Source organism: Pseudomonas sp. Sample_23 (assembly GCF_004307595.1).
Classification (GTDB): domain Bacteria; phylum Pseudomonadota; class Gammaproteobacteria; order Pseudomonadales; family Pseudomonadaceae; genus Aquipseudomonas; species Aquipseudomonas atacamensis.
Map to the genome: position 1 here is coordinate 1 of NZ_RCNX01000103.1, position 55,376 is coordinate 55,376.

The following is a 55,376-nucleotide window of genomic DNA, read 5'->3' on the forward strand; positions in this document are numbered from 1 at the left end:
TTTTTAGCGGTAAACACACCCAAAAAGCTTGACCGTGAACAGAGTATCTACAGGGAATGCGTTGCAAATGTAGGAGCTGACGAGTGCAACGAGGCTGCGATCTTTCAGGGCGCGACACGGTCTATCGGCGTGTCTCCCGAATCCCCAGGCCGCGGTGTACAATCGCGCCCTTATACCCTTGATGATCATGCGAAGGATTTTCCGGATGTTGCCGCGCTTTCCTGCCGTCACCCGCTGCCTGTCACTTGCCGCCCTGTGTGTGGCCGGTCCCGTTGCTGCATTGGAGCTTCCCCTGCCACCACCCGGCGAAGACATCGTCGGTCAGGTACAGGTGATCAAAGCCAAGTACGAAGACACCTTCGCCGACCTTGGCACCACCTACGATCTGGGCTATTCGGAAATGGTTGCGGCCAACCCGGGCATCGATGCCTGGCTGCCGGGCGCTGGCACCGAGATTGTCCTGCCGACCCGTTTCATCCTGCCGCCGGGCCCGCGTGAAGGTATCGTCATCAACCTCGCCGAATACCGTCTCTATTACTACCCGAAAGGACGCGACGTGGTGTACACGTTCCCGCTGGGTATCGGCCGCGAAGGCTGGGGCTCGCCGATCGCGCACACCTCGATCATCGCCAAGACACCGAACCCGACGTGGACGCCTCCGGCCTCGATCAAGGCCGAACACGCCGCTGACGGTGATCCGCTGCCGAATGTGGTGCCGGCCGGTCCTGATAACCCGCTGGGGCCGTTCAAGTTCACCCTCGGCACGCCGGGCTACCTGATCCACGGTTCGAACAAGAAGTTCGGCATCGGCATGCGCACCAGCCACGGCTGCTTCCGCATGTTCAACAACAACGTGCTGGAAATGGCCGGCATGGTCCCGGTCGGCACCTCGGTGCGCATCATCAACGACCCGTACAAGTTCGGTCGCAGTGGCGGCAAGGTCTATCTGGAAGCGCACACGCCGCTCGACGACAAGGGTAATCCGTCGGTAGTCGACAAGCACACCGCGGTAATCAACGCGATGCTCAAGCGTGAAGACATCACCAGCAACCTGCGCATGAACTGGGATGTGGTGCGTGATGTGGTCGCCGCCGAAGACGGCCTGCCGGTAGAGATCGCCGTGCCGAATACCTCGGCGCCAATGGTGAGCAGTGCACCGATCGATCTGCAGCAATAAGAGCTGATTGAAAACCCGCCGATGCGTGCAGCGTCGGCGGGTTTTTTATTGCCCGGAGAAAAGCACCGGGCACAAAAAAGCCGACCCGGAAAACCGGATCGGCTCGATAACAATCCCGAGGGATTATTACTTGCGGCTAGCTTTTTCCAGCATGCGCAGAGCACGCTCGTTAGCTTCGTCAGCAGTCTGTTGTGCTTTTTGAGCAGCAGCCAGAGCTTCATCAGCTTTACGGTAAGCTTCGTCTGCACGAGCCTGGGAGCGAGCAGCTGCGTCTTCAGTAGCGGTCAGACGTGCTTCGGTTTCTTTCGATGCGCTGCTGCAACCGGTAGCCAGAACTGCGGCCAGAGCCAGAGCAGAGAATTTCAGAACGTTGTTCATCGTGTTCCCCTTCAAGGACTTTCAAATTAAGTGGCTGTCTCCTCACGATTGAGGAAATAGCCGGCGTACATACTACCCATTACTTGTAGTAAGTAAACTGACGTAGCGCAAGAAGCAAAAAAAATTGTAGGCGTTGATTCTTTTTCGAGCAACTTTTAACTGCGCTGTATAAAAAATATCCAGCTGCAAGCCCCGGCGTGAGCGACTCAAACGGAAAAAGTTCCCGCCCTCGTGCGCTGTTTTTGCGACTTCGGCTAAAGTCTTTCTAAATGAATTCGTCCACACTTTTGTTCAGGTTCTGCGAAGCGCTTCGCGTATCTTTGTTGATGTACAGGTGACTTTAAAAAAGGTCGCACGTCTTAAGTCTCAACATTCCGGCAATGTTCAGGCAAACGGCACGCAAAGATTGTCTTGCGGCCGAACCTGCGACCATCGATGCCAATGCACGCAAATCCTCCGATGACGAGCGTACCTTGAGCATTTTCGCCAATGGTGCCTACTATTCAGCAGGTGTCAGATTGCGCGAGATCGGTGTGGCTCTTCTCAGTGTCCATCAGGCACGGGGTGGCGTAGATGTTCCTTCGCCGGAAAAACATCGGTAAGGTAGGGGTCACAATTCAAGACCCGCGAGGAGTAGTGATGAGCGAGGCGTTGTCCATCCACCATGACCAGGCTGGTCATCAATTCGAGACCACTGTGGACGGTCATCGTGCTTACCTGACCTACATGGATCTGGGCAAGCAGACCCTGGATATCTACCGCACCTTCGTGCCCAACGCCCTGCGTGGCCGTGGCATTGCCGCAGCGCTGACTGAACGCGCGCTGCAATACGCCGAAGAAATGGGCTACACGGTGATCCCGTCTTGCTCCTACGTCGAGCGATATATGGAACGCCATCAGCGTCGCGCCGCGAAGATCTGAATCGCACACACAAAAACGCCGGACAATGTCCGGCGTTTTTTTATATCCGTAAAACCGTGCTTACGTGCGCTGACGCTTCGGCAATACGTCCTTGAGCTTGGCGTGCATGCTGCGCAAGGTGTTTTCGGTGGCGGACCAATCGATGCAGGCATCGGTGATCGACACGCCGTATTGCAGGTCGGCGAGGTCTTTCGGGATTGCCTGGCAGCCCCAATTCAGGTGGCTTTCGACCATCAGGCCGATGATCGACTGGTTGCCTTCGAGGATCTGGTTGGCGACGTTTTCCATCACCAGCGGTTGCAGGGCCGGGTCCTTGTTGGAGTTGGCGTGGCTGCAATCGACCATGATGTTCGGCTTGATCTTCGACTTGTTCAGCGCCTGCTCGCACAGGGCCACGCTGACCGAATCATAGTTCGGCTTGCCGTTACCGCCACGCAGCACCACGTGACCGTAGGCGTTGCCTTTGGTGGTGACGATCGAAACGCCACCTTCCTGGTTGATGCCGAGGAAACGGTGCGGGCTGGACACCGACTGCAAGGCGTTGATCGCCACGGTCAGGCCGCCGTCGGTGCCGTTCTTGAAGCCGACCGCCGAGGAGAGGCCGGAAGCCATTTCGCGGTGAGTCTGCGATTCGGTGGTACGCGCGCCGATGGCCGACCAGCTGATCAGATCCTGCAGATACTGCGGGGAGATCGGGTCGAGGGCTTCGGTCGCGGTCGGCAGGCCTTTCTCGGCCAGGTCGAGCAGCAACTGACGACCGATGTGCAGACCGTCCTGGATCTTGAACGAGTCGTCCAGATACGGATCGTTGATCAGACCTTTCCAGCCGACGGTGGTACGCGGCTTCTCGAAATACACACGCATGACCAGATACAGGGTGTCGGAGACTTCCTCGGCGAGCACCTTGAGGCGATCGGCGTATTCGTGAGCAGCCTTGATGTCGTGAATCGAGCACGGGCCGATCACGACGAACAGACGGTGGTCGGTGCCATCGAGTATGTTGCGAATGACTTCGCGGCCCTTGGTGACGGTGCGCAGGGCGGCGTCGCTCAGGGGGATATCACGCTTGAGCTGATCGGGAGTGATCAGGGTCTCGTTAGAGGCGACGTTTAGGTCGTTGATCGGTAAATCAGCCATCGTTTACTCGTCAGGTCACGGGTGCCGGCCGCCAGCGATCCCCGCGCGGCGGAGCACAGCAGATTTAGCGCGTCGGGGGAGCCGAACCTTAGCGCGTCAGAGGCGGCTCGACAATGGGCAAACCGTGCTTTAGTCCAGCGCTGGCTGCGCAAAAGCCTTGCGCAGGTTGTCGTGGGAGAACTCTTCGGCGTGCTCCTCGACCCATTGCAGGGCCAGCGCCTGACTATCCTGCAGATCGTCGTGGCTGTCCTGCATGCGTGAATAGCGTTCGATCTGACACACCTGCTCACCCATTCGCGCGCTGAACAGGGTCTGTTCGTCAGTGAAGGCAATGCCCACCAGATAGCCTTTTTTACGCCGCAGACACCAGGCCACATAGCCCGGATAACAGAAGTCGGCATTCAGCGTCGGCATGCGTACTTGCAGTGCAGTGCCGTGGCGCCAGGCGCGGTGGTAATTGCAAGCGATGCCGCCGAGGCTGATAGTGTGCAGCTGTTGTCTGGAAATGCATTCAGGCTTGAGTAACGTCAATTCAACCGGCACTTCGTCCGGATGAGGAATGAAACGTCCCATGAGCACAGACTCCCTGTGTCGGCCATCTGACATTGTTTCCCCCAGTATAGTGGTCGAATCCGAGCTGACCGACTTCGACGCCGACCAGCGGCTGCTGGCGATGCGCGGGGTTTCTCTGGTGATCTTCACCAGCGTCGGCTGTGCCAGTTGTCGTTATGCCCGCGAGGTGTTGCCGGGATTGCCGCTGGCGATCGATCGGCTGTGCTGGATCGACGCCGGCAACAACGGCGGCCTGGCCGAGCGTTATCAGGTGTTTCATTTGCCGGCGCTGTTTGTGGTGCGCGACGGCGAGTTCTTTGGCGCAGTGCACAGCCGCCTGACGGTTGCCGAGCTCAACCAGGCAGTGGCACAGGCGCTGGGTCGAATTGCAGAGGAGTTGCCATGAGCGAGACAGTCAGCAAACCGGTGATAGGCATTATTGGCACCGGTGCGATCGGTGGGTTTTACGGGGTGATGCTGGCGCGTGCCGGGTTTGACGTGCACTTTTTGTTACGCAGCGAATTTTCCGCAGTGGCTGAGCGCGGTTTGCAGATCAACAGTGCGGTGCACGGGCCGTTGACGCTGAATCCGGCCAATGCCTATTCCGCTGCCGAAGACATGCCGCCCTGTGACTGGCTGCTGGTCGGCACCAAGACCACCAGCAACGCCGGTCTGGCCCCGGCGATCATTCAGGCCGCCAAACCTGACGCAAAAGTGCTGTTGCTGCAGAACGGTCTGGATGTCGAAGACAGCCTGCGGCCACTGTTGCCGGATTCGCTGCATCTGCTCGGTGGTCTGTGCCTGATCTGCGTGCACCGCGAAGGGCCGGGGCAGATCACCCATCAGGCCCTTGGCGCGGTGAATGTCGGTTATCACAGCGGCTCGGCCATTGATGAAGTAGCGCGTATGGCGATCGTCGAGGAGGGCGCCGGGCTGTTCCGTGCCGCCGGCATCGACTCTCAAGCGATGGCCAACCTGCATCAGGCGCGCTGGCAGAAGCTGGTGTGGAATATCCCCTACAACGGCCTTTCGGTGTTGCTCGGCGCGGGAACCGGAGCGCTGATGGCCGATGCCGACAGCCGCCTGTCGATTCAGGCGTTGATGGCGGAAGTGGTACAGGGCGCCCGGGCCTGTGGATACGAGATCCCGCCCGGCTATGCCGAGTACCTGTTCACCATGACGGAAAAAATGCCCGATTACTGGCCGAGCATGTACCACGACTTTGCACACAAACGCCCGCTGGAGCTGGAGGCGATCTACGCCCGGCCACTGGCGGCGGCGAAAGCGGCGGGCTGCGAGTTGCCACGCATCGAGGCGTTGTATCGCCATTTGGGTTTTATCGACCGACGCAATACCTGAGTCGGTTGTTCTGGGGGAAGGCATGGCCAATAACATCGATGACAAACTGGTGCTGGCGATTTCCTCGCGCGCCTTGTTCGACCTGAGCGAAAGCCACAAGGTCTACCTGTCGAGCGGCGTCGAAGCCTATCGGCAATATCAGATCGAGCACGAAGACGAAATCCTCGCGCCGGGCGATGCGTTCCCGCTGGTGGAAAAACTCCTGAGCCTGAACAGCCGCCTCGGTCGCGCGCGGGTCGAGGTGATTCTGGTTTCCCGCAACAGCGCCGACACCGGGCTGCGCGTGTTCAATTCGATTCATCATTACGGCCTGGCGATTTCTCGTGCGGCGTTCGTCGGTGGGCGCAGTCCATATCCGTATCTGAAAGCGTTTGGCTGCGACCTGTTTCTCTCGACCCACGCCGAAGACGTGCGTGCCGCGCTGGACGCCGGGTTCGCCGCCGCGACGATTCTCTCCGGTGGCGCGAGCCGCGCGGCCAGCGATGAATTGCGTATCGCCTTCGACGGTGATGCGGTGATCTTCTCGGACGAGTCCGAGCGCGTCTATCAGTCCGGCGGCCTGGAAGCGTTTCAGGCCAAGGAACGCGAATCGGCACGCGAGCCATTGCGTGGTGGGCCGTTCAAAGGCTTTCTGGCAGCGCTCAATCTGTTGCAGCGCGAGTTCCCCGATGACGATTGCCCGATCCGCACGGCGCTGGTTACCGCGCGTTCGGCGCCGGCCCATGAGCGGGTGATCCGCACCTTGCGGGAATGGGATATTCGCCTCGATGAGTCGCTGTTTCTCGGTGGCCTGACCAAATCGGCGTTCCTCGAAGCCTTCGCCGCAGACGTGTTCTTCGATGACCAGACCGGTCATTGCGAACTGGCTCGCGAAGTGGTCGCCACCGGCCACGTGCCCCACGGCATCAGCAACGAACCGCCGATCTAGAGCCTTTTCATTCAGGACGTTGCGTCGCACGTCGTACTCGCCAAGGCACTGCTAAGCTGAATCAATCTCCGCCATCGTTGGCTCGCGAGGAGGTCCCATGATTCGCTCAATGCTGTATGCCACCGACCTCGGTCTGTACGCACCGTTCGTGATGCAGCATGCCCTGGCCTTGGCGCGCACCTTCAATGCCGATCTGTATGTAGTACACGCGGTGGAACCCATGGGCCTGTTTGCCGAGTCGGTGCTGCAAAGCTATCTCGACGAACAGGCATTGAACGAATTCCATAGTCAGGGTCTGAAAACAGTCATCGCCAATATCGAACAACGGGTGCTCGACAGCTTTCGTGAAGAACTGGGGGACGACGGCGAACAGGATCTGCAGCGCATTCGCGCGGTGCGCGTGCTGCAGGGCGACCCGTCGCAGGTGATTCTCGACCAGGTGCACAAGCTCTCGGTCGATCTGCTGATCGTCGGCAGTCACAGCCATGGCGTCGGCGCGGAAACGCCGTTGGGGCGCACGGCGGCGCGGGTCCTGCAGTTGGCTAAGGTGCCGGTCTATCTGGTGCCGCTGATGGAACGCCGGCGGCGTGAGGATCGTTGAAGCAGGAATAATGGCGTTTTGATAAAAAAGTTCTAGATTTATTCTTCGAACCATTAATATAGTTATATACCGTCGCTGATGCCCGTGGCGTCTACCTGCTTTGAGGGATTGATATGAAGCTTCAACAACTGCGCTACATCTGGGAAGTGGCGCACCACGACCTCAACGTTTCCGCTACCGCTCAAAGCCTGTACACCTCGCAACCGGGCATCAGTAAGCAGATCCGCCTGCTGGAAGACGAGCTGGGCGTCGAAGTCTTCGCCCGCAGCGGCAAGCACCTGACCCGCGTCACCCCGGCCGGCGAGCGCATCATCACCACCGCTGGCGAGATCCTGCGCAAAGTCGAAAGCATCAAGCAGATTGCCCAGGAATTCTCCAACGAGAAGAAGGGCACCCTGTCGATCGCCACCACCCACACCCAGGCGCGTTATGCGCTGCCGCCGGTGATCAGCAATTTCATCAAGCAATACCCGGACGTGGCCCTGCACATGCATCAGGGCTCGCCGATGCAGATCGCCGAAATGGCCGCTGACGGCACCGTCGATTTCGCCATTGCCACTGAAGCGCTGGAGCTGTTCGGTGATCTGGTGATGATGCCGTGCTACCGCTGGAACCGCTGCGTGGTCGTACCCCATGGCCACCCGCTGACCAAGCTGCCGAAGCTGACCCTCGAAGCGCTGGCCGAATATCCGATCGTCACTTACGTGTTCGGTTTCACCGGCCGTTCCAAGCTCGACGAAGCCTTCAGCCATCGTGGCCTGACGCCGAAAGTGGTGTTCACCGCTGCTGACGCCGACGTGATCAAAACCTACGTGCGCCTGGGCCTGGGCGTAGGCATCGTGGCTAAAATGGCGGTCGATACCAAACTCGATAACGACCTGGTGGTGCTGGATGCCAGCGAGCTGTTCGAGTCGAGCATCACCAAGATCGGTTTCCGTCGTGGCACTTTCCTGCGTGGCTTCATGTGCGACTTCATCGAGAAATTCGCCCCGCACCTGACCCGCGAAGTCATGGCCAAGGCCATTCAGTGCCACAACAAGCAAGAGCTCGAAGAGCTGTTCGACGGCGTCGAACTGCCCGTTCACTAAACACCCGCTTCAGAGCACCTCGGTGACAGCAAACTGTTGCCGGGTGCCCGCCACCAGAATCTCCACCTCATCGCCCGCGAACTTGCCCAGCAGGCTTTTGCCAAGCGGCGAGCGCGGGGTGATGACGGTGATCGGCTGACCGACCACGTCGACTTTCAGCCCCGCCGCATCCGGCGCCAGAAACAGCCATTGCTCGCGACCCTTTTCGTCCTCCAGACCGAGCAGGGCGCCGACTTCAATGCCGCGATTTTCATCGTAGGCACGCAACGTCAGGTTCTGACACAGCGCCAGTGACTGACGGATTTCCTCAACCCGCTTCGCCTGACCCGCCGCCAGATACGACGCCTCCAGCCCCAGCGTGTCGTACTTGTTTTCGGCGATGTTTTCTTCGTGGGTCGCGGTTTCGTAAGCGGTTTGCGCGGCGCGCTCGGCGATGTCGAGGTCGATGCGCAGCTTGTCGAGAATCAACTGGTGGACGCTGTGTTTGTTCATGATCAATCGCAGAATTGCAAAACGTTGGCGCGGCTCTTTTCGGTCGGCGCGGTCTGGTCCTGCTGCAGCCAGAACTGGCATTTCGGGTTCGACGCATTACGCGAATTGGCGCGCGCCTGATCCAGTCGGGCCTGCTGTTCATTCTTGCGCAGGTTTTCTTCGTACTGTTGGAACAGCGGACTTTGCGGTGGAATGTCCGGCTGAACCTGCACGGGCGCCACAGCCTGGGGATTGACGCGCTGCTGCACCGCTTGCGCGACAGGGGCCAGTTGCTCGGGAAAGATAAAGCGCGAAAGCAGCCAGCAGGTCAGCGCAATCGCCAGGAACCCCAGCCACAGGCCCAGCGCAATGCTGCCGGTCAGATGCAGCGCGCTAAGCTGAACAGGCAAGGGACGACGGGGATTGGGACGGTAGGGCATGGCGGCCTCCTGGCGGATGGTTGCGGGCAAGCGGCGATTGTCGCACGAAGATTAATCGCCGTCGGCTCTTCTGCGCGAGCGCATTTATGCGGACAATCGAGGTTTTTTGCCAACGGGAGAACGGCATGCCTGAAGCGAAACCCCGCTGGGACATTTTCTGCACCGTGGTCGATAACTTCGGTGACATCGGCGTAACCTGGCGCCTGGCCCGGCAGCTGGTGGCCGAGCATGCCTTGCCGGTGCGCCTGTGGGTGGATGATCTGCGCGCGTTCGAGCGCCTCTGTCCTGAGATCGATGTCGATGTTGTGCAGCAGTGGCAGCAGGATGTCGAGGTGCGTCAGTGGCCGAGCGAATGGCTGCACGCCGAGGCGTCCGACGTAGTCATTGCCGCCTTCGCCTGTCAATTGCCCACTGATTACATGGACAGCATGGCTGCGCGGGAAACGTCGCCGCTGTGGCTCAACCTCGATTATCTCAGCGCCGAAGACTGGGTCACCGGCTGCCACGGCTTGCCGTCGGTAAAATACAAAACGGTGCAGAAGTTCTTCTTCTTTCCGGGCTTCAAGCCGGGCACCGGTGGCCTGCTGCGCGAACGCGGACTGCTCGAACAGCGTCGGCAGTTTCAGCAGGATCGGCCGGCCCAGCGACATTTCCTGCAAGCCTTGGGTATCGATCCTGCTCCGGACGCGCAACTGATCTCGCTGTTTGCTTATGAAAATCCCGGGCTGGCCAGTTGGCTGGATGTGCTGGCGGCCGATGCGCGGCCGACTCACCTGCTGGTGCCGGAAGGGCGGATTCTCGGCGATGTGGCGCGCTGGCTGAATGTGGAAACCCTGACTGTCGGCGCGATTCATGTGCGCGAGTCCCTGACCGTGCAAGTGCTGCCGTTCGTCCGTCAGGACCAATATGACCATCTGCTGTGGTGCTGCGATTTCAACGCGGTGCGCGGTGAAGATTCATTCGTTCGTGCGCAATGGGCGGGGCGGCCGATGCTCTGGCACATCTACCAGCAAGACGATGACATCCATCTGGACAAGCTCGATGCTTTTCTCGCGCTCTACACTCACGGCCTTTCACCCGCTGCGGCGCAGGCGATGAACGGTCTGTGGCGAGCATGGAGCGCCGGGCAACCGATCGGCGAGCACTGGCTGGCGGTGCGAAATCATTGGCCGGAACTCGAGGAGAACGCCGAAGCATGGTGTCTGGAACAGGCCTTGCAGGCGGATCTTGCCACGGCGCTGGTACAGTTTTATGTAAATTGGATATGATACGCGGCCTAGATTTTTGTAAATCCCATCCAAATTCGGATATTCGCAATGAAAACTGGTAAAGAACTCAAACCCGGTACCGTGATCCGTATCGACAACGATCCTTGGCTGGTTCAGAAAGCTGAATTCACCAAGTCGGGCCGTAACAGCGCGATCATGAAGACCAAGCTGAAGAACCTGCTGACCGGTTACAAGACCGAAACCGTTTACGGTGCGGACGACAAACTGGACGACGTGATCCTGGATCGTAAAGAAGCCACCCTGTCGTTCATCAGCGGTGACACCTACACGTTCATGGACACCACTGACTACACCATGTACGAGCTGAACGCCGAAGATATCGAAAGCGTTCTGCCTTTCGTTGAAGAAGGCATGACCGACGTTTGCGAAGCCGTGTTCTTCGAAGAGCGTCTGGTTTCCGTAGAACTGCCGACCACCATCGTGCGTCAGGTTGACTACACCGAAGGCTCCGCTCGCGGTGACACTTCCGGCAAGGTGATGAAGCCTGCCAAACTGAAGAACGGTACCGAGCTGTCGGTTGCCGACTTCATCGAAATCGGCGACATGATCGAGATCGATACCCGCGAAGGCGGTTCCTACAAAGGCCGTGCGAAATAAGCACTGCTTTTTGCGGAAAGAAAAAACCCGACCATTGAGTCGGGTTTTTTTGTGCCTGTAAGAAACACTCGCTCCCACAATGGGACGGTGATTACTTCAAGTGTTGCTTCAGCGCTTCAGAAGCCTGCAACATCGCCGAACGCACCGCCGGTACCTGGCTGACCACGTTGAGCAAACCGTAGTCGTGGATCATGCCGTTGTAGCGCACCGATGTTACCGGAACCCCGGCTTCGTCGAGTTTGCGCGCATAGGCTTCGCCTTCATCACGCAACACGTCGGCGCTGGCAGTCTGCACCAGTGCAGGCGGCAGGCCTTTGAGCTGTGCGGTGGTGGCGCGCAGCGGTGAGGCGTAGATCTCGTTGCGCTGCTTGGCGTCGGTGGTGTAGTTGTCCCAGAACCACTTCATCATGTTGCGGGTGAGGAAGTGCCCTTCGGCGTACTGGTTGTACGAACCGGTGTCGAAGTTGGCATCGGTCACCGGCCACAGCAGCACCTGGAATTTGATCGCCGGAGTGCCCTTGTCCTTGGCCATCAGCGCAACCACTGCGGCCATGTTGCCGCCGACGCTGTTGCCGGCCACGGCCAGGCGCTTGCCGTCGACATTGATCTCTTTGCCATGTTCCGCCACCCACTTGGTCGCAGCGTAGGCCTGGTTGATCGCCACCGGGTAATGCGCTTCCGGCGAAGGGGTGTAATTGACGAACACCGCCGCCGCCCCCGAACCGACCACGAGATCGCGCACCAGACGTTCGTGAGTCGGGAAGTCCCCCAGCACCCAGCCGCCGCCGTGGAAGAACATGAACACCGGCAGCTCACCCTTGACCCCGGCCGGCCGGACGATGGTCAGGCTCAGCGGTTGGCCATCGACCTGGATGGTCTTCTCGCTGACATCGGCTTTGGGCAACGTCAACTTGACCCCGGACTGCGCGCCGACCAGCACGGCGCGGGCATCCTTGGGTGACAGCTGCTCGATCGGCTTGCCGCTGCCTGAATTCAGCGCATCGAGGAATGCCTGGGTGTTTTGTTCGACATCACCGGCGAAAGCGCTGTGTACCGACAGGGCGAGAAGGGTACCGGTCAAGACTTTGCTGAAGGTGTTCATGTTCATTTTTCCTTGTTCGGGCCGGGGGCTTGAGTGATTACACAGTCACGTGCAGACGCACATCGACGTTGCCACGGGTGGCGTTGGAGTACGGGCAGACCTGGTGAGCGGCGTCGACCAGCGACTGCGCATCGGCTTGTTCCAGGCCCGGCAGGCTGATGTGCAAATCAATGTCCAGACCGAAACCGCCAGGAATCTGACCGATGCCGACATGCGCGGTGATTGACGCGTCGTCAGGAATCTTGCGCTTGGTCTGGCTGGCGACGAATTTCAGTGCGCCGATGAAGCAGGCCGAGTAACCGGCAGCGAACAGTTGCTCAGGGTTGGTCGCCGCACCGCCAGCACCGCCGAGTTCTTTCGGGGTGGCCAGTTTGACGTCGAGTACGTTGTCGCTGGAGATCGCACGACCGTCACGGCCGCCAGTGGAAGTTGCGATTGCGGTGTAGAGAGTTTGCATGGTGTGAGCCTCATTGGTTGCGTTTTTGCGCGCTAATTGTTTGCGCGCTAAGTAGGTGTGAAGAGAATGTATAGCGCTAATGTTTAGCGCGCAAGATAAATTTTTAATAAAAATCGCATTTTGTTCAAGGGCATAGCGTGGAAGGGGCGGTTAAGGCTTGATTTAGAGCGCTTGACGAGGGAATGCAGGCGGGAAAAATATTTTTATTGGCGCTGAAATCACTGTGGGAGCGAGCCTGCTCGCGAAGGCGGTGGAACATTCAACGACTCGCTGTCTGATCGGACGCTTTCGCGAGCAGGCTCGCTCCCACAGGGGAATGTAGCGGGGCTTAATTCAGGCTGTCTTGCAGATGTCCGCGCAGCGCTTGCAGCTCGGCCTGCAACTTCTGCAGACGTTCAAGGGTGAAGCCACTGGCGCCAAGGATGCACTGCGGCACGGTCTGCGCCTTGTCACGCAAGGCGCGGCCTGCTGCGGTCAGTTCGACAATCACCACCCGCTCATCTTCGCGACTGCGGGTGCGGCTGAGCAGGCCTTCGGCTTCCAGGCGTTTGAGCAATGGCGTCAGCGATCCCGGATCGGTCAGCAGGCGTGCGCTGATTTCTCCGACAGTCAGACCGTCCTTCTCCCACAACACCATCATCGCCAGATACTGCGGATAGGTCAGGCCCAGCGCCTGCAACAGCGGCTTGTAGACCTTGGTCATCATCAGCGAGGTCGAGTGCAGGGCGAAGCACGCCTGATTGTCGAGCAGAAGGTCGTCGCAGTTGTCGCGTTCGCAAGTCATTGTCAAAGCCTTGATCGTTGATCGTTTTTTAATCTAGCGCTCGAATCTTTAAGGCGCCAGATAAATATGTCCGGCGTCAGTGCCGGGCGAATTGCCGTTGCAACGCCAGATCCCACGGCGGCACCGGGCTGAAGCGGGTTTTCAGGTATTCCAGCAACAACCGACTGCGCGAATGGACCTGCTGTTCCATGCGCAGCGCGTAAATACCGGTGGACTCCGGCGGCGGCAGGCCGTTTTCGCAGAACAGTGGCACCAGTTCGCCACGCAGCAAGTATTCGCTGGCCAGCCAGGTCGGCAAGTGTGCGACGCCCAGACCCGCCGCCGCGCCACACACCAGGGCCTCGGCATTGTTGGCACTCAGCCGCACCCGCGATGGCCGGTGCAATTGCATTTGCCCGTCCACTTCGAATTTCCAGGCAAACGGCGGCGCAAGGCCCTCCCAGTCGAGCCCGTCGTGTTCACTCAACTGCGCCGGGTGCTCGGGCACGCCGCGCTGCTTGAGATAGTCAGGGCTGGCGCAGGCGACGCGGACCATGCTCGCCAATGGCGTGGCGACCAGGCGCGAGTCAGCCAACTGGCCGGTACGCAGCACCAGATCGACCTTGCCCAGGCTGCTGCCGGCCATGTCGCTGAAGCTGTCGATCAGATGCATCTGCACATCCAGTCCCGGGTACAGCAGGAGAAAATCGGCAATCACCGGCGCCAGATGCCGCCGCCCGAAGGCTGCTGGCGCATCGATGCGGATCAGGCCTTCCGGTGCACTGCTTAACGACACCGCTTCGGCCCGCGCCAGTTGCAACTCGGCGATGATCCGTCGCGCCCGCTCGGCAAAGGCCAGGCCGGCCGAAGTCGGCAGCACGGCATGGGTGCTGCGCACGAACAGCTGACTGCCGACGGCACTTTCCAGGCTATCGATGCGCCGCGCCACGGCGGAAGGCGTCAGCGGATGGCGGCGCGAAGCGGCAGAAAAGCTGCCACTCTCCAGCACATCGAGAAACAGGCCGAGCTGATCGGTCAATTGGTTGGGATTCATGGAAACCACGCTTGTGCAAAATCGGCATAGCCATTGTGCGTTGCTATGCGTTTCCCCGCTAGGCGCGAGTGCGTAGCATTGGCCGCCTGTCGTTAGAGGATTACCGTTGTGATGGATTTTCTGTTGTACCTGCTGTTCGGCGCCGCCCTGGGCACATTGGGCGGGATCTTTGGCATTGGCGGTGGCTTGATTGCGATTCCGTTGCTTGGCGTATGGTTTGGGCTTGATCAGCAGATCGCCCAGGGCACGGCGCTGGTGATGGTGGTACCGAACGTGATGCTGGCGCTGTGGCGTTATCACCAGCGCAATCGCATCGAACTGCGCCATGCGCTGCCGTTGGCGGTGATGGGTTTCTGCTTTGCCTGGCTTGGCTCGATCTGGGCGGTGGGCATTGATGCGCAGACCATGCGCATCGGATTTGTTGCCTTTCTGGTGGCGCTGTCGGCCTACAACCTGTTGAAGATGTTCGGTCCGCGACCAGCGCCGACTGCCGAGATGCGCTATTCGTGGCCGTGGTTGGGCGTGCTCGGCGCCGCCTCGGGGACCATGGGCGGCTTGTTCGGCGTCGGCGGCGCGGTGGTGGCGACGCCGGTGCTGACCAGCCTGTTCGGCACCAGCCAAGTGGTTGCTCAGGGATTGTCGCTGGCGCTGGCCCTGCCGAGCACTGGCGTAACCCTGGTGACCTATGCGGTGCACCACGAAGTCGACTGGATGATCGGCCTGCCTCTGGCGGTCGGAGGTCTGCTCAGCATCAGTTGGGGCGTGAAAGTTGCCCACGCCATGCCGGAAAAACTCCTGCGTGGGCTGTTCTGCGGTTTTCTGGTGCTGTGTGCGGTGATGCTCGCGTTTAAAGTTTGAAGCCCTCGACGATGTGCTCGGCCAGGCACTCGGTGATCGGCGACGGGTTGTTCAGATTGCGGATCAGCATGATGCTCGCCTCGGGCAGCAGTGGCAGGTCTTCGGCGGCGCCAAGGATGCGCATGTCCGGGGTGATCAGACTCTCCAGTTGCGCGGTGATCGCCAGCCCTGCGCTGACCACAGCCATCAGCGCCGACAGGCTGCTGCTGTTGTAGGCGATGCGGTAATCGCGGCCCATCGCGTCCAGCGCATTGCACGCCCACAGGCGGCAGAAACAATCACTGTTGAACATCGCCAGGGGCAGCGGCGTCTGTTCGTGGGCGCTGAAGTTCTGCGCCTCGGCCCAGACAAAGCGCTCCTTGCGCAGCAACTGGCCGATCTCGTTGCCCGGCTCACGGGTGACGATCGACAAGTCCAGATCAGTGCGCTGCAACAGTTGTTTGGTCGATTCGCAATGCACTTCGATCTGGATCAGCGGATAGAACTGCGCGAACCGCGACAGGATCCCCGGCAGAAAACGCATCACATAATCATCCGGCGTACCGATGCGCACGGTACCGACCATGTGCGGCTCGCGCAGGGTGTTGAACACCTCACTGTGCAGTTTGAGGATGCGCCGCGCATAACCAAGCAGCACTTGGCCTTCAGCCGTAAGCCGCACCTGACGGCCATCGCGCTCGAACAGCTGGCGCTGCAACACGTCTTCTTCCAGACGTTTCATCTGCATGCTCACCGCCGACTGGGTGCGGTTGACCATCTCGCCGGCACGGGTGAAACCGCCCTGATCGGCAATCGCGACAAAGGTGCGCAGGACATCGGTATCGATACTGGGGTAGGCGGACAATTGATGAATCTCCGTGATGCATGCCATCAGAAACATTCGTTGGATTGATCTTAGCGCTGGCGCGAGACTTGAGCCATCCACAAAAGGAGGCAAGGCGATGAAAGGTCAAAGAGAGTATGCAAGCCAAGAACAGCTGTCCGGCCATGGCCATATCGTGTCCGATCTGCTGCACAAATTCAGCCGTTGGTATGAGCTGCATCGTGAACGGGAAATGCTCGCCGGTCTGAGCGATGAGGCGCTGAAGGACATCGGCATCAGCCGCGCCGATGTCGAACACGAAACCGTGCGGCCGTTCTGGGACGACCCGATGCATAAATGATGAGGCTATCGCTACACAAACCCCTTTCAGGTGAGGTAGGTTGCGAGCAGACATGGAGGAATAAATGCCCGCGACAGTGTCCTTTTCCCTCAAACAGGCGCGACGTCTGGCGCTGGCTGCCCAAGGGTTCAACGGGCGCCAGCCGCCGACCGTCAATGCCAGTCATCTCAACCGGCTGATCGAACGGCTGGGCCTGCTGCAAATCGATTCCGTCAATGCCGTGGTGCGCTCGCACTACCTGCCGCTGTTTTCCCGTCTCGGTTCCTACCCCTCTGACTTGCTCGACCAGGCTGCCTGGAGTTCGGGGCGTCGGCGCACGCTGTTCGAATACTGGGGCCATGAAGCGTCGCTGTTACCGCTGTCGATGTACCCGTTGCTGGGCTGGCGCATGCAACGCGCCAAGCGTGGCGAAGACATCTATCAGCAACTGGCAAAGTTTGGTCGCGAACAGCAGGAAACCATCCGCCGCGTGCTGACTGCGGTTGAGGAGCGGGGCGCGCTGGGGGCCGGCAGTCTGTCGACCCGCGAAGACAAGGCCGGGCCATGGTGGGACTGGAGTGCCGAGAAACATGCGCTGGAATGGTTGTTCGCCGCCGGTGAGGTCACAGTGGCGGGGCGACGCGGTTTCGAGCGCTTGTACGATTTGCCCGAGCGAGTGATTCCGGCAGCGATTCTGCAGCAGCCCACGCCGGACGAGGCCGAGGCGCAACGCGGTTTGCTGTTGCATGCGGCGCAAGCATTGGGCGTTGGTACGGAAAAAGACCTGCGTGATTACTTTCGCCTGAGCCCTGCGGATGCGCGGCCGCGTCTGGCTGAGTTGGTTGAGGCGGGGCAATTGCAGATGTGCGAAGTCGCCGACTGGCGGCAGATCGCCTATTGCCTGCCGGAGCCCAAAGTGCCGCGCAAGGTCATTGCCAGTGCGCTGCTGTCGCCGTTCGATTCGCTGATCTGGGAGCGCAGCCGCACCGAGCGCCTGTTCGATTTCCGCTATCGCCTGGAAATCTACACACCGCAGGCCAAGCGGGTTTACGGCTATTACGTGCTGCCGTTTTTGCACAACGAGCGGATCGCAGCGCGGGTTGATCTGCGCGCCGAACGGGCGGCAGGGCAGTTGGCGGTGCATGCGGTGCACGAGGAAGAACCGGGGCTGGACGAGGAGGGCATGCTGGCGCTGGCGCTGAATTTGCGGCGGATGGCGCAGTGGTTGGGGTTGGCGCGGGTGGAGTTGAATTGTCAGCGCGAGAGTGCGTGGCGGTTGCGGGTGGCATTGGCGCGGATTGAGGTTGCCTGAGCCGGCCCTTTCGCGAGCAGGCTCGCTCCCACAGGGAAACGCATTGCAAATGTGGGAGCGAGCCTGCTCGCGAAGGGAGGCGACGCGGTCTAACGGCGGACTTGCTTCAGAGTCTCGGCAATCAAAAACGCCAATTCCAGCGACTGATCGGCATTCATCCGCGGATCACAGTGGGTGTGATAACGATCGGACAAGCCATCCTCGGTAATCGGCCGCGCGCCGCCGATGCACTCGGTGACGTTCTGCCCGGTCATCTCGATATGGATGCCGCCGGCATAGCTGCCTTCCGCTTCGTGCACCTGGAAGAACTGCTTCACCTCGCCAAGGATCTGCGCGAAGTCACGGGTCTTGTAGCCGCTGCTGGCCTTGATGGTGTTGCCGTGCATCGGGTCGGAGCTCCACAGCACTTGCTTGCCTTCGCGCTGGACCGCACGGATCAGTGCCGGCAGATGATCGCCGACCTTGTTCGCACCCATCCGCGCGATCAGGTTCAAGCGGCCCGGATCGTTGTCCGGGTTGAGCACGTCGATCAGGCGGATCAGGTCATCAGGGTTCATGCTCGGGCCGACCTTGACGCCGATCGGGTTGTTCACCCCGCGCAGGAATTCGACATGCGCGCCGTCGAGCTGGCGGGTGCGGTCGCCGATCCACAGCATGTGCGCCGAGCAATCGTAGTAATCGTTGGTCAGGCTGTCGCGGCGTACGAAGGCTTCTTCGTAGTTCAGCAGCAACGCTTCGTGGGCAGTGAAGAAACTGGTTTCGCGCAGTTGCGGCGAGCTGTCCATGCCGCAGGCGCGCATGAACGCGAGGGTTTCATCGATGCGGTCGGCGAGGTGGCTGTACTTCTCCGCCAGCGCCGAGTTGGCGATGAAATCCAGGTTCCACTTGTGCACTTGGTGCAGGTCGGCAAAACCGCCCTGGGCGAAAGCGCGCAACAGGTTCAAGGTCGCTGTGGACTGATGATAGGACTGCAGCAAACGCTCCGGATCCGGCACGCGGCTCTTTTCGTCGAAGCCGATGCCGTTGACGATGTCGCCACGGTAGGCCGGCAGGGTTACGCCGCCGATGGTTTCGTCGTTGGCCGAACGCGGTTTGGCGAACTGGCCGGCCATGCGCCCGACCTTGACCACCGGGCAGCCAGCGGCGAAGGTCATGACGATTGCCATTTGCAGCAACACTTTGAAGGTGTCGCGGATCTTCGCGGCGGAGAATTCGGCGAAGCTTTCCGCGCAATCGCCGCCCTGCAACAGAAACGCGCGACCCTGGGTGACTTCGGCGAACTGGCGGCGCAGCTCGCGCGCTTCGCCGGCGAACACCAGCGGCGGATAGCTGGCCAGGGTCTGCTCGACCTGGCGCAGGTGCGCGGCGTCGGGGTATTGCGGTTGTTGCTGGATCGGCAGGGCGCGCCAGCTGTCAGGGCTCCACGGTTGGCTCATCACGGTCTCGAAGTTCATACGCAGGGAAGCGCCATGTTAGCAGCAATTAGTGCGTGACCTGCTCCCGCCCCATCGCCGACAATCGCCGCTTTGCCACGGCGCCACAGCGGTGCCATCGCGTCACCGCGCCCGGTGACCATCAGGAGACGAAATGACTGAGGAGCGCGTCGAGCATCTGCTCGCCGAAGTACAGGATGAGTTCGGCGTGATTCGCGTGCTGGAAGTGGCCGATTACCGCTTTCTCGAGTTCGGCGATGCGATCGAGCAGAGCTGCGTGTTCACCGCCGACCCGAGCTGGCTGGAGTACGACTACACTCGCGCGATGCTGATCGGCGCGCTGTGTCACGAGCAGCCGGAGAGTGCGCTGTTTCTCGGTTTGGGCGCGGGCACGCTGACCCAGGCTTGCCTGAAGTTTCTGCCGCTGGAAGACGTCGAAGCCATCGAACTGCGCCCGGACGTGCCGCGCCTGGCCATCGAATATCTCGGTCTGGATGATGATCCGCGTTTGTACATCCGCGTCGGCGATGCGCTTGAACTGCTGCCGACTGCCGAGCCGGCGGATCTGATTTTCGTCGACCTCTATACCGATGTCGGTCCCGGTGTCGGGCATCTGGCCTGGAGTTTTCTCGGCGATTGTCAGAAGCGCCTGAATCCGGGCGGCTGGCTGGTGATCAACCAGTGGGCCACCGACGATGGCAAGCCACTGGGCGCGGCGTTGTTGCGCGGGCTCTATCACCGGCATTACTGGGAGCTGCCAGTGAAGGAGGGCAACGTGATTCTGATCGTTCCGGCGGATCTCGATCAGGCGCTGGACATGCAGGCGCTGACCCAACGAGCCGAAGCGCTGGCGCCGCAGCTGGGTTATTCGTTGCAGTCGTTGATCAACGCGATTCGCCCGGCGACCTGAGCCGGCAGTACCGCCCCCTTCGCGAGCAGGCTCGCTCCCACATTTGAAATGCGTTCGACCTGTGGGAGCGAGCCTGCTCGCGAAAAGGCCCTGACAGGCAGCAGAATCTTCAGATGCCTTTGAAGATCCCTGGCCGCCGCTCCACCAACGATCGCACCCCCTCCCGGGCATCTTCAGTGGCGAGCAACTTCTTCACCAGCGCCGGTAACGCCTGCGCCGCCGCTGTCTCACCCTCATAACGCGCCTGTCTCGCTGACATCAAGGTCGCCTGCACGCCCAGCGGTGCCTGCCGGGCAATCCGTTCGGCCAGCTCGATCGCGCGGGGCAGCAAATCTTCGCTGGCCATCACTTCCTGGACCAAGCCCAGATGCAACGCATCGTGGGCATCGAACTCATCGCCGGTGAGCAACCAGCGCATCGCGTTGCCCCAGCCGGCAATCTGCTGGAAACGCAAAGTCGCGCCGCCAAACGGAAAGATCCCACGCTGCACTTCCATCTGCGCGAAGCGGGTATTGCTCGCGCACAGGTTGATGTCCGCCGCCAGCATCAGCTCGATGCCGATGGTCAGGCAGTAACCCTGCGCGGCGACGATGACCGGTTTGCTCACCCGTGGGCCGACGAAAACGCCCCAGGGATCGCAGCCGCCGCTCGGAACCTGCCAACCTTCGGCCAGCGCCGCGCTGGCATTGACCAGATCGAGCCCGGCGGTGAAGTGTTCGCCATGGCCGAACACCACGGCGACCCGCGCTTCGCGGTCGGCTTCGAACTCGCCGTAGGCCAGGCTCAGGTCGTTGAGCAGGTCGATATCGAAAGCGTTGCGCTTGGCCGCCCGATCGAGGCCGATCAAGTGCACATGACCACGACGTTCTCGGCTGACGCGGCCGGCGCAGGGCTGATTCATGGCTAAATCCTCAAGCGGGAAGGGCGGGTGCGCGGCGCTTTGCCGCAGGTCGGTGAACCGTTTAAGCGTCATCGCCCGCAGGGCCGGGCCTTTGCAAAATAGACCGTTGCGCGATTATCCGCAAAACCCCGTTACACGGCGGTGACACACGGATAAGGGCCACAAAAAAAGCTCCCTTTTCGGGCGAAATCCGGTATAGTGCGCGCCGGCCTTTAACCGGGCCGCGTTTAGGTAGCGCATTTCCCGAAGTCAGCTTCGGCTGCACGTCCGCATTGCGGGCTCTTCCTTGACGATTCATCTTCATTCATTCGTTTTCGCAAATCCCCGCCGACAAAGCTGCCAGGGCGACTCTTGAGTCTCAACACGGCATGCGCAGCTTTGGAGCATGGGTCTTTGCGGATGCACTTAGAGGCAGACCCATGACCCAGGAAACCGGCGGATTCGCCGCTTTTAATCTCAACCCGAATATTCTTGCAGCCGTCGCAGCGACTGGCTACGAAGAGCCTTCGGCGATTCAGCAGCAATCGATCCCGATCATCATGGCCGGCCAGGACATGATTGGCCAGGCGCAAACCGGTACCGGTAAAACCGCCGCGTTCGCACTGCCTATTCTGCACCGCATCGATCCTGCCAAGCGCGAACCGCAAGCCCTGATCCTGGCGCCAACCCGAGAGTTGGCGCTGCAAGTAGCAACCGCTTTTGAAACCTACGCCAAGCAAATGCCAGGCGTTACCGTCGTGGCTGTCTACGGCGGTGCGCCGATGGGCCCGCAACTCAAGGCAATCCGTAATGGCGCACAGATTGTTGTCGCTACTCCGGGTCGTCTGTGCGACCACCTGCGTCGCGACGAGAAAGTCCTGTCGACTGTGAACCATCTGGTTCTCGACGAAGCTGACGAAATGTTGAAACTGGGCTTCATGGATGACCTGGAAGTCATCTTCAAGGCTCTGCCAGCGACCCGCCAGACCGTTTTGTTCTCTGCGACCCTGCCGCAGTCGATCCGCGCCATTGCCGAACGCCACCTGCGCGATCCGCAACACGTGAAGATCCAGACCAAGACCCAGACCGTTACCGCGATCGAACAGGCTCACCTGTTGGTTCACGCTGACCAGAAAACCTCGGCCGTACTCAGCCTGCTGGAAGTCGAAGACTTCGACGCGCTGATCATGTTCGTGCGCACCAAGCAAGCGACCCTGGACCTGGCCAGCGCCCTCGACGCCAAAGGCTACAAAGCCGCCGCGTTGAACGGTGATATCGCCCAGAACCAGCGTGAGCGCGTGATCGACTCGCTCAAGGATGGCCGTCTGGACATCGTTGTCGCCACCGACGTTGCTGCCCGTGGTCTGGACGTTCCGCGCATCACTCACGTATTCAACGTTGACATGCCGTACGACCCGGAATCCTACGTGCACCGTATCGGCCGTACCGGCCGTGCCGGTCGCGAAGGTCGTGCACTGCTGCTGGTGACTCCACGTGAGCGCCGCATGCTGCAAGTGATCGAGCGTGTAACCGGTCAGAAAGTTGCTGAAGTTCGCCTGCCGGACGCTCAAGCCGTTCTGGATGCGCGCATCAAGAAACTGACCAACAGCCTGTCGCCGCTGGTGGCTGATGCCGAATCGACCCACGGTGATCTGCTCGATCGCCTGACCGCCGACATCGGTTGCAGCCCGCGTGCCCTGGCCGCAGCCCTGCTGCGCAAGGCTACCAACGGTCAAGCGCTGAACCTGGCAGCGATCGAGAAGGAACGTCCACTGGTGCCGAACAACGCACCGCGTGGCGACCGTCCTGAGCGTTCCGGTGATCGTCCTGATCGTGGTGACCGCGAGCGTCGCGCGCCAATGCCTTTGGGCGAAGGCCGTGCTCGTTGCCGTACCGCGCTGGGTGCGCGTGACGGTATCGCTGCGAAAAACCTGCTGGGCGCCATCCTCAACGAAGGCGGTCTGGCCCGTGAAGCGATCGGTCGCATCCAGGTCCGTGACAGCTTCAGCCTCGTCGAACTGCCGGAAGAAGGTCTGGAAAAGCTCCTGACCAAGCTGAAGGACACTCGCGTGGCTGGTAAGCAGCTCAAGCTGCGTCGCTACCGCGAAGATTGATCCGCCCTTGGGCTGATTGATCGAACATAAAAAATCCCCGACTGGTTCGGGGATTTTTTTTGCCTGTTCATTGGCTACTGTGGGAGCGAGCCTGCTCGCGAAGGCCTCAACCGAAGCGATAAATATCCATACCCAGCGCCCCCATCGTGAAACCCTGATGCGCCACGCTGAAAACCCCGCCCGCACCGCGAGCAAAATACAACGGCAACAAATGCTCATCACTGGGGTGACTGCGCACGGCATTCGGCGCCTGCTGGCGATAATCATGCAGCGCCGTTTCATCGTCGGCCGCCAGTTTGTCGATCATCCAGTCACGAAAATCCCGCGCCCACGGTTCAATGCTTTCCGGGCCGGCATGCCAGTCCAGCTCGCGGAGGTTGTGGGTGATGCTGCCGGAGCCGATCAACAGAATGCCGTGTTCGCGCAGGCTCGCCAGCGCACGGCCAACCCGGGTCTGCAACGCCGGTCCGCCGCGACTCGGCAACGAAACCTGCACCACCGGAATATCGGCCTGCGGATACATCAAAAACAGCGGCACCCAGACACCATGATCGAACGGTCGTTGCGGATCGAGCCGCGCCGGCAGGTCATTGGTGTTCAACCGCTCAGCCACCTCTGCGGCCAATTGCGGATTACCCGGGGCCGGGTACTGAACTTCAAACAGCGCACGGGGGAAACCGCCGAAGTCGTGCCAGGTTTCCGGATGCGGGTGGCTGCTGACCAGCAGTTCCTGGCTTTCCCAGTGTGCAGAGACGATGACGATGGCTTTGGGACGCGGCAGTTCGGCGGCCAGTCGCGCCAGTGCCGGGCCGCTGGCACCGGGCTCCAGCGCCAGCATCGGTGAACCGTGGGAGATAAACAGGCTGGGCAACATGGACGGGCTCCTGAGCGCTAAGATGAACCATCTTCAGTCAGATCATCGATCTGAATCCAATATAAGTTTCTGCGGTTTTTCATCGGTTTTTCGGGAGTGATCCATGCAGCCTGAGTTTTGGTACAAGAAATGGGATTCGAACCAGATCGGCTTTCATCAGGCCGAGGCCAACCCGTATTTGCAGCGTTACTGGCCGGAGCTGGCGATTGCACCGTCGGCGCGTGTGCTGGTGCCGCTGTGCGGGAAGAGTCTGGATCTGCTCTGGCTTGCCGGGCAGGGACACCAGGTGATTGGGGTTGAGCTAGCCGAAAAGGCTGTCGAGGAGTTTTTCAGCGAACATCAGTTGCAGCCGCAGATCAGCGATAAGGGGGCATTCAAGGTTTATCGCACTGTTGCGTTCGAATTGTGGTGCGGTGATTTTTTTGCGCTGACGGCAGAGGATGTTGCCGGTTGCACGGCGCTGTACGACCGCGCCGCGTTGATTGCCTTGCCGGACGCCATGCGCCAGCGCTACGCGGAGCATCTGCAACAGTTGCTGGCGCCGGAGATGAAAGGGCTGGTGATTACCCTGGATTACGATCAGTCGCAGATCCCGGGACCGCCGTTTGCGGTGAGTGATGATGAGGCGCAGCGGCTGCTGGGCCAGGGTTGGCAGCTGGAGAAACTGGAAGAGCGGGATATTCTGGCTGAGAGCCCGAAGTTTCTGCAGGGCGGGGTTGAGTGGTTGGTGGAGCGGGTTTATCGGGTTTCTTCCAGATAGTTTTCTGTCAGCAGCTCCGGCGTCTTCGCGAGCAGGCTCGCTCCCACAGGGGAATGCATTCCAAAGGTGGGAGCGAGCCTGCTCGCGAAAGGGACTTTGCTGACAACGCATGATCTGAAGATACAAAAAAAGGCCCGCATCGCTGCGGGCCTTCTTTTTCACTTCGGTCAAATCAACCGCGACGACGCAGTGCGTCAATACGCTCTTCCAGCGGCGGGTGGCTCATGAACATGCGGGCGAAGCCCTGTTTGATGCCACCGTTGATGCCGAAGGCGTTCAGGGTGTCGGGCATGTGCACCGGCAGGCCCTGTTCGGCACGCAGGCGTTGCAGAGCGCCAATCATCGCGCTGGTACCGGCCAGGCGGGCGCCGGCTTCGTCGGCACGGAATTCGCGCTTGCGCGAGAACCACATGACGATTGCGCTGGCGAGGATGCCCAGCACCAGTTCGGCGAAGATGGTCGCCACGTAATAGGCGATGCCCTGGCCTTCTTCGTTCTTGAAGATGACCTTGTCGACGAAGTTACCGATGATCCGCGCGAAGAACATCACAAAAGTGTTCACCACGCCCTGGATCAGCGCCAGCGTGACCATGTCACCATTGGCGACGTGACCGATTTCGTGGGCCAGTACGGCTTTCACTTCATCGGGCGAGAATCGCTCGAGCAGGCCCTGGCTGACCGCGACCAGCGCGTCGTTCTTGTTCCAGCCGGTAGCGAAAGCATTCGCTTCGTAGGCCGGGAAAATCCCGACTTCAGGCATCTTGATCCCGGCTTCGCGGGACAATTGCTCGACCGTTTGCAGCAGCCATTGCTCATGACGGGTGCGTGGCTGGCTGATGATTTGCGTGCCGGTGCTCATCTTCGCCATCCACTTGGAGATGAACAGCGAGAACAGCGAGCCGGCGAAACCAAAGACCGCACAGAAGACCAGCAGCTGACTGAGGTCGAGGTCGACCCCGTTGGCCGCCATGAACCCGTTGAAGCCGAACAGGCTCAGGGTGATGCTGGCTATCAGCACGACCGCCAGGTTAGTGGCCAAAAACAGCAGGATGCGCATCATGGTTGTAGAACTCTCCTCAAGCTAAAGATGTAGCGTACTGCGGGGTATATAAGGTGCGGCACCGGGCTATTCAACCGAGTGACTATTTCAAACTGTGTCCTACAGCGGTTTCCTGAGCAAAAAGAAAATTCCCACCCTCGATTCCGACACGGATGACACAGCCTTTCGCCCCGCCGCCATTAGGTCAGATACGTCTGTACGTCTCGCATCGCAAGTGTAGAAGGGCTGCAAAGGCGCGGAACAAAGATGTGTTGCTGAATCAGACAGTGCGCAACAGCCAATTCGTTGCGCACTGCTGGCCCATTACTGGCGGTAGGACTTGAGGAAGTTGCCGATGCGGCCGATGGCCATTTCCAGATCATCGACGCGGGGCAGGGTGACCACGCGGAAGTGATCCGGCCACGGCCAGTTGAACGCCGTGCCCTGCACCACCAGCAGCTTCTCGGAAAGCAGCAGATCAAGCACGAACTTCTCGTCGTTATGAATCGGGCAGACCTTCGGGTCGATTTTCGGGAACGCGTACAACGCGCCCATCGGCTTCACGCAGCTGACGCCGGGAATATCGTTAAGCAACTCCCAGGTGCGGTTACGCTGCTCCAGCAGGCGACCCTGCGGCAGCACCAGATCGTTGATGCTCTGGTAGCCCCCCAGCGCGGTCTGGATCGCGTGCTGGCTCGGCACGTTGGCGCACAGGCGCATGTTGGCCAGCATGTCGATGCCTTCGATGTAACTCTGCGCGTTGTGTTTCGGCCCGGAAATGGCAATCCAGCCGGAGCGGAAACCGGCCACGCGGTAGGATTTCGACAGGCCGTTGAAGGTCAGGCAGAGCAGGTCCGGGGCCAGCGAAGCGGTGCAGATGTGCACGGCGTCGTCATAGAGAATCTTGTCGTAGATCTCGTCGGAGAACACCACCAGATTGTGCGCCCGGGCGATCTCCAGCATGCCCAGCAACACTTCCTTCGAGTACACCGCACCGGTCGGGTTGTTCGGGTTGATGATCACCATGGCCTTGGTGTTCGGGGTGATCTTGGCCTTGATGTCGGCCAGATCCGGGAACCAGTCGGCGCCTTCGTCGCACAGATAATGCACAGCGTTACCGCCAGCGAGGCTGACGGCAGCGGTCCACAGCGGATAGTCCGGGGCTGGCACCAGCACTTCGTCGCCGTTGTTGAGCAGCGCCTGCAGCGACATCACGATAAGCTCGGACACACCGTTGCCCAGGTAGATGTCTTCGATGCCGACACCTTCAACCTGCTTCTGCTGGTAGTACTGCATCACCGCCTTGCGCGCGCTGAACAGGCCTTTGGAATCGCTGTAGCCCTGCGCGGTCGGCAGGTTGCGGATCACGTCCTGGAGGATTTCGTCCGGCGCTTCGAAACCAAACGGCGCCGGGTTGCCGATGTTCAGCTTGAGGATGCGCTGGCCTTCCTCTTCCAGTCGTTTGGCGTGCTTGAGCACCGGGCCGCGAATGTCGTAGCAGACGTTGGCGAGCTTGTTCGATTTGCTGAACTGCATGGCGATGTGATCCCGAAAATGAACGATCCAGGCGGCAAATGGACAACCGTACTGGGATTGCTGCGTCTTCGCACAGGCGGAGGTCTGGCGCTTTAGCGCTCAGAATCCGTTTGAATGCGCCCGGTCTGGCTGCCAGACTGGCGCGTGACGAGGCGCAATCATACGTGCCGCCCGATCCGTGGAAAAGGTACAGATCGGGCTTTTTCAGCCGCTGAGGTGTGATGATGGAAAAGTTGCAGAAAACCCTGGAAGAATGGCGTGCCATGCTCGACTCCGAGCAGTACAACGTCTGCCGTCTGAGTGCCACCGAGCGTCCGTTCTCGGGCAAATACAACGACACCAAAACCGACGGTGTCTACCACTGTGTGTGCTGCAACGAGCCTTTGTTCGATTCGAAGACCAAATTCGACTCCGGCTGCGGCTGGCCGAGCTTTTACGCGCCGATCGGCGATAGCGCGATGGCTGAGATCCGCGACACCAGCCACGGCATGATTCGCACCGAAGTGAAATGCGCGCGCTGCGATGCGCATCTGGGGCACGTATTCCCGGATGGCCCGCCACCGACGGGCCTGCGTTATTGCATCAACTCGGTGTGCCTGAATCTCGAGCCGCGCGAATAACCGAAACAGGCGACATTGCGTCGCCTTTTTATCGAGCAATTAGATTGCGCGCAATTCAATTGCTCGTTATGTTTGCGCCTTCCTCACCATTGCGGAGCCGACCCATGAGCGACAACCTGCTGAATATTCCGTGCACCACCATCAAGGGTGAGCAAAAGACTTTGGCCGATTTCGCCGGTAAAGCGGTGCTGGTGGTCAATACCGCGAGCAAGTGTGGCTTCACTCCGCAATACAAGGGCCTCGAAGAACTCTGGCAGACCTACAAGGACCAGGGGCTGGTGGTACTGGGTTTTCCGTGCAACCAGTTCGGCAAGCAGGAGCCGGGCAATGAGGGCGCCATCAGCGAGTTCTGCGAGCTGAATTTCGGCGTCAGCTTCCCGCTGTTCAAGAAGATCGACGTCAACGGCGCCGATGCTCACCCGCTGTTCGTGCAGTTGAAGAAGCGCGCCCCGGGCCTGCTCGGCTCGCAGGGCATCAAGTGGAACTTCACCAAGTTCCTCATCGGCAAGGATGGCCAGTTGGTCAAGCGTTTCGCCCCGACGACCAAACCGCAGGACCTGAGCGGCGAGATCGAAGCTTTGCTGAAATGAGCCAGCCGGGTGACTCGCTGAAGCTCGACAGCCAGTTGTGCTTCAAGCTGTACGCGGCCTCGCGGGCGGTGATTCGCGCCTATAAGCCGATGCTCGATCAGTTGGGCCTGACCTACCCGCAGTACCTGGCGATGCTGGTGCTGTGGGAGTGGCAGGATGCTGCGCCGGAGCAACCGACGGTCAAGGCCTTGGGCGAGCGTCTGGCGCTGGACTCGGGGACATTGACGCCATTGCTCAAGCGTCTGGAGCAGATCGATCTGGTCCAGCGCAGGCGCTCGGCGCGCGACGAACGTGAGATGCACCTGAGCCTGACGCCTGCCGGAGCCGCATTGCGCGAGCGGGTCGGGCCACTGAAGGCGCGCCTGCTCTGCGACAGTGGCGTTGATCTTGACCGGCTCAACGACTTGCGCGCTGGCCTCGATCACTTGCTCGGGCAAATCAAAGCGCTGGCGTAGTCGGCATCCACTGATCGAGCAGCGCGGCGAGTTCTTCGCGGCGAAACGGTTTGGCCAGATAGTCACTCATGCCCGCCGCGCGGCAGCGTTCGCGTTCCTCGGACATGGCATTGGCGGTCAGCGCGACAATCGGCAGATTCGGCCAGCGCCCGCTCTGGCGAATCTGCCGACTGGCTTCATAGCCATCCATCACCGGCATGTTGCAGTCCATCAGCACCAGATCGAAATCGGCAAACTCCAGCTGATCCAGCGCCTCGGCGCCATGCCCCGCCACCACCACATCGCAGCCAAGCTTGCCAAGCATGCCTTTTGCCACCAGTTGATTGACCGGGTTGTCCTCGACCAGCAGCACCTTGCCCCGGCGCGCGGACGGCGAGGCGTCCGCTTGCGCTTCGGTGAGGGCGGCGACCTCCGGTTGCAGAATCCGTCGCAGATGCTGGTACAGCGCGTTGCGCGCCAGCGGCCGGGCCTGCTGCTGCAAGGGGGCGAGGGCGGCGGCTTCTTCGCTGGGCAGAAAACTGCCGTAAGCAGTCACCAGCAGAATCGGCGCGGTGATGCTCGGGCGCAGACCGAACAGGCATTCCGGACAATCGGTGATCAGCACATCCGGATTCAGGCCCAGCAGCGAATCATCAATAGTGCGCTGCGTGTATTCCAGGCCCCACACCGGCAACAGGCTTTTCAGCAATTCCGCCAGGCCACTGCTGGCTGCAGTAATGGCGAGGACCTTGCCACGTAACGGCTGGGGAGGGAGGGCGCGAGTGTGGCAGGGCAGTGGCAGCTCGGCACAGAACTGGCTGCCAAAACCGCTTTCGGAGCTGATGGTCAGGCGCCCCTGCATCGCTTCGCACAGGTTATATGTCAGCGCCAACCCCAGCCCGGTGCCGCCGTACTGACGGGTGATACCAGCGCCGGCCTGGGTGAACGGCTGGAAGATTTTCACCTGCGCTTCCTGGGCGATGCCGATGCCGGTGTCGCAGACTTCGATGCGCACGCCATCCTTGTGAGCTGACAAACGCACATCGACCCGACCGAAGCGGGTGAATTTCAGCGCATTCGACAGCAGGTTGCTGACGATCTGCCGCACTCGGGTCGGGTCGCCCAGCACCAGCGCCGGGAAGTGCGGCTCGATCAGGCAGGTCAGCTCTACGCTCGGCGCGGCGTTCTGCGAGAGCAGGTTGGCGGTGTCTTCGATCAGCGAGCCGAGGTCGAACGGGATGTTTTCCAACTCCAGTTGCCCGGCGTCGAATTTCGACAGGTCGAGAATATCGTTGAGCAGTTCCACCAGCACCTTGCCCGAGTCGTGGGCGATCGACAGTTGTTGCTGCTGCTCGGCGTTGAGCGGGCCGTCCAGCGACAGCGCGATCATCCCCAGCAGACCGTTGAGCGGTGTGCGGATTTCATGGCTCATGTTCGCCAGAAACGCCGAACGCGCTTCGGCCATGTCCAGTGCAGTACGGCGGGCCACTTCGAGCTCTTCGTTGGACTGGCTGAGGCGGGCGTTGATTGCCTTGAGTTCGGCGGTGCGCGCCGAGACGATGTCTTCCAGTTGCGCGAGGTATTCGGTCAGGCGGTTTTCTGCGGTTCGCCGCTGCTGGATTTCGGTGGCGATGTTCTCGAACTGCTGATTGGCGACCTTGACCAGCACGCCGATCTCATCGTTGCCGTGGCCGGCCGGGCACTCGAGCGTGGTCGGCTCGGCGCTGCGCGGGTCGCGACCGCTGAGCTCACGGATGACCCGCACCAGTGGCTTGGTCAGCATCACGTAGAACAGCGCCAGGAGGATACCGGTCAGCAGCAGGCTGCGGGCGAAACCGTTGAGCAGGGTGACTTCCGCGCGGCGCAGGAAGCGGCTGCCAAAGGCGTAAGTGTCGACTTCCAGTTTGAGGACGCCGAGGGATTCGTTGGGCAAATGGTCGAGGTACAGGCGATCTTCGAAATGACGCTTGGCGCCGAACAGGAAGTCGCTGATCAGCCGATAGCTGCTCTGCAGCTCCGGGCGTTTGACGTTGGCCAGGACGGTCTCGTTGTTGTCGATCAATTGCGCGGCGATGATCGCCGGCGAGCGCAGCAGGCCGAGGGTGAGCTCCTGCGCCAGTTCGGCATCGATGTTGTAGGCGATGCGCGAGGCCGGATTGTGGCTGATTTCCAGCAGTGCGAGGATTTCCCGGTTGATGGAAGCGTCTTCGCTGGCATAATCGATGCCGATCTGCAGCAGACTGAGCAGGGTGCCCAGAATGAACCCGACCAGCACGGTAAGCCTGGCTTGCTTGTAAGACAGCCGGTGGGTGAATTTGATATCCATGGGTTGTTGAACCACTTCCGTTTCCCTTCGCTGCTCAAGCATAGTCGATCATGCAGGGATACCGAGGTTCCCGAATCGCCTTGTAACAAGGCTTGCTGAGGCGATTTTATCTGTATGTCGTCGCTGGATCGTCATCATCACTGTGAAAGTGCCCGAGGAGAAGACGTGGATTCCCGATTGAATGCTTTTCTTGAACGCGCCGAGTCGGTTCTGGCGCGAATCGAACCACTGTTGCCGGCACCGCGCCCCGTCATTGACTGGAACACATGCCTGGCAGCGCGCTGGCAGCGTGACGGTCGCAGCGGCTACCTGTTGCCGCTGGAAGTCAGCCTCGACATGCGTCTGTCCGACCTGATCGGCGTCGACCGGCAGTTGGAGCAGTTGGGGCGCAACACACAACAATTTCTTGATGGCATGCCGGCCAACCACGCCTTGCTCTGGGGTTCGCGCGGTACCGGCAAGTCTTCGCTGGTGCGTGCGTTGCTGGCCGAGCACGCCGGTGCCGGCCTGCGTCTGATCGAGATCGAACGCGATCACTTGGCTGACCTGCCACGGGTGGTCGAGCAAGTCGCCAAATTGCCGCAACGTTTCGTGCTGTTCTGCGATGACCTGTCGTTCGAATCCGGCGAAGGCGACTACCGCGTGCTGAAAAGCGTGCTCGACGGTTCGCTCGAGCAGGCACCCGACAACGTCTTGCTGTACGCCACTTCCAACCGCCGCCACCTGGTGCCGGAAAAGGAAAGCGACAACGAAAACTGGAAGCGCGTCGACGGCGAACTGCACCCGAGCGAAGCGGTGGAAGACAAGATCGCCCTGTCTGATCGTTTCGGTCTGTGGCTGTCGTTCTACCCGTTTACCCAGGAACATTTTCTCAACGTCGTCGAGCACTGGATCGGCCAGTTGGCCGCCAAGGCCGGCCTGAGCTGGCAGCGCGACGAAGCACTGGACATCCTCGCCGTGCGCTGGGCCACCGGCCGCGGTAATCGCAACGGACGTTGCGCGTATCAATTCGCCCGCTACTGGGTGGGACTGAAATTGCTGGAGCACAAGGCATGATTGATTTGCAACAAAGCGGCCAGGGCCTCGAAGGCTACGGTATGTTGGCCGCGCAACTGGAATCGCTACTGGCGGACGAACGCGACTTCATCGCCAATGCCGCGCAGTTTTCCGCATTCCTGTTCAACCAGCTCGATGATCTGAACTGGGCCGGTTTCTACCTCAATCGCAACGAAGAGCTGGTGCTCGGCCCGTTTCAGGGCCAGATCGCTTGCGTGCGCATCCCGTTCGGGCGCGGTGTTTGCGGCGCTGCTGCTGCCAGCCTGCAAACCCAGCGCGTCGAGGATGTACATGCCTTCCCGGGCCACATCGCCTGCGACAGCGCGTCCAACAGCGAACTGGTAGTGCCCTTGGTCAAGGACGGACGCCTGATCGGTGTGCTCGACCTCGACAGCCCGAAGCTGGCGCGTTTCGGCGCCGAGGATCAGGCCGGCATTGAGCAACTGGCGGCGATTTTCCTGCGCCTGACCGACTGCTGATCAACCGCTGAGGCCAGCCTTGTGCAACAGGCTGGCCGTATCCACGCTGTCGATTTGCGCGGGATCAAGAAACCGCGTCGCGTACTGCATGTACACACCCTCATTGATGAACAGGCCGAACAACGGCGCATCGATGTGCGCTTCACGGCACATGGTCGCCATGATCCCCAGCGCCTCGCTCAACGACTTGGCTTTCTTGTAAGGGCGATCGGCGGCGGTCAGCGCTTCGAAGATATCGGCAATCGCCATCATCCTCGCCGGCAGGCTCATCTCCTCGCGTTTCAGCCGTTTCGGATACCCGGTGCCGTCCATTTTTTCATGATGACCGCCGGCGATCTCGGCAATGCTGTCCAGGTGACCGGGGAAGGGCAGGTGGCTGAGCATCATGATCGTCTGCACCATGTGATGGTTGATGATGTAGCGCTCTTCACGGGTAAGGGTGCCGCGGGCGATCTTCAGGTTGTACAGCTCGCCGCGGTTGTACTTGTACTCGGGTACATCGAGTTTGAAGCCCCAGGGGTTGTCCTCGGGGATCAGCTCGTTCTTGTCGCGTTCGATCAGATGCTCGGGTTTGTCGGCGAGCAGTGTTTCACTGACGGGCAGTGTCGGCGCCGATGTTTTTGCCTGGCGGCGGTTTTCTTCCCATGACACACCGAGGCGATCATCCAGTGTGCGCAGCCATCTGCGTTGCGCGACTTGCTCGAGGCGCAGCAGATCGGCCTCGGCCATGGCCTCGCCACCGAGATTGCAGCGGGCGACAAAGGCGAAGTCGTCATCGAGCATCAGCAACTCACTATCACGGGCGCGGGCCAGCGCCGCTTCGTCTGCACCGCTTGCCAGCGTCTGCCAGTAGTTGATCCACACGTCACGCTTGAGCACCTCGAAGCGGGTGCGGATTTCGTGGATGCGGTCGTTGATGGTCTCGAGCTTGGTGGCTTTGTCGACCACGTATTCCGGCGTCGTGACCTTGCCGCAATCGTGCAGCCACGCTGCGATGTGCAACGCCTCCCATTCATCCTCGCTCGGTTGGTAGGCGCTGAACGCCGGGTCCTGGCTTGCCGCAGCGGCCTGGGCGAGCATCAGCGTCAATTCCGGCACCCGCTGGCAATGGCCGCCGGTGTAGGGGCTCTTGGCATCGATCGCGCTGGCGAGCAGTTGGATGAAGGCATCGAGCAGTTGTTTCTGCCGCGCTTGCAGACGCTGACTTTCGATGCTCACCGCCGCCGCGCCGGACACCGCCTGCAAGAAGGCGATACGGTCGGGGCGCAGCTTTTCCAGATCGCCCGGCGCGCCGCTGTCATTGACCAGCAGAATCAGCAGGCCGATGGTTTCGTCGTGCTGGTTGTGCAGGCGGATACCGATCAAGTGAATGCGCGGTGATTCCATGGCCAAGAGGATTTTCTGCAAGTCGCCGGCCTGATCGAAGCCCAGATGGCTGACGGTATTGTTGGCGCTGGCCAGTTGCTCGAACCACGCCGGGCCGGTGTTCTTATGCAGCTCGCGTCCCTCAATGTCGAACGCCTCCAGCTTCCGCGGCACGCCATCAATCACCAGTCCATAAGGTTCCATGCGCGCGCCGTCGGCTTCGCGCAGGTAGATCAGACCGGCCTGTGCCTGAGCGATCTGCACGGTTTCGAACAGCACGCGTTCGAGTAGCGGGGCAAAACGGGTTTCGGCGCAAAGGCTGTCGGTGATGCGGAAGAAACTGCCGAGGGTTTCTTTCATCCGCGCCATCGACAGGCTCAATTGATCGACTTCCAGTACGGGCGAGCGGCGCGCCAGCGGAGAACTGAAGTCGAAGCTGCGGATCGCGTCGGCTTCTTTGACCAAGGCATGCAGCGGCTTGACCAGAATCCGCGAAATCACCCAGCCCAATGGCAGGCACAGCAACAGGATGGCGAGGGTGATCAGCGCGCCTTGCCAGCGCATGCGGAACGCATCCACCAGTAATTCGTCTTCCGGCACCAGCAGCGCCAGTTGCAGGCCTTTCGGCCCGCCTTCCTCAATGCTGGTGCGCGCGACGATCCATTGCCGGTCGTTTACTTGCAGACGCTTGCCGATAGTGTCGGAGCTGAGCAGCGTGTTCAGTTCAGGGCTGAGATCGGCCGCTCTGGCCAGACGCGCAGTGCGGTCATCGATGATCAGGCGATGGCTGTCGTGATAGGCCACGGCGTTGCCGTCGGTGTCGTACAACGCGATCTCTGTCGAAGGCGTGACCCGGTGCTTGCCCAGGGCGGTCGACAGCGAAGCGAGGGTCAGATCGGCGCCAATCACCGCGTTCTCGCCGCTGCGCCGGGCCAGCGTGGTGCCGACATTGTGGGTCGAGAAAAATACATAGGGCTCGGTGGTGATTTGCCCGGCCTGTTGCAGGGCGTCGCTGAACCAGGTTCGGCTGCGCGGATCGTAAGGCTCGTCTGGATGATCGCGGCGGCTGAGCGGCGTCAGCGCCTGATCAAAGAACAGTGATTGCGAGCGTACAGTGCCTTGCGGCTCGTGCTCGATGCTCCAGACCTGATAGGCCGCCGCTTCCGGCGCCTGAAGCTGTGCCTTGAGTTCCGCCGTGCGCAGCGCGCGCACCATGAAGAAATCACCATTGGTATAACCCAGATACAGCGATGCCAGCGCCGGGTTGTCGGTGAGCGACTGGCTGAAGGGTTTGAGCAACGGCAGGCGTTGTTGCAGATCGCTCGCGTGGGCCGCCGGGGTGTCCGCCAGCAGGCTCAGCAGGTTGCGGATCGGTTGATAGGTTGCCTGCAGATCGAGGCGTACATCCTGCTCGATGCGGTCAAACAGCTTTTCGCTGCTCGACAGGATGATCTGCGTGGTCTGGTGGTAATTGAACAGGCCCAGCACCACGCCCGTAAGCAATAAAAGAAAGGTGAACATGACGCTGATGTGCACGTGCAGCGGCAACCGGCGTTGCTCGGGGCGCAGTGGGCTGTGCATTGCTGGCTCTCCATGAATGTTTAACTCACTGCTCAGCGTCCAAGCATAGTTAAGACTCGCTGACTGTGCCTTGATCGGCCAGGGTCAATTGCTGCTGCAGGGCCTGCGCCAGTTCGAGCATCGCCTGGCTGGTTGCCGCCCAGCGACGGGCAATCTCCTGTGATGCGAGCGCTTGCTCGCAAGCGGTCTCAAGCTCATCACAACATTCAATCAGCCGCGAGGCCTGCGCGATGCGTGCTGCGCCCTTGATCTTGTGCGCAACCACCGCCAGCGCTTCGCGATCATCCTCGGGTGACAGCCTGAGTAGTTCCTCGCGGTCGAGGCGGCTGCTCTTGAGGAGCTCCACCAGCATGCGTCGGGTTTGCCCGGGGTTGTTGCCGGTCAGCAAGCTCAGACTTTGCAGGTCGAACACCGAGGCCGGTGATGCCGGCGTGATGCCGTCGATCCACTGTCCGAGCAGGGTCAGACTCAACGGTTTGAACAGGCAGTCGTCCATGCCGGCGAGCTTGCAGCGCTGGACTTCTTCCGGCTGGGCATTGGCGGTGAAACCCAGCACGGTGCACGGCGGGCGATGGTTTTGCAGTTCAAGCTGGCGAATCCCACGGGTCATGTCATAGCCGTTCATCAAGGGCATGTTGCAGTCGACGATCACCAGATCGAAATGATCGGCCTTCCACCGTTCGAGGCCGCTGCAGCCATCTTCGGCAATGCTGAAGCGATGCCCGAGAAACTCAAGTTGCTGACACATGAGCAGACGGTTGGCCGGATGGTCGTCGACAACCAGGACATGTAACGGCATGGTCGCGGGCTTGATCAACGGTTCGCTTTTCGGCGGATTCGCCTTTGCCGGCAGGCTGTCCAGCGGCAGCGATATGCACACCTGAGTGCCGATGCCGGGCTGGCTGCTCAACTGCAGTTGTCCGCCCATCATTTCGCACAGGTTGCGACTGATGACCAGCCCCAGTCCGGCGCCGTTTTTTGCCTGCCGACTGCCGTTTTCCGCCTGCGAGAATGGCTCGAACAAGCGCTGTTGATCTTCGGCGCTGATGCCTGAGCCGCTGTCCTGCACGGTCAGCTGCATCAATGTTCGACCAGCAGCGTCTGCCGGGATCAGGTCGAGGGTGATCCGCACGTGGCCGCTTTCGGTGAACTTGATAGCGTTGCTGACCAGGTTGGACAGCACCTGCTTGAAGCGTAGCGGATCCAGATGTACATCCACAGCCGGGTGCGGTGGGTTGAAGACGACTTGCAAGGCAAGGTTTTTCTGCCGCGCGAGGCCGTCGAAGATGCGTGCAACGGAGGTCACGGTATCGACCAGATTGATCCATTCCGGGGACAGGCTCAGACGTCCCGACTCAATGCGGGCAATGTCGAGGATATCACCGATCAGCCCGAGCAGATCCTTGGCCGAATGATAGGCCGTGTCGATCGAAGCGCGATCGGGGTGTTGCGGATCGATGCGTCGCAGGGTCAGTTCGAGCATGCCGATTACGGCGTTCATCGGTGTACGGATCTCATGGCTCATGGTTGCCAGGAAGGTACTTTTGGCCCGGTTCGCCTCGTCCGCCTGTTCTTTGGCTGCACGCAGTTTTTCAAACAATTGGCGGCGTTCACTGATGTCTATCCAGCCGCCGATAATCCCTTGAACGTCACCGCTGGAGTCGCGGTAGGGAAGAATCCAGTGGTAAATCGTCAAACGGCGGTTGCCGATGTGCAGGGGCCGGTCGAGGATCAACGGAATGCCTTCGGCAATGACTCTCTGGTAATCGGCCTGGAATGCCTCGGCCTCGCATGCGTTGCTCAGGGTGCCCTGCATCACGCCTTTGCCGATGATGTCCTCGCGTCTGGCGCTGAACGCTTCGAGATAACTGTCGTTGCAACTTTGCAGCAGACCCTGGCGATCTCGCACGTAGATCGGGTGCGGCGTGCCGTTGACCAGCGAGCGCATGAACTCCAGTTGATCGTTCAGTGCACGTTCGGCAGCCTGGCGTTGTTTGATCTGGTGGCGCATGTAGGCGTTCCAGGTCAACAACAGCAGCAGGATCAGGCCGGCGGCTGCGACTACTTGGTAGAACAGGCGCTGGTAGTTTTGCCAGATGTTCTGTGATGCCGTGGAGTAACCGCGCCAGCGGCCGTTGATCACGCCGAGCTCCTCTGGAGCGATGCTCAGCAGCGCCTTGTTGATGATCGAGGCCAGTTCGGTGTTGTCACGTGCGGTCGCCAGCGAGAAGGCTGCCTGACTGGTGCCGATCGTGGTGGTGATTTGCAGTGGCCGATCGAATATGCGCGAGGAGATGAAATAGTTGGCGATCACCAGCGAGTTCACCGCACCGTCGACATGGTTGTCGGCGAGCATCGACACGGCGCTGAACGTGTCGGGGGTTTCGATCAGTTCGATGCCCGGAAAATTCTCATGCAAGTAGGCGACCAGCGGATTGCCTTGGGCGATCGCCAGACGCTTGCCTTTGAGCTGGCCCAGATTGGTCGGGCTGTCGGCGCTTTTGCGGGTCAGCAGCACGTAGGAATTTTCCAGATACGGGCGACTGAAACTCAGGTTTTTTTCACGTTCGGCGCTGGGCAGCAGGGCGGCAATCAGATCGGCTTTGTGGTTGTCGATCTGCCTGATCATTTCCGCATCGTTGCGGCTGCGCTGAACCTTGAAACGCAGGCCGGTACGCAAGCGGATCAGCTCGAGCAGGTCGGCGCTGATGCCGCGGAAATTGCCGGCGCTGTCGAAGAAGGTCAACGGTGCGTAAGCTTCATTGACCACCACGCTGACGACGGGATGCTGCTTGAGCCAGTTTTCCTCCCGATCCGTCAGCTGCAGTTTTCTGTCAGTGAGCAGCAGGTCGCTGCCGGCGCTCCAGCGCTTGGCGATGTCGTCGCGCTGACTGCTCGGGATCGCTGCGAGCACCGTGTCGATAATGCCCAGCAGCTGCGGATTGCTGCGCCGCACGGCGAAGCTGAAGCCATGGGCTTCCTGCTTGCCGAAGTTGGCCATACGGACATTGTTGAGATAGCCCTTGTTGATCATGTAATGGGTGGAGAGGGTGTCGCCGAGAAACACATCGGCCTGGTCGAAGGCCACCGCGTTGATTGCGTTCTGGTAGGACGGATAGCAAGTGATCAGCGCTTTGGGATACAGCGCTTTGATCTCGGGCACCGGCAGGTAGTGATACACCATGCTCAGGCGCAGGCCGGCGAGGCCTTCGGTCAGCGAGCGGGTTTCGTCCTCGCGGGTTACCAGTACCGGCTGATCGACCGCATAGGGTCTGGAAAGCGCGAGGTTGGCATTGCCTGCTTCGTAGCCGTTGGCTGTGCCAAGCAGGTCGATCTGGCCATCGATCAAGGCGCGAATTGCAGCCTCGCGCGAGGGAAAGCGTTGCACGCGAATCGGCAAACCGGTGGCCTGACCGAGAATCCCTGCGTAATCGGCGGTCAGTCCCTCGTAGTCCTGGCCACTGACGGTCATGTCGAATGGCGGGTAATCAGGTGCGGAGGTACCCAGTTTCAGTTCGCTGCGAGTCTGCAGCCATTGCCGTTGTGACGGCTGCAGGACAGTTTGCACGGCCTCGGTGGCCGAGCGGCTGAGCAATGCATAGTCCGGTGAAGCGCTTGGCGCGGCGAGGGCATTGGCGCTCAGGTACAGAACAGCGCTCAAGGCAATCAGGTAGTCCTTTACACGGCTGGGCATGCGGAGTCTCACACGAGTGCGTTACGTTTGGCCATCTCGATAAGTTCTACAAGGGATCTGGCTTTGAGTTTTTGCATCAGACGCTTTTTATAAGTGCTGACGGTTTTGTTGCTGAGAAACATGCCCTTGGCTATTTCCTTGTTGGTACGTCCCTGAGCAAATAACTGCAATACCATCAGTTCGCGGTCATTGACGGATTTGAACAGTTCAAGTTCAGCGTATCGAGTGTCGTCGGCGCGCACCGGATTAAGCGCTTGACTGGGGAAATAGTTATAACCGGAAAGTACCGCTTTGATTGCGCTGACCAATTCGCTCAAGTCTTCCTGCTTGCAGACATATCCCGATGCGCCGGATTGCATGCAACGAATGCCGAACAGCGTAGGACACTGCGCCGTCAGAATCAGAATCTTGAAATTCGAACCCATGGTGTTGAAGCGGGCCAGCACTTCGAGGCCGTCCAGCTTGGGGATGCTGATATCGAGAATGACCAGGTCGGGCATGCATTCACGGACCATCTGCATGGCATCGACACCGTTATCGGTCTCGCCGACGACCTTGTAGCCTTCATGTTCCAGGAGCATTCGCACGGCGAGGCGGATGACCGGATGATCGTCCACAATAAAAACGGAGTTCATAAATAGAGTCCCATGCAAGCATGAATAAAGCGCGCACCTTAGCTCAGATGCATGAGCACTCGCATGGACTGGTAGTGTCGCGACTACGTTATCGGATTAATCCTACGCGTAATGAGGAAAGAGACTACGTTGAAATTAGGTTCGGCGTAAGGAAGGGCGAGCAATCAATTGGCCGAAGATTGAAATGATCCGAAGGCCAATATTGATATTCAATTATTTGTCGATGTTTAAAGTTGCGTTTAATCAGCGGTGTTTATTTGATCGGGTTAATGGGTCAAGCGTAGTTGAATCTCACCTGGTTCACAGGGGCATTCAGCAAAACTCTCATGGTGGTCAGCCGGTCAGATCAGTGACCGGCTGCCCCCTCAAGACTCAGTGACTTGAACGCCCGGTCATTTCCAGTGCCATGTCACTGGCGTAACTGTCGGTCATGCCGGCGATGAAATCGATCATGCGCAGAAACGAACTGTGCAACGAACCCTGCGGATCCGGCGCATTGTTGCCAAGCAAATCGAGGATGCGCCGGCTCTTGAACGACGGCGTGCGACCGTTGTGCTGCTCCAGCGCGGCGCCGCAGAACGAATTGAGCAGGATCTCCAGCGTCGTGTACGCGCCGATCTCATGCAGGGTCTTGCGTTTGTCCTGAAAGATTTTCTTGCGCGCGATGTCCTTGGCGTTCAACACGCAGCGCTTCGCCGGCCCGTGCATGTGTTCGACCAGATCGCCGTGCAGCGTGCCGGCGAGCAGAGCATCCTGCTGTTCGACAAATGCCCGCGCCGCCGCGTTGGTCAGGTGCTCGATGGCCTTGCCGCGCAGGATCGCCAGTTTACGCCGGCGGGAATCCTGCGGGCCGAGCTGGCGATAGGTTTCCGGCAAATCGTCGCCGACCAGACCGAGCAGCAGTGACTCGACTTCGGCGTATTCGAGCAACTCCATTTCCAGACCGTCTTCGAGATCGATCAGCGCATAGCAGATGTCATCAGCGGCTTCCATCAGGTAGACCAATGGATGGCGTGCCCAGCGCTGGTCTTCGATTTGCGGCAGACCGAGTTTGTGCGCGATCTGTTCGAGCAATGGCAGTTCGCTCTGATAACAGCCGAACTTGTGTTTCTTGTAGCCGAGGGAGTCGGCGTGGCGCGCGGTCCACGGGTACTTCAGATAGGTGCCCAGCGTCGCGTAGGTCAGGCGCGTGCCGCCGTCGAACTGGTGATATTCCAGCTGCGTCAGCACGCGAAAGCCTTGAGCATTGCCTTCGAAATTGAGGAAATCACCACGCTCGGCCTCGCTCATGCCGTCCAGCCAGCCGCGCCCGGCGGCTTGTTGAAACCAATGGCGAATCGCGTCTTCGCCGGAATGGCCGAACGGCGGATTGCCGATGTCATGCGCCAGGCAGGCCGATTGCACGACCATGCCGAGGTCGGCCGGGTCGCACCAGTCTGGCAGCGCGCTGCGCAAGGTTTCACCGACACGCATGCCCAGCGAACGGCCGACGCAGCTGACTTCCAGCGAGTGGGTCAGGCGGGTATGAATGTGATCGTTGCTGGTGACCGGGTGCACTTGGGTCTTGCGCCCGAGGCGGCGAAAGGCACCGGAGAAAATGATGCGGTCATGGTCTTTGTGAAAAGGGCTGCGGCCGAGTTCTTGCGGGCTGTGCAGCGGTTTGCCGAGGCGTTCGCGGTTGAGCAGGGTTGGCCAATCCAAGGCTGAATCTCTCCGTCTGGTGACTGATCGTCCTAGCTTCCCGGTTCGGCCCTGTGCCTGCAAGCAGAACTACAGGCCTGCTGCGTCGATATCGATCAACAGCAAGCGTTCACCGTTATCGAAAAACTGTCCGGCAGTCAGGCAATACTGGTTGCTGGTGGCATCGCGATAGGTGTTCGACAGGGTCAGGCGGCGTTCTTCCCAGCCTTCGGCCAGCAGATGATAGAAATACGGTCGCCACGACCAGTTGTGCCCCAGATAGCGGTCATCGGCAAACCAGCCGTCATGGCGCCATTCGAGGTTGGGCGTCAGTTGCGTGCCGTGGCGATCGCACTGATAAAAGCGCAGCAGCCAGGGAAACGCCTGCAATTGCGGCAATGCACTGAGCGGGGCGCGGGCCTGGGCCCATTGCTGCAGAATCGCCATCAGTTCGCTGAGCTGCTGACGCATCTGCATCAGCCTTCCGCGCTCGCTGAGTTTCTGTTTTACGTAGCGCTGCCTGAGTTGGGCGAAATGCGCGACGAAAGCATCCGTAGCGAAGAAGTCTTCCTGCGCCCGGGCGAAAAGAAAACCTTGTACGTAGCGCGAGCCGCACTCCAGGGCGAAATTCAGCTGTGCTTCGGTTTCGACGCCTTCAGCGATGATCCAGCAGCCGGTTTTTTCGGCCATCTGCGCAAGTGCTTTGACCACGTCACTGCTCGGTCCGCCGAGGGCCGCAGCCTGAAACAGGCGCATGTCGAGCTTGAGAATGTCCGGTTGCAGGGCCAGTACCCGATCCAGCTGCGAATAGCCGGCGCCAAAATCATCGATGGCGATTCTCGCCCCTGCGTTACGGTAGCGCCCGACCACGTGGGCCAGGCGTTCGCTGTTACCGCCCAGTTCGGTGATTTCGAAAACGATGCGCTGCGGATCAACCTGGTGTCGCGCCAATTGCTTGAGGCTTGGCAGCGCTTGATCGGCGCGCAGGCGACTGATCCAGCGTGGCGACATGTTCAGGCTGAGGAACCACTCCGCCGGCGCTTCATGCAGGCGGCTGAGGGCGTGGTCACGGATCTGCCGATCGAGACGGCGCAAGGCGGTGGCCGGGGTCCGTGGGTCGGCGAACAATGGCCCGACCGAGGTCAGTTGACCATCGCTCTGGCGCAAGCGACCGAGTGCTTCGACACCAGCGATGCGGCCTGTGGCGGTATCGATGAAAGGCTGAAAACAGGCGAGCGGTTGCCCGTCGATCACGGCAAGTCCTTAATCTTGTTTTTGGTTTGGCCGCGCTTGCCGGATAGGCACGCGGGATGGAATCTCCCGATAAGGAGATTCATCCCGGCGCTATTGCAAGAATGTAGCCAGATGGGCGCTTCAGCGTTTGCCCGAGCTGTGCATGACCAGTCTGATCAGCGGCCCAAGCGTCGTGCCCAGACGCAGCAGTCGCGTCAAACCGCCACCACTGCTGCGTTTCGAGCCTTTGCCGGTGAGGAAACCCAGCAGCGTCACCGCCGCCACGCCCCACAACGGCGCGTGCTTGATGCCGAAACCGTCCTGCACGTTCTGCTTCATGCCACGCATGCGCTGCAACGGTTGCAACACTTGCGCGGTCTCGTGGCGGATTTCCTGACGATGCATTTCCATGCGCAGGCGGATCAGTGCCTTGCGCATTTCCCGGCGCGAGCTGTTGTGCGGAAGTTCAGGCAGGCTCATGGCAGCAGACGCTCCCGGTCGTTGGCCAGCTCTTCGAGCGTGCCGTGGAAAGGCGAGGACTCATCGAAAATCGCCGCTTTGAGGCGCAGGCCGCAGAAGATCGACGCCAGCGTGTAAAACACGCACAGGCCGATGATCGCTGCCAGGCGGTAGGTGTCCCAGAAGATGATCATCACCAGCGTCGACAGACCCACCAGCAACAGCAGGGCAAACACCAGTGCCAAGCCCGCGAACAGCAGCAGGCTGACGGTGCGTGATTTCTGCTCCTGCAATTCGATGCCGAACAACTCGACATGACTGTGCAGCAGGCCCAGAACGGCAGCGCCGAGGCGACGTGTGGAGGAGGCGGTGCCCGTAGTCGGGCCGGATTCACCGATCGACATGATCAGCGCCGAGTTGCCAGCAGGCCGATCAGAAAGCCGACGCCGGCAGCGATGCCCACCGATTGCCATGGGTTGGCCGATACATAGTCTTCAGTAGCGGTGACCGCCGCCTGACCGCGTTCGCGCAGGGTGTCTTCAGTCACTTTCAGGGTTTCCCGGGCACGCAGCAGGCTGTCGTGAATCTGGGCACGCAGCTCATCGGCCTGATCACCAGCGAGGGTCTTGGTGTGCTCGAGCAGGCGTTCGGTGTCGGCGACCAGAGTCTGGAAGTCGTTCATCAGGATTTCTTGAGCAGTCTTTGCCTTGATGCTGGCCATGGGTGGATCTCCGTAGGTGGCTTTGAAGCGTTCGAGTATGAGCCTTGCGCGAAGGTTCAGTGCAAATGCCTGGTACAACTTTTGCTGTGTCGTGGTGCGTCGCTCCGCGTATGTGCGCTGTTGCCGGGCGTCCGAGCAGAAAAACTCTAATTCATTTGCTAGCCGTTTGTGATCGGGCATCGATATATGCGCCAAATCAGTTCATCAACCCTGCGGTTGTATGACTGATGAGTCGTAATTTGGTGCATGAAATGCCCGCATGAACCGCTTTGGTGCCTTTTAGCCTTGGGTCTGCCTCCTCATGGAAAATCTGCAAAGCGCTGTGGACACGCTGGTTCACAGCTCCAACACGTTGTTCATTCTGATCGGTGCGGTGATGGTACTGGCGATGCACGCCGGTTTCGCCTTTCTGGAGGTCGGCACGGTCCGGCAGAAGAACCAGGTCAACGCGCTGGCGAAAATCCTCAGCGACTTCGCCGTCTCGACCCTGGCCTATTTCTTTATAGGCTATTGGATCTCCTATGGCGTCACCTTCATGCAACCGGCGGCGGTGCTCGCGGCTGACCACGGCTATGGCCTGGTGAAGTTTTTCTTCCTGCTGACCTTCGCTGCCGCGATCCCGGCGATCATTTCCGGCGGCATTGCCGAACGCGCGCGTTTCGTCCCGCAGTTGTGCGCGACGGCGCTGATCGTAGCGTTTATCTATCCGTTTTTCGAAGGGCTGATCTGGAACGGCAACTTCGGCTTGCAAGGCTGGCTGGCGGAGCAGTTTGGCGCGGCATTCCATGATTTCGCCGGCTCGGTGGTGGTGCATGCCGTGGGCGGTTGGCTGGCGTTGGCCGCTGTTCTGCTGCTCGGCCCGCGCAATGGTCGCTACCGCGATGGGCGCCTGGTCGCGTTCGCGCCGTCGAGCATTCCGTTTCTGGCGCTGGGCTCGTGGATCCTGATTGTCGGCTGGTTCGGCTTCAACGTGATGAGCGCGCAAACCCTGCAAGGTGTCAGTGGCCTGGTCGCGGTCAACTCGCTGATGGCCATGGTCGGTGGCACCGTCGCCGCGTTGATCGTCGGGCGCAATGACCCGGGCTTTCTGCACAACGGCCCGCTGGCCGGGCTGGTGGCGATTTGCGCCGGCTCCGACCTCATGCATCCGGTGGGTGCGCTGGTAACCGGCGCGATCGCCGGAGCCTTGTTTGTCTGGTGCTTTACCGCTGCCCAAGTCAAATGGCGCATCGATGATGTGCTGGGCGTATGGCCGCTGCATGGTTTGTGTGGCGTGTGGGGCGGGATTGCCTGCGGCATCTTCGGTCAGTCTGCGCTGGGTGGCCTGGGCGGTGTCAGCCTGATCAGCCAGTTGATCGGCACTGCGCTTGGCGTCGCGGTCGCGCTGGTCGGCGGTTTCGTCGTCTACGGCGCGATCAAGGCATTGCATGGGCTGCGCCTGAGTCAGGAACAAGAGTATTACGGCGCCGACCTGTCGCTGCACAAGATCGGCGCGGTGAGTCAGGACTAGATTTCCTCATCATTGGCTCCGGGATAGAAACCGTGGAGCAGGCGATAGCGATCGATACGCACTTGATCGACCTTCTCCTGCACTTTGTGCGCGGGCAGGCCGAGCATGATCAGCGCATGTGAAGCGAGCATCAGGCTCGACTCCAAAAGCTCCGGCACCACCTCGGTGGCACCGGCGGCTCTGAGTTCCGCCGATTGGCTGTCGTCACGGGTGCGTACCAGAATGGGCACCTGTCGGTTGAGTCGGCGGGCTTCGCGCAGAATGCGCAACGCCACGTCGCTCTGATCTACAGCAATCACCAGCAGCCTGGCGCGCAACAGGCCAACCGCAGTAAGCAGATCGCCACGCGCCGAGTCGCCGTAATGCACGTCGCTTTCCGCAGATGCGGCTTCCTGCACCCGCACCGGATCGTTGTCCAGCGCAACATAGGCTTGCCCGGCGTTGCCCATGAAGCGGCCGATGGATTGGCCGACGCGTCCGTAGCCGCAGATCACCACGTGCTGGTCGAGGTCGGCGTTGAGCGCGCTGATCTGTTCGATCTGCGCTTCCTGATTGGGCTTGCGGTGCAGCACGGCGGCGATGCGCGGCGCCGCACGCAACAGCAGTGGCGTGAGCAGCATCGAACAGAAGGTCGCCGCGAGCAGCAGGGCGCCCGGTTCGGCCGGCAACAGGCTGTTCTGCTGCATCTGCGCCATCAAGGCAAAACAGAATTCGCCACCCTGGGCCAGGGCCAGGCCGCTGCGCCATGCGGTTTCGCTGTCACTGCCGCGCCACTTCACCAGCAGCGCGACCACGATGCCCTTGATCAGCATCAGGCCGAGCGTCAGGCCGATGATCAACAGGCTGTGACTGACGAACAATTGCAGGTCGATCAGCATGCCGATGCTGACGAAGAACACGCCGAGCAGAATGTCGCGAAAGGGCCGGATGTCGGCTTCGATCTGGTGCCGGTAATGGCTTTCCCCGAGCAACATGCCGGCGAGGAAAGCGCCGAGTGCAGGCGACAGCCCCAACAAGTGCGTGAGCCAGGCAGTCAGCAGCACGATCACCAGCGCCAGCAGGACGAACAGCTCCGCAGAGCGCGAGGCCGCCACCTCATGAAACAGCCGTGGCAATAACCAGCGACTGGCGAGCAGCAGGCCGAAGAACAGCACCACGGTTTTGCCCAGGGTCAACGGCAAGGCCCAATACCAGGCCTGCTCGCTGGTGCCGGCGAAGACCGGAACCAGTGTCAGCAGCAATACCGCGACAACGTCCTGAAACAGCAACACGCCGACCGCGTTCTGGCCGTGGCTGCTGAATACTTCACCAAGACTGCCCAGCTCCTTGGTCACGATCGCCGTGGATGACAGCGATAACCCTGCACCGAGCAAGAGCGCCGGCATCAGCGGCATGCCCAGGCCCATCAACAGTGTGCCGAGCAGCGCTGTGCTGATCAGCACTTGCTGACTGCCGAGGCGAAACACCACCTGACGCAGCGCAATCATCTTCGACAGGGAGAACTCCAGACCCAGCGAAAACAGCAGAAACACCACGCCCAGCTCGGCGACATCGGGCAGATGTTCGCTCTCGTTGACCCAGTCGAATGCGTTCGGCCCGACCAGTAATCCCACGCACAGGTAACCCAGCACCGGCGGCAGTCGCAGGCGCCGGAACAGGGCAATCACCACCAGGGATGAGGCGAGGATGATCAACAGATTTGCAAACACGGGACACTCCGCTGTCAGGGCGTTGGCCTCTGAAGCGTAGAGGCAAAAAGTCCGCGAGGATGACGCATTTGCAATTTGCGCTGAATGATTTGCGTCAGGATTTTGCGCCGGGAGCGCTGGGTCCTTTGGGCGCCGCCGGGTCGACGAGGGTTTAGTGGCGTCCTAGAATGGGCTCACTTGTTTTCCGGTAATGCCGTCATGCCTCCTGAATGTCAGCTGTTCGGCACCCTCGGGTGTCACCTGTGTGAAGTCGCCGAAGCCGAGCTGATGCCCTTCGTCGAGCATGGTCTGCTGGTTGAACTGGTGGACATCGCCGAAGACGAATCGTGGTTCGAAAAATACAGCTTGCGCATCCCGGTACTGCGGCGGGTCGACACGGGCGCGGAGCTGGATTGGCCGTTCAGTGGCGATGAAATCGCGGCGTTTTTACGATGATGAGTTTCACTACCGTTCTCCCGCTGGTCGCAGCAATACATCCTTGCGTTGGCGCTCGCGGAATTCTTCGGTTACTGTATGTCCATACAGCAATCGAGTCAGAGGGATGAACCGTGGTCAATGTCGAACAGTTGAAGAGCAGCGTTAACCGGATGTCGGTGGACGTGGTGCGCGAGGCCGTCCTCGAATTGCGCCTGGACGGGCTGGTCACGGAAGGCAAGACGCCATTCAACAAGCTGCATTTCAATACCTGCTTTGCCGAAATCGAAGCCCTTTTTCAACGCGCCGGTTATCACAAGCAGCTGGATGTGGTCGGTTATCAGGGACTGTTATACGCGTTGTACGATCCGGGGCGCTGGGAGGCGGTCGATGTCTTGCGCTGGCTGAAGGAGTTCACCGAAGCGGCGGCCCTCAAGTCGATTCCGGCCTGATCAAACTGCGCTAGGTGGCTTTGCCTCACTGTTGGATAATGCCGGCCTGCATTGAGGATTTCTGTTTCGTATGTCCAGTCCCGTATTTTCCGCTGCGCACAATCAGGCCAGCACCTTGTATTTGCCGCCCGGTCCCTGGCTGACGGTACTCGATTGCCTGTGCGAGCACTTCAGTGCCATCGGCCGCGAACAGTGGCTTGACCGGATTGCTCGCGGACGGGTGCTGGATGCGCAGGGCCAGCCGATTGCGCTGGACTTGCCGTACAGGGAAGGGCTGCGCATTCATTACTTTCGTGAGGTGCCGGACGAAAAGCCGATCCCGGTTCTCGAGTCGATTCTCTATGCCGATGAACACTTGGTGGTGGCCGACAAACCTCACTTTCTGCCAGTCACCCCGGCCGGAGAATATGTCGAACAAACCCTGCTGCGGCGGCTGATCCGTCGGCTGGACAATCCGCATCTGGTGCCGCTGCACCGCATCGATCGGCATACGGCGGGGCTGGTGATCTTCTCGGCCAATCCGCAGACCCGGTCGGCCTATCAGTCATTGTTTCCGACCCGGCAGATCGACAAGCGCTACGAAGCGATTGCCCCGGCATTGCCCGAGCTGAATTTCCCTCTGGTGCACAAGAGCCGCCTGGTCGATGGCGAGCCGTTCTTCCGCATGCAGGAGGGGCCTGGCGCCAGCAATACCGAAACGGCGGTCGAGGTGCGTGAGAAAAATGGTGATCTGTGGCGCTATGGCCTGTATCCCGTGACGGGCAAGAAGCATCAGTTGCGTGTGCACATGACGTCGCTGGGAGCGAGTATCTGCAACGATCCGTTTTATCCGACTGTGTTGAAAGATGTCGAGGACGATTACGCCAACCCGTTGAAGCTGCTTGCGCAAGGCCTGCGCTTCATCGACCCGGTGACCGGTGAGTTGCGGGAGTTCGAGAGTCAAATCACCTTGCAGTGGTAATGCTGAAACTGCTTTCCGAGCGCCCATGAAAAAGCCCGCATGACAATGCGGGCTTTTCTGTATCCGGTAACGACGCGGAGCCTTACAGCTCTTTAACGGTACGAACCTGATCCTTGTTGATGCGGGTCTCTTTGCCGTCCAGCTGCTGGAACTCGTAGAAGCCCGAATCATCATCGTATTTCGGGGTGTCGACGGCCTGGATTTCGCGACCGTCATTCAAGGTGATCACTGTTGGCGAGGAGCAACCTGCGAGGGTTGCCAGGCCCAGTGCGAGCATGAAAGTGGCGAGGGTCCGTTGAGTCATGAGTGTGTCTCCGAATGGGAAATCTTCTGGTTACTGAGCTTGAGACGTAAACAAGGCGTGAGAGTTCCTTGGATAGTGTCAGTCTGACACAGTGTTGTGCAGATGTAACAATTCGGGGGTGTTGAGATTGGCCAGTCGCGGGTCGTTGTCAGGGCATTGCAATGCGACGGCGCCGAGGCTGCGCATTACCCGCCCCGGGCTGCGCTCGCCTGCATTCCAGGCTGCTTCGAATGCCGGCAACAGCGCCACGGGAATCACGCACAGCAGCGGTTCCCAATGCTCGCCGTGGCGCAGCATTAAAGGTTTTTCACGTTGCAGATTGGCAGTAATCAGCATGTCTTCGAGCAAGGCCTCGTCGATTCGCGGCACATCACATGGCAACACCAGCAGATGCGCATGGCGCGCCGCTTTCAGCCCGGCACGAATACCGGCCAGCGGCCCGGGGAAATCGCCTTCATCATCCATCACCAACTGATCGGCAAACCCGGCATAACGCTCGCGATTGCGGTTGCAGGAGATGATCAGATCGTCGGTCAACGGCCGTACCTTGCGCTGCAAATGCGCGATCAAAGGCTCGCCCAGCCACTCGATAAGCCCCTTGTCCTGACCGCCCATGCGCTGGCCGCGTCCACCCGCCAGAAGCAGGACGGAGCAGGGCGACAATTGACTGTTCGACGGCATGACGACTCTCCAGAGGGCGGCGGAAAAATGAGCCGCTGTGATATAACACCGGGCTGTTTCCCCTACAACTGGAAGAGCCTATGAAAGCCAAGGCTGATGTACCTTTCGTGCCGCTCAATATTGCGGTGCTGACTGTCAGCGACACCCGAACCCTGGAAACCGATACCTCCGGCCAGGTCTTCGTTGATCGCTTGATCGCGGCCGGTCACGCGCTGGCCGAGCGGGTTTTGCTTAAAGATGATCTCTACAAAATCCGTGCGCAAGTCGCCAACTGGATTGCCGACGATGTGGTTCAGGTTGTGCTGATCACCGGCGGCACTGGCTTCACCGGGCGTGACAGCACACCGGAAGCGGTGGCATGCCTGCTCGACAAACAGGTCGACGGATTCGGCGAACTGTTCCGCCAGATATCCGTGGCCGATATCGGCACTTCGACTGTGCAGTCCCGGGCCTTGGCTGGTCTAGCCAACGGCACGCTGGTGTGCTGCCTGCCGGGTTCGACCAATGCAGTGCGCACCGGTTGGGACGGCATTCTCGCTGAGCAACTGGACGCCCGTCATCGTCCCTGCAACTTCGTCACCCATCTCAAGCAGGCGGCGCCTTGTGAATCCCGTGGGTAAGCCGGGCAAGACCGGCAGTTTGCTGCCTGTCGAAACGGCGCTCGAGCGTTTGCTGGCCATGGCCGATGCGTCGCGGATTGTCGAGCGCGAGCACTTGCCGCTGGCTCAAGTCGAAGGGCGGGTGCTGGCGGAAGATTTGATCTCGACACTGGATCTGCCGCCATGGCCGAACAGCGCCATGGACGGCTACGCCTTGAACCTGGCGGATTGGCAGGGCGAGCCGCTGCCGGTCAGTCAAAAGGTCTTCGCCGGGCAATCTCCGCAATCGTTGGAACCAGGCACCTGCGCACGCATCTTCACCGGGGCACCGCTGCCGCCGGGCGCCGACTGTGTCGAGATGCAGGAAAATGCTGAAGTCCAGGCCGATGGCCGAGTGCGCTTCCTCGAGCCTTTGAAAGCCGGGCAGAACATTCGTCCGCAGGGCCAGGAAACTACGGTCGGCGAATTGGTGCTGCAAGCTGGAACCCGGCTCGGACCGATTGAGCAAGGCCTGGCTGCTTCGCTTGGCTGTGCCGGGGTTAACGTCGTGCGCAAGCCGCGGGTGGCGGTTCTGTCCACTGGGGACGAACTGGTTGAACCCGGTCAGGCATTGGGGCCGGGCCAGATCTACAACAGCAACCGCGTGCTTCTGTGCAGCTGGCTGCAGCGTCTGGGTTGTGAAGTGATTGATGGCGGAATTCTCCCGGACGATCTGGCCACCACGCGGGCGCGGCTGGGCGAATTGCAAGACGTCGATCTGATTCTGTCTACCGGCGGTGTCTCGGTCGGTGAGGCGGATTTCCTCGGCATTGCCCTGCGTGAAGAAGGCGAGTTGGCCCTGTGGAAGCTGGCCATCAAGCCCGGGAAACCGTTGACCTTCGGCCATTTTCGCAACGTGCCGGTGATTGGCCTGCCCGGCAATCCCGCCTCGACGCTGGTGACGTTCGCCCTGCTGACGCGGCCTTATCTTTTGCGTCGCCTGGGTGTGCAAGCCGTCGAACCACTCAAGTTTGCAGTGCCAGCAGGCTTTGTCTGGCCGGTGGCCGGCAACCGTCGTGAATATTTGCGCGGACGTTTGGAGCAGGGGCGCGCAATCATTTACCGCAACCAGAGTTCGGGTGTGCTGCGCAGCGCCGCGTGGGCCGACGGGTTGGTGGAAGTCCGAGAGGGCCGCACGCTGAGCGAGGGTGATGCAGTGAGCTTCATTCCCCTCAGCGACCTGCTGGGGTAGCCGGTCTTGCCCATGCACGCGTCGGCGGGTAAGCACGGCGCGTGCAACAATTGATTTCGTCAGTTGCTGATCAACGTCACCAACTGGTCGAATCGGCTGTTGGCCACCCATCCCAGCAGTCCAAGGATGACAGCGGTAGCACCCGCCGAATACGCCAGACGGTGTTTGATCGTCCGCACATCATTGAGCACTTCGTCCATGTCGCGGCGCATGTATTTGAAGTGAGTCTCCAGCTCGCTGACTCGGGGTTCCATATCAAACTCTCCAGGGGTCTTGGCGCTGTTACAGAAGTCTGGTTTCTTGCTGGCACGACTTTCGGCGAGAGCGGCGACCGGGCTCACCGGTGCCTTGGTTTCATGGTTGCGCATGGAAGTACTCGCTGGTCGTAGCAACTGCACGCTTGCTGATTATTCCATTGCTCGATTCATGGAAATGAATCGCGGGGTATCCGTTCATTACCGGCACATCCTTGTGTTATTGAGTTGAAAGTTGGTGCTGCCGGCACACGGTGACCCAATGATCGGACGGGGTCAATTAAGCCGATTCCTCTTGTTCCGTACGAAAAAATACCGCTGTGTAGGACGCTGGCCGTTTGAAAAGCAATTAATTGCCATCCCTGCGGCTTTTTTAACGCGCGCAGTGGTCAAGATGTTTCAATCGATTTCAATTCTTGGAGTGACGTTATGAGTGAACGCCGGGCACTGCTGATCTTGCATGGCAAACAGGCACTCAACGAAGATGTCCGCGCTGCCGTCGAAGCCAAGCGTGAGCAAGGCTGGGAACTGGCTGTGCGAGTGACGTGGGAGGCTGGCGACGCCCAGCGTCTGGTTGAGGAAGCGTTGGCGGCCGGCTACAGCAAAATCATCGCCGGTGGCGGTGATGGCACGTTGCGCGATATTGCCGAGGCGCTGGCGCAGCATCCGCAAAAAGCCAGTCTCGTCCTCCTGCCGCTGGGCACCGCCAACGATTTTTCCCGTGCCGCCGGTATTTCCCTGGAGCCGGCCGAAGCCCTTGAGCTACTGGATGTTCAGCCCTCGGATATCGATCTGGGCGAGGTGGGCGGGCAGATTTTCCTGAACATGGCGACCGGCGGATTCGGTAGCCAGGTGACCGCCAATACTTCGGAAGACCTGAAAAAGGTCTTGGGCGGCGCCGCTTATCTGTTTACCGGCCTGACCCGGTTCAGCGAGCTGCATGCCGCTTATGGCGAGTTGCAGGGGCCGGACTTTCATTGGCAGGGTGAACTGCTTGCACTGGGAATCGGCAACGGACGGCAGGCGGGCGGCGGCCATGTGCTGTGCCCCGAGGCGCGAGTCGACGATGGTTTGCTGGACATCAGCATTTTGCCGGCACCGCAGGAGCTGGTCGGCACGCTGAAGAATCTGCTGAGCGAGGGCTTCGGCCTCGACAATATGTTTGTGCGGGCGCGATTGCCGTGGGTCGAGATCAAGGTCGCCGAAGGGCTGAGCATCAATCTCGATGGCGAGCCGCTGGAAGGCGACAGTCTGCGATTTGTTGCGAAACCTGCAGCGTTGCAGGTGCATCTGCCGAAGGACTCGCCGTTATTGGGCCAACAACCGTCAATCAGTCATCAAGGCTGATGATCTGTTCACGCACAGCGAACAGCACCAGGCCCGCCACGTCGTAGATTTGCAGGCGCTTCATGATCTGTGCGCGGTGGGTTTCGACGGTCTTGACGCTTAAGCCCAGGCCGTTGGCAATTTCCCGGGTCGATTTGCCGCGCACGATCAGGCGAAGGATTTCCAGCTGGCGCGCGGTCAGATTGTGCGAATCGGCGATGTCCGGCTGGCTTTTCTGGTTTCGCGTCAGTGCCTGATTGATCACCGTATGAGCGATGGCCGGGCTGAGGTAGCGTTCGTTGTTGCGCAGGGCTTCCAGCGCGTGCTCGAGCTCGGTGGCCGTGGTGTCCTTGAGCAGGTAGCCATGGGCACCGGATTCCAGCGCCTGCATGATCAGCGCCGGATCGGTGTGCATCGACAGGATCAGCACTTTGCTCTGCGGCCGAACGCGCTTGAGCCGTTGCAGGGCTTCCAGGCCACCGGTTTCCCTCATCGAGATATCCAGCAATACGATGTCTGGGCTCAATTGCTCGACCATTTCAAGCAATTGTGAACCATCACTGGCTTCGCCGATTACCGCGTAACCGGGAATATCCAGTACCAGAGCGCGCACGCCGGCTCTGATCAGCGAGTGGTCATCCACCAGAAGTAAGTTACAAGTCAACGCATAACCTTATTCGTACTGGCCCGTTCGAGTGCCCGAGGCGCCCACGGGAATAGTGCTTCGATTCGAGTGCCTTTGCCCGGCTCGCTGACAACATTCAACGTGCCGCCCAGTTGTTCGATACGCTCGGCCATTCCGGCCATGCCGCGTTGGCCTTCTCTGGCCGGGTCGGCCGCCGGGGCAAAACCCAGGCCGTCATCACTGATCAACAGCGTCAGACCTTGCGGCAATCGCTGTACCCGAATCAACAGGTTTTTTGCCTGTGCGTGCCGGAGGATGTTGGTCACGGCTTCCTGGGCAATGCGAAACGCGGCGACGGCCATTTCCTCGGGGATGCCGTTGAGCCGTTGCTGGCAATCGAGACTCCAGTTGACCGGCGTGTTGGCCAGTGTCTTGAGCAAATGCGCACGCAGGCTGGCTTCGAGTCCCAGGCTGGTCAATTGACGTGGATTGAGAATCGCCGAGACGTCACGCACCTTGGTCAGGGTTTCATCCAGCGTGTCGCAGAGGACCTTGCATTGTTCCTGCAGATCTTCCGGCAGGCGGCGTTTGAGCCAGTCACTTTGCAGCTTCGCGGCGGTGAGCAACTGGCCGATATCGTCGTGCAATTCACGGCTGAGGCGATGTCGTTCGTTTTCCTGGACTTGCAGCAGTCGATCAGCCAGCTCTTGTGGCTGAAACTTGATCGATTTGCGCGACAAGCGATATTGCACCCAGACGCACGCGGTGGCGGCGATGTCGAGTGCCAGCAACCCCAGTGGAATGTGCGCGGAAAAAACATAGGCCAGCAGACTGCCAATAGTCGCCAGAACACACAGCACTAGTGTGAAGCGCCGGGCGTTTTCCCGCGAGGGTGGCCATGTAATAAGTGACTTGAGACTGGCGTACATAACGGATGGAGCCAATGGATGTTCGCTGCGGGCAGACCGACCGGTGACTGGCGGATCTCTGTGTGGAAATACTGTCAATTATGTTATTGATCCATACCGCATTCGTTAAGCAATCATTGACCGGCAATAACATTGCTAATGAAACGCTGGAGTCACTGTGCCATTAAACGACAGGTAATTAACCGGCGGCATAATACCACTTAACATACCGTTGGTCGCGGTCGCTATATATGTCCATTCAGTCAGGAAATACCGGATCGTGGACGCAAGTTCCATATTGGAAAAAGTTGGAATTCTTGTAGTTGGACGACTTCGATTTTGCCTGGAAGTGTCTCG

The 55,376-nt window shown here is 60.2% G+C and carries 57 protein-coding genes; 27 read left to right on the forward strand and 30 right to left on the reverse strand.

From position 1 onward, the window contains the following. Positions 1–205 precede the first annotated feature (205 nt). Positions 206–1,177, forward strand: a complete 972-nt coding sequence (locus D8U82_RS27230; RefSeq protein ID WP_024013783.1) for a L,D-transpeptidase family protein — start codon at positions 206–208, stop codon at positions 1,175–1,177. Between the two features lie 126 nt (positions 1,178–1,303). Here the strand turns inward: D8U82_RS27230 and oprI are convergent, their stop codons facing one another. Continuing rightward, entirely contained in the window at positions 1,304–1,555 is a 252-nt protein-coding gene (gene oprI, locus D8U82_RS27235; protein ID WP_003183784.1) for an outer membrane lipoprotei OprI, read from the reverse strand. Between the two features lie 639 nt (positions 1,556–2,194). Between oprI and D8U82_RS27240 the strand changes: the two genes are divergently transcribed. Continuing rightward, complete coding sequence (locus D8U82_RS27240; RefSeq protein ID WP_016770879.1) at positions 2,195–2,476, forward strand: GNAT family N-acetyltransferase; 282 nt, start codon at positions 2,195–2,197, stop codon at positions 2,474–2,476. Positions 2,477–2,536: 60 nt separating this feature from the next. On the opposite strand, the gene D8U82_RS27245 is transcribed toward D8U82_RS27240, so the two are convergent. Further along, the gene (locus D8U82_RS27245) at positions 2,537–3,613 is read right to left on the reverse strand and encodes a 3-deoxy-7-phosphoheptulonate synthase (RefSeq protein ID WP_130903326.1); all 1,077 of its coding nucleotides are present in this window, start codon (positions 3,611–3,613) and stop codon (positions 2,537–2,539) included. 129 nt (positions 3,614–3,742) lie between these two features. Further along, positions 3,743–4,186 (reverse strand): PilZ domain-containing protein, encoded by a 444-nt coding sequence (locus D8U82_RS27250; RefSeq protein ID WP_024013780.1) that lies wholly within the window; start codon positions 4,184–4,186, stop codon positions 3,743–3,745. Here D8U82_RS27250 and D8U82_RS27255 point away from each other — a divergent pair. From D8U82_RS27255 to cysB, 5 genes are all read left to right on the forward strand, one after another. Continuing rightward, complete coding sequence (locus tag D8U82_RS27255; protein WP_130889148.1) at positions 4,185–4,571, forward strand: thioredoxin family protein; 387 nt, start codon at positions 4,185–4,187, stop codon at positions 4,569–4,571. The two genes, D8U82_RS27250 and D8U82_RS27255, sit on opposite strands and share 2 nt — an antisense overlap. Then, complete coding sequence (locus D8U82_RS27260; RefSeq protein ID WP_130903327.1) at positions 4,568–5,524, forward strand: putative 2-dehydropantoate 2-reductase; 957 nt, start codon at positions 4,568–4,570, stop codon at positions 5,522–5,524. The genes D8U82_RS27255 and D8U82_RS27260 overlap by 4 nt, the downstream gene beginning before the upstream one ends. A gap of 22 nt (positions 5,525–5,546) precedes the next feature. Beyond that, positions 5,547–6,452: a 5'-nucleotidase gene (locus tag D8U82_RS27265; RefSeq protein ID WP_024013777.1), complete on the forward strand. Its 906-nt coding sequence runs from the start codon at positions 5,547–5,549 to the stop codon at positions 6,450–6,452. Between the two features lie 97 nt (positions 6,453–6,549). Further along, a complete protein-coding gene (locus tag D8U82_RS27270) occupies positions 6,550–7,053 on the forward strand; it encodes a universal stress protein (protein WP_016770874.1) in 504 nt (167 codons plus the stop codon). Positions 7,054–7,166: 113 nt separating this feature from the next. Continuing rightward, positions 7,167–8,141, forward strand: coding sequence for an HTH-type transcriptional regulator CysB (cysB, locus tag D8U82_RS27275; RefSeq protein WP_016770873.1), 975 nt, complete (start codon positions 7,167–7,169; stop codon positions 8,139–8,141). Positions 8,142–8,150: 9 nt separating this feature from the next. Here cysB and D8U82_RS27280 read toward each other — a convergent pair whose 3' ends face one another. After that, complete coding sequence (locus D8U82_RS27280; RefSeq protein ID WP_024013776.1) at positions 8,151–8,633, reverse strand: GreA/GreB family elongation factor; 483 nt, start codon at positions 8,631–8,633, stop codon at positions 8,151–8,153. Between the two features lie 2 nt (positions 8,634–8,635). Beyond that, positions 8,636–9,052, reverse strand: a complete 417-nt coding sequence (locus tag D8U82_RS27285) for a hypothetical protein (protein WP_071173125.1) — start codon at positions 9,050–9,052, stop codon at positions 8,636–8,638. Positions 9,053–9,177: 125 nt separating this feature from the next. Here D8U82_RS27285 and earP point away from each other — a divergent pair, with 125 nt between their 5' ends. Next, on the forward strand, positions 9,178–10,320 hold the full coding sequence (gene earP / locus D8U82_RS27290) for an elongation factor P maturation arginine rhamnosyltransferase EarP (RefSeq protein WP_130903328.1): 1,143 nt from the start codon (positions 9,178–9,180) through the stop codon (positions 10,318–10,320). A 48-nt stretch (positions 10,321–10,368) separates the two neighbouring features. After that, positions 10,369–10,938 (forward strand): elongation factor P, encoded by a 570-nt coding sequence (locus D8U82_RS27295; protein ID WP_003226785.1) that lies wholly within the window; start codon positions 10,369–10,371, stop codon positions 10,936–10,938. A gap of 91 nt (positions 10,939–11,029) precedes the next feature. On the opposite strand, the gene D8U82_RS27300 is transcribed toward D8U82_RS27295, so the two are convergent. From D8U82_RS27300 to D8U82_RS27315, 4 genes are all read right to left on the reverse strand, one after another. Continuing rightward, positions 11,030–12,040 (reverse strand): alpha/beta hydrolase, encoded by a 1,011-nt coding sequence (locus D8U82_RS27300; protein WP_130889152.1) that lies wholly within the window; start codon positions 12,038–12,040, stop codon positions 11,030–11,032. Positions 12,041–12,077: 37 nt separating this feature from the next. Beyond that, positions 12,078–12,497: an organic hydroperoxide resistance protein gene (locus D8U82_RS27305; RefSeq protein WP_007940002.1), complete on the reverse strand. Its 420-nt coding sequence runs from the start codon at positions 12,495–12,497 to the stop codon at positions 12,078–12,080. A 328-nt stretch (positions 12,498–12,825) separates the two neighbouring features. Further along, entirely contained in the window at positions 12,826–13,281 is a 456-nt protein-coding gene (locus D8U82_RS27310; protein WP_073472431.1) for a MarR family transcriptional regulator, read from the reverse strand. A gap of 76 nt (positions 13,282–13,357) precedes the next feature. Further along, positions 13,358–14,314: a LysR family transcriptional regulator gene (locus D8U82_RS27315; RefSeq protein WP_122746655.1), complete on the reverse strand. Its 957-nt coding sequence runs from the start codon at positions 14,312–14,314 to the stop codon at positions 13,358–13,360. A gap of 108 nt (positions 14,315–14,422) precedes the next feature. On the opposite strand from D8U82_RS27315, the gene D8U82_RS27320 reads away from it, so the two are divergent. Further along, on the forward strand, positions 14,423–15,172 hold the full coding sequence (locus D8U82_RS27320; protein ID WP_071173122.1) for a sulfite exporter TauE/SafE family protein: 750 nt from the start codon (positions 14,423–14,425) through the stop codon (positions 15,170–15,172). Here D8U82_RS27320 and D8U82_RS27325 read toward each other — a convergent pair. Beyond that, positions 15,162–16,016: a LysR substrate-binding domain-containing protein gene (locus tag D8U82_RS27325; protein ID WP_174823892.1), complete on the reverse strand. Its 855-nt coding sequence runs from the start codon at positions 16,014–16,016 to the stop codon at positions 15,162–15,164. The two genes, D8U82_RS27320 and D8U82_RS27325, sit on opposite strands and share 11 nt — an antisense overlap. Before the next feature lie 97 nt (positions 16,017–16,113). On the opposite strand from D8U82_RS27325, the gene D8U82_RS27330 reads away from it, so the two are divergent. Next, the gene (locus D8U82_RS27330) at positions 16,114–16,335 is read left to right on the forward strand and encodes a DUF1127 domain-containing protein (protein WP_016770864.1); all 222 of its coding nucleotides are present in this window, start codon (positions 16,114–16,116) and stop codon (positions 16,333–16,335) included. A gap of 64 nt (positions 16,336–16,399) precedes the next feature. Further along, positions 16,400–17,626 carry a winged helix-turn-helix domain-containing protein gene (locus D8U82_RS27335; protein ID WP_130903329.1) on the forward strand — a complete coding sequence of 409 codons (1,227 nt, stop codon included), beginning with the start codon at positions 16,400–16,402 and terminating at the stop codon, positions 17,624–17,626. 89 nt (positions 17,627–17,715) lie between these two features. Here the strand turns inward: D8U82_RS27335 and D8U82_RS27340 are convergent, their stop codons facing one another. Then, entirely contained in the window at positions 17,716–19,062 is a 1,347-nt protein-coding gene (locus D8U82_RS27340; RefSeq protein ID WP_038861070.1) for a 3-deoxy-7-phosphoheptulonate synthase class II, read from the reverse strand. 151 nt (positions 19,063–19,213) lie between these two features. Between D8U82_RS27340 and D8U82_RS27345 the strand changes: the two genes are divergently transcribed. Then, positions 19,214–19,969 (forward strand): spermidine synthase, encoded by a 756-nt coding sequence (locus D8U82_RS27345; protein ID WP_024013768.1) that lies wholly within the window; start codon positions 19,214–19,216, stop codon positions 19,967–19,969. A gap of 109 nt (positions 19,970–20,078) precedes the next feature. Here D8U82_RS27345 and D8U82_RS27350 read toward each other — a convergent pair whose 3' ends face one another. Next, positions 20,079–20,870, reverse strand: a complete 792-nt coding sequence (locus D8U82_RS27350; protein WP_073472434.1) for a crotonase/enoyl-CoA hydratase family protein — start codon at positions 20,868–20,870, stop codon at positions 20,079–20,081. 419 nt (positions 20,871–21,289) lie between these two features. On the opposite strand from D8U82_RS27350, the gene D8U82_RS27355 reads away from it, so the two are divergent. Further along, on the forward strand, positions 21,290–22,963 hold the full coding sequence (locus D8U82_RS27355; RefSeq protein WP_130903330.1) for a DEAD/DEAH box helicase: 1,674 nt from the start codon (positions 21,290–21,292) through the stop codon (positions 22,961–22,963). A 106-nt stretch (positions 22,964–23,069) separates the two neighbouring features. Here the strand turns inward: D8U82_RS27355 and D8U82_RS27360 are convergent, their stop codons facing one another. Then, positions 23,070–23,837 carry a class III extradiol ring-cleavage dioxygenase gene (locus tag D8U82_RS27360; protein WP_130903331.1) on the reverse strand — a complete coding sequence of 256 codons (768 nt, stop codon included), beginning with the start codon at positions 23,835–23,837 and terminating at the stop codon, positions 23,070–23,072. A 103-nt stretch (positions 23,838–23,940) separates the two neighbouring features. Between D8U82_RS27360 and D8U82_RS27365 the strand changes: the two genes are divergently transcribed. After that, complete coding sequence (locus D8U82_RS27365; RefSeq protein ID WP_130903332.1) at positions 23,941–24,597, forward strand: thiopurine S-methyltransferase; 657 nt, start codon at positions 23,941–23,943, stop codon at positions 24,595–24,597. A gap of 172 nt (positions 24,598–24,769) precedes the next feature. On the opposite strand, the gene htpX is transcribed toward D8U82_RS27365, so the two are convergent. Both htpX and D8U82_RS27375 read right to left on the reverse strand, forming a co-directional pair. After that, positions 24,770–25,657: a protease HtpX gene (htpX, locus tag D8U82_RS27370; RefSeq protein WP_007908619.1), complete on the reverse strand. Its 888-nt coding sequence runs from the start codon at positions 25,655–25,657 to the stop codon at positions 24,770–24,772. A 303-nt stretch (positions 25,658–25,960) separates the two neighbouring features. Next, a complete protein-coding gene (locus D8U82_RS27375; protein WP_016770856.1) occupies positions 25,961–27,172 on the reverse strand; it encodes a pyridoxal phosphate-dependent aminotransferase in 1,212 nt (403 codons plus the stop codon). 224 nt (positions 27,173–27,396) lie between these two features. On the opposite strand from D8U82_RS27375, the gene msrB reads away from it, so the two are divergent. From msrB to D8U82_RS27390, 3 genes are all read left to right on the forward strand, one after another. Continuing rightward, positions 27,397–27,792, forward strand: coding sequence for a peptide-methionine (R)-S-oxide reductase MsrB (gene msrB, locus D8U82_RS27380; protein ID WP_130903333.1), 396 nt, complete (start codon positions 27,397–27,399; stop codon positions 27,790–27,792). 104 nt (positions 27,793–27,896) lie between these two features. Then, on the forward strand, positions 27,897–28,382 hold the full coding sequence (locus tag D8U82_RS27385; protein WP_016770854.1) for a glutathione peroxidase: 486 nt from the start codon (positions 27,897–27,899) through the stop codon (positions 28,380–28,382). Then, positions 28,379–28,837: a MarR family transcriptional regulator gene (locus D8U82_RS27390; protein WP_016770853.1), complete on the forward strand. Its 459-nt coding sequence runs from the start codon at positions 28,379–28,381 to the stop codon at positions 28,835–28,837. The genes D8U82_RS27385 and D8U82_RS27390 overlap by 4 nt, the downstream gene beginning before the upstream one ends. Here D8U82_RS27390 and D8U82_RS27395 read toward each other — a convergent pair. Beyond that, positions 28,821–31,142, reverse strand: a complete 2,322-nt coding sequence (locus tag D8U82_RS27395; RefSeq protein ID WP_130903334.1) for a response regulator — start codon at positions 31,140–31,142, stop codon at positions 28,821–28,823. The two genes, D8U82_RS27390 and D8U82_RS27395, sit on opposite strands and share 17 nt — an antisense overlap. Before the next feature lie 165 nt (positions 31,143–31,307). Here D8U82_RS27395 and D8U82_RS27400 point away from each other — a divergent pair, with 165 nt between their 5' ends. After that, the gene (locus D8U82_RS27400) at positions 31,308–32,198 is read left to right on the forward strand and encodes an ATP-binding protein (RefSeq protein ID WP_041478431.1); all 891 of its coding nucleotides are present in this window, start codon (positions 31,308–31,310) and stop codon (positions 32,196–32,198) included. Then, a complete protein-coding gene (locus D8U82_RS27405) occupies positions 32,195–32,677 on the forward strand; it encodes a GAF domain-containing protein (RefSeq protein ID WP_016770850.1) in 483 nt (160 codons plus the stop codon). The genes D8U82_RS27400 and D8U82_RS27405 overlap by 4 nt, the downstream gene beginning before the upstream one ends. Here the strand turns inward: D8U82_RS27405 and D8U82_RS27410 are convergent, their stop codons facing one another. The 8 genes from D8U82_RS27410 to D8U82_RS27445 form a co-directional block, all read right to left on the reverse strand. Beyond that, positions 32,678–35,623, reverse strand: a complete 2,946-nt coding sequence (locus D8U82_RS27410; protein WP_130903335.1) for an HD domain-containing phosphohydrolase — start codon at positions 35,621–35,623, stop codon at positions 32,678–32,680. 49 nt (positions 35,624–35,672) lie between these two features. Next, on the reverse strand, positions 35,673–39,317 hold the full coding sequence (locus tag D8U82_RS27415) for a transporter substrate-binding domain-containing protein (protein ID WP_130903336.1): 3,645 nt from the start codon (positions 39,315–39,317) through the stop codon (positions 35,673–35,675). Positions 39,318–39,325: 8 nt separating this feature from the next. After that, the gene (locus D8U82_RS27420) at positions 39,326–39,952 is read right to left on the reverse strand and encodes a response regulator transcription factor (RefSeq protein ID WP_016770847.1); all 627 of its coding nucleotides are present in this window, start codon (positions 39,950–39,952) and stop codon (positions 39,326–39,328) included. A gap of 372 nt (positions 39,953–40,324) precedes the next feature. Then, positions 40,325–41,653, reverse strand: a complete 1,329-nt coding sequence (locus D8U82_RS27425) for a deoxyguanosinetriphosphate triphosphohydrolase (RefSeq protein ID WP_016770846.1) — start codon at positions 41,651–41,653, stop codon at positions 40,325–40,327. A gap of 69 nt (positions 41,654–41,722) precedes the next feature. Next, on the reverse strand, positions 41,723–42,886 hold the full coding sequence (locus D8U82_RS27430; RefSeq protein WP_024013699.1) for an EAL domain-containing protein: 1,164 nt from the start codon (positions 42,884–42,886) through the stop codon (positions 41,723–41,725). 120 nt (positions 42,887–43,006) lie between these two features. Further along, entirely contained in the window at positions 43,007–43,345 is a 339-nt protein-coding gene (locus tag D8U82_RS27435; RefSeq protein WP_016770844.1) for a hypothetical protein, read from the reverse strand. Beyond that, positions 43,342–43,728, reverse strand: a complete 387-nt coding sequence (locus tag D8U82_RS27440) for a phage holin family protein (RefSeq protein WP_016770843.1) — start codon at positions 43,726–43,728, stop codon at positions 43,342–43,344. Before D8U82_RS27440 ends, D8U82_RS27435 begins: the two co-directional genes overlap by 4 nt. Before the next feature lie 2 nt (positions 43,729–43,730). After that, positions 43,731–44,045, reverse strand: a complete 315-nt coding sequence (locus tag D8U82_RS27445) for a YqjD family protein (protein ID WP_016770842.1) — start codon at positions 44,043–44,045, stop codon at positions 43,731–43,733. A 301-nt stretch (positions 44,046–44,346) separates the two neighbouring features. Between D8U82_RS27445 and D8U82_RS27450 the strand changes: the two genes are divergently transcribed. Continuing rightward, entirely contained in the window at positions 44,347–45,555 is a 1,209-nt protein-coding gene (locus tag D8U82_RS27450) for an ammonium transporter (protein WP_130903337.1), read from the forward strand. On the opposite strand, the gene D8U82_RS27455 is transcribed toward D8U82_RS27450, so the two are convergent. Then, positions 45,552–47,264, reverse strand: coding sequence for a monovalent cation:proton antiporter-2 (CPA2) family protein (locus D8U82_RS27455; protein WP_016770839.1), 1,713 nt, complete (start codon positions 47,262–47,264; stop codon positions 45,552–45,554). The two genes, D8U82_RS27450 and D8U82_RS27455, sit on opposite strands and share 4 nt — an antisense overlap. 198 nt (positions 47,265–47,462) lie before the next feature. Between D8U82_RS27455 and D8U82_RS27460 the strand changes: the two genes are divergently transcribed. From D8U82_RS27460 to D8U82_RS27470, 3 genes are all read left to right on the forward strand, one after another. After that, complete coding sequence (locus D8U82_RS27460; protein ID WP_016770838.1) at positions 47,463–47,699, forward strand: glutaredoxin family protein; 237 nt, start codon at positions 47,463–47,465, stop codon at positions 47,697–47,699. Positions 47,700–47,812: 113 nt separating this feature from the next. Then, positions 47,813–48,130: a hypothetical protein gene (locus tag D8U82_RS27465; RefSeq protein WP_016770837.1), complete on the forward strand. Its 318-nt coding sequence runs from the start codon at positions 47,813–47,815 to the stop codon at positions 48,128–48,130. A 70-nt stretch (positions 48,131–48,200) separates the two neighbouring features. Next, positions 48,201–49,091, forward strand: a complete 891-nt coding sequence (locus D8U82_RS27470) for a pseudouridine synthase (protein ID WP_130903338.1) — start codon at positions 48,201–48,203, stop codon at positions 49,089–49,091. An 82-nt stretch (positions 49,092–49,173) separates the two neighbouring features. On the opposite strand, the gene D8U82_RS27475 is transcribed toward D8U82_RS27470, so the two are convergent. Beyond that, a complete protein-coding gene (locus D8U82_RS27475; RefSeq protein ID WP_016770600.1) occupies positions 49,174–49,395 on the reverse strand; it encodes a YgdI/YgdR family lipoprotein in 222 nt (73 codons plus the stop codon). A 78-nt stretch (positions 49,396–49,473) separates the two neighbouring features. After that, positions 49,474–50,076 (reverse strand): molybdenum cofactor guanylyltransferase MobA, encoded by a 603-nt coding sequence (gene mobA, locus D8U82_RS27480; protein ID WP_125926331.1) that lies wholly within the window; start codon positions 50,074–50,076, stop codon positions 49,474–49,476. Positions 50,077–50,156: 80 nt separating this feature from the next. Here mobA and moaB point away from each other — a divergent pair, with 80 nt between their 5' ends. After that, entirely contained in the window at positions 50,157–50,696 is a 540-nt protein-coding gene (gene moaB, locus D8U82_RS27485; RefSeq protein WP_016770598.1) for a molybdenum cofactor biosynthesis protein B, read from the forward strand. Continuing rightward, on the forward strand, positions 50,680–51,906 hold the full coding sequence (gene glp, locus D8U82_RS27490) for a gephyrin-like molybdotransferase Glp (RefSeq protein ID WP_130903339.1): 1,227 nt from the start codon (positions 50,680–50,682) through the stop codon (positions 51,904–51,906). The genes moaB and glp overlap by 17 nt, the downstream gene beginning before the upstream one ends. A gap of 59 nt (positions 51,907–51,965) precedes the next feature. On the opposite strand, the gene D8U82_RS28200 is transcribed toward glp, so the two are convergent. After that, a complete protein-coding gene (locus D8U82_RS28200; protein WP_016770834.1) occupies positions 51,966–52,274 on the reverse strand; it encodes a hypothetical protein in 309 nt (102 codons plus the stop codon). Positions 52,275–52,589: 315 nt separating this feature from the next. Here D8U82_RS28200 and yegS point away from each other — a divergent pair, with 315 nt between their 5' ends. Beyond that, positions 52,590–53,507, forward strand: coding sequence for a lipid kinase YegS (yegS, locus tag D8U82_RS27500; protein ID WP_016770833.1), 918 nt, complete (start codon positions 52,590–52,592; stop codon positions 53,505–53,507). Here yegS and D8U82_RS27505 read toward each other — a convergent pair. After that, on the reverse strand, positions 53,491–54,150 hold the full coding sequence (locus D8U82_RS27505; RefSeq protein WP_041478445.1) for a response regulator transcription factor: 660 nt from the start codon (positions 54,148–54,150) through the stop codon (positions 53,491–53,493). The genes yegS and D8U82_RS27505 overlap by 17 nt on opposite strands. Then, positions 54,147–55,040 carry a sensor histidine kinase gene (locus D8U82_RS27510; RefSeq protein ID WP_110601490.1) on the reverse strand — a complete coding sequence of 298 codons (894 nt, stop codon included), beginning with the start codon at positions 55,038–55,040 and terminating at the stop codon, positions 54,147–54,149. The genes D8U82_RS27505 and D8U82_RS27510 overlap by 4 nt, the downstream gene beginning before the upstream one ends. Positions 55,041–55,376 lie beyond the last annotated feature (336 nt).

Bases quoted from the DNA above. Each gene is read 5' to 3' on its own strand.
- D8U82_RS27295 (WP_003226785.1), top strand. From the start codon at position 10,369: ATGAAAACTGGTAAAGAACTCAAACCCGGTACCGTGATCCGTATCGAC.
- earP (WP_130903328.1), top strand. From the start codon at position 9,178: ATGCCTGAAGCGAAACCCCGCTGGGACATTTTCTGCACCGTGGTCGAT.
- D8U82_RS27340 (WP_038861070.1), bottom strand. From the start codon at position 19,062: ATGAGCCAACCGTGGAGCCCTGACAGCTGGCGCGCCCTGCCGATCCAG.
- D8U82_RS27345 (WP_024013768.1), top strand. From the start codon at position 19,214: ATGACTGAGGAGCGCGTCGAGCATCTGCTCGCCGAAGTACAGGATGAG.
- D8U82_RS27450 (WP_130903337.1), top strand. From the start codon at position 44,347: ATGGAAAATCTGCAAAGCGCTGTGGACACGCTGGTTCACAGCTCCAAC.
- D8U82_RS27330 (WP_016770864.1), top strand. From the start codon at position 16,114: ATGAAAGGTCAAAGAGAGTATGCAAGCCAAGAACAGCTGTCCGGCCAT.
- D8U82_RS27475 (WP_016770600.1), bottom strand. From the start codon at position 49,395: ATGACTCAACGGACCCTCGCCACTTTCATGCTCGCACTGGGCCTGGCA.
- D8U82_RS27230 (WP_024013783.1), top strand. From the start codon at position 206: ATGTTGCCGCGCTTTCCTGCCGTCACCCGCTGCCTGTCACTTGCCGCC.
- D8U82_RS27435 (WP_016770844.1), bottom strand. From the start codon at position 43,345: ATGAGCCTGCCTGAACTTCCGCACAACAGCTCGCGCCGGGAAATGCGC.
- D8U82_RS27245 (WP_130903326.1), bottom strand. From the start codon at position 3,613: ATGGCTGATTTACCGATCAACGACCTAAACGTCGCCTCTAACGAGACC.
- D8U82_RS27460 (WP_016770838.1), top strand. From the start codon at position 47,463: ATGCCTCCTGAATGTCAGCTGTTCGGCACCCTCGGGTGTCACCTGTGT.
- D8U82_RS27250 (WP_024013780.1), bottom strand. From the start codon at position 4,186: ATGGGACGTTTCATTCCTCATCCGGACGAAGTGCCGGTTGAATTGACG.
- D8U82_RS27240 (WP_016770879.1), top strand. From the start codon at position 2,195: ATGAGCGAGGCGTTGTCCATCCACCATGACCAGGCTGGTCATCAATTC.
- D8U82_RS27305 (WP_007940002.1), bottom strand. From the start codon at position 12,497: ATGCAAACTCTCTACACCGCAATCGCAACTTCCACTGGCGGCCGTGAC.
- D8U82_RS27280 (WP_024013776.1), bottom strand. From the start codon at position 8,633: ATGAACAAACACAGCGTCCACCAGTTGATTCTCGACAAGCTGCGCATC.
- D8U82_RS27355 (WP_130903330.1), top strand. From the start codon at position 21,290: ATGACCCAGGAAACCGGCGGATTCGCCGCTTTTAATCTCAACCCGAAT.
- D8U82_RS27410 (WP_130903335.1), bottom strand. From the start codon at position 35,623: ATGCACAGCCCACTGCGCCCCGAGCAACGCCGGTTGCCGCTGCACGTG.
- D8U82_RS27360 (WP_130903331.1), bottom strand. From the start codon at position 23,837: ATGTTGCCCAGCCTGTTTATCTCCCACGGTTCACCGATGCTGGCGCTG.
- oprI (WP_003183784.1), bottom strand. From the start codon at position 1,555: ATGAACAACGTTCTGAAATTCTCTGCTCTGGCTCTGGCCGCAGTTCTG.
- D8U82_RS27300 (WP_130889152.1), bottom strand. From the start codon at position 12,040: ATGAACACCTTCAGCAAAGTCTTGACCGGTACCCTTCTCGCCCTGTCG.
- mobA (WP_125926331.1), bottom strand. From the start codon at position 50,076: ATGCCGTCGAACAGTCAATTGTCGCCCTGCTCCGTCCTGCTTCTGGCG.
- D8U82_RS28200 (WP_016770834.1), bottom strand. From the start codon at position 52,274: ATGCGCAACCATGAAACCAAGGCACCGGTGAGCCCGGTCGCCGCTCTC.
- D8U82_RS27350 (WP_073472434.1), bottom strand. From the start codon at position 20,870: ATGAATCAGCCCTGCGCCGGCCGCGTCAGCCGAGAACGTCGTGGTCAT.
- D8U82_RS27365 (WP_130903332.1), top strand. From the start codon at position 23,941: ATGCAGCCTGAGTTTTGGTACAAGAAATGGGATTCGAACCAGATCGGC.
- D8U82_RS27420 (WP_016770847.1), bottom strand. From the start codon at position 39,952: ATGAACTCCGTTTTTATTGTGGACGATCATCCGGTCATCCGCCTCGCC.
- D8U82_RS27310 (WP_073472431.1), bottom strand. From the start codon at position 13,281: ATGACTTGCGAACGCGACAACTGCGACGACCTTCTGCTCGACAATCAG.
- D8U82_RS27510 (WP_110601490.1), bottom strand. From the start codon at position 55,040: ATGTACGCCAGTCTCAAGTCACTTATTACATGGCCACCCTCGCGGGAA.
- D8U82_RS27390 (WP_016770853.1), top strand. From the start codon at position 28,379: ATGAGCCAGCCGGGTGACTCGCTGAAGCTCGACAGCCAGTTGTGCTTC.
- htpX (WP_007908619.1), bottom strand. From the start codon at position 25,657: ATGATGCGCATCCTGCTGTTTTTGGCCACTAACCTGGCGGTCGTGCTG.
- D8U82_RS27335 (WP_130903329.1), top strand. From the start codon at position 16,400: ATGCCCGCGACAGTGTCCTTTTCCCTCAAACAGGCGCGACGTCTGGCG.
- D8U82_RS27285 (WP_071173125.1), bottom strand. From the start codon at position 9,052: ATGCCCTACCGTCCCAATCCCCGTCGTCCCTTGCCTGTTCAGCTTAGC.
- yegS (WP_016770833.1), top strand. From the start codon at position 52,590: ATGAGTGAACGCCGGGCACTGCTGATCTTGCATGGCAAACAGGCACTC.
- moaB (WP_016770598.1), top strand. From the start codon at position 50,157: ATGAAAGCCAAGGCTGATGTACCTTTCGTGCCGCTCAATATTGCGGTG.
- D8U82_RS27445 (WP_016770842.1), bottom strand. From the start codon at position 44,045: ATGGCCAGCATCAAGGCAAAGACTGCTCAAGAAATCCTGATGAACGAC.
- D8U82_RS27385 (WP_016770854.1), top strand. From the start codon at position 27,897: ATGAGCGACAACCTGCTGAATATTCCGTGCACCACCATCAAGGGTGAG.
- D8U82_RS27440 (WP_016770843.1), bottom strand. From the start codon at position 43,728: ATGTCGATCGGTGAATCCGGCCCGACTACGGGCACCGCCTCCTCCACA.
- D8U82_RS27415 (WP_130903336.1), bottom strand. From the start codon at position 39,317: ATGCCCAGCCGTGTAAAGGACTACCTGATTGCCTTGAGCGCTGTTCTG.
- D8U82_RS27405 (WP_016770850.1), top strand. From the start codon at position 32,195: ATGATTGATTTGCAACAAAGCGGCCAGGGCCTCGAAGGCTACGGTATG.
- D8U82_RS27395 (WP_130903334.1), bottom strand. From the start codon at position 31,142: ATGGATATCAAATTCACCCACCGGCTGTCTTACAAGCAAGCCAGGCTT.
- cysB (WP_016770873.1), top strand. From the start codon at position 7,167: ATGAAGCTTCAACAACTGCGCTACATCTGGGAAGTGGCGCACCACGAC.
- D8U82_RS27270 (WP_016770874.1), top strand. From the start codon at position 6,550: ATGATTCGCTCAATGCTGTATGCCACCGACCTCGGTCTGTACGCACCG.
- D8U82_RS27260 (WP_130903327.1), top strand. From the start codon at position 4,568: ATGAGCGAGACAGTCAGCAAACCGGTGATAGGCATTATTGGCACCGGT.
- D8U82_RS27375 (WP_016770856.1), bottom strand. From the start codon at position 27,172: ATGCAGTTCAGCAAATCGAACAAGCTCGCCAACGTCTGCTACGACATT.
- D8U82_RS27315 (WP_122746655.1), bottom strand. From the start codon at position 14,314: ATGAATCCCAACCAATTGACCGATCAGCTCGGCCTGTTTCTCGATGTG.
- D8U82_RS27265 (WP_024013777.1), top strand. From the start codon at position 5,547: ATGGCCAATAACATCGATGACAAACTGGTGCTGGCGATTTCCTCGCGC.
- D8U82_RS27470 (WP_130903338.1), top strand. From the start codon at position 48,201: ATGTCCAGTCCCGTATTTTCCGCTGCGCACAATCAGGCCAGCACCTTG.
- msrB (WP_130903333.1), top strand. From the start codon at position 27,397: ATGGAAAAGTTGCAGAAAACCCTGGAAGAATGGCGTGCCATGCTCGAC.
- D8U82_RS27255 (WP_130889148.1), top strand. From the start codon at position 4,185: ATGAGCACAGACTCCCTGTGTCGGCCATCTGACATTGTTTCCCCCAGT.